Origin of the sequence: Geobacillus sp. FJAT-46040 (genome assembly GCF_002335725.1) — a bacterium.
Lineage (GTDB): Bacteria > Bacillota > Bacilli > Bacillales > Anoxybacillaceae > Geobacillus > Geobacillus thermoleovorans.
In genome coordinates, this window is the sequence record NZ_NISS01000001.1 from 2832867 (window position 1) to 2890537 (window position 57671).

General features: G+C 52.2%; 53 protein-coding genes, 10 tRNA genes and 4 rRNA genes (2 of these 67 cut by a window edge). 1 reads left to right on the forward strand and 66 read right to left on the reverse strand.

Annotated elements, in window-relative coordinates; translation table 11 throughout:
* The 64 genes from clpC to metG all read right to left on the reverse strand — a co-directional run.
* Positions 1-493, reverse strand: partial view of an ATP-dependent protease ATP-binding subunit ClpC gene (gene clpC, locus CD000_RS15135; RefSeq protein WP_096225961.1) — the 5' portion only. 1940 nt of this gene lie to the left of the window's left edge; the window shows 493 of its 2433 coding nt (coding positions 1-493); its start codon is at positions 491-493; its stop codon lies beyond the left edge, outside the window.
* Positions 490-1581, reverse strand: a complete 1092-nt coding sequence (mcsB, locus tag CD000_RS15140) for a protein-arginine kinase McsB (protein ID WP_011229592.1) — start codon at positions 1579-1581, stop codon at positions 490-492. Before mcsB ends, clpC begins: the two co-directional genes overlap by 4 nt.
* 5 nt (positions 1582-1586) lie before the next feature.
* Positions 1587-2135 carry a protein-arginine kinase activator protein McsA gene (mcsA, locus tag CD000_RS15145; RefSeq protein ID WP_011229591.1) on the reverse strand — a complete coding sequence of 183 codons (549 nt, stop codon included), beginning with the start codon at positions 2133-2135 and terminating at the stop codon, positions 1587-1589.
* A gap of 15 nt (positions 2136-2150) precedes the next feature.
* Positions 2151-2612, reverse strand: a complete 462-nt coding sequence (gene ctsR, locus CD000_RS15150; RefSeq protein WP_011229590.1) for a transcriptional regulator CtsR — start codon at positions 2610-2612, stop codon at positions 2151-2153.
* Between the two features lie 264 nt (positions 2613-2876).
* Positions 2877-2993, reverse strand: a 5S ribosomal RNA gene (rrf, locus tag CD000_RS15155).
* A 105-nt stretch (positions 2994-3098) separates the two neighbouring features.
* Positions 3099-6028: ribosomal RNA gene (locus tag CD000_RS15160) — 23S ribosomal RNA — on the reverse strand.
* Between the two features lie 39 nt (positions 6029-6067).
* Complete coding sequence (locus CD000_RS18265; protein WP_143425253.1) at positions 6068-6727, reverse strand: hypothetical protein; 660 nt, start codon at positions 6725-6727, stop codon at positions 6068-6070.
* A 36-nt stretch (positions 6728-6763) separates the two neighbouring features.
* Positions 6764-8321, reverse strand: a 16S ribosomal RNA gene (locus CD000_RS15165).
* A gap of 429 nt (positions 8322-8750) precedes the next feature.
* Positions 8751-8823 (reverse strand) — tRNA-Ala (locus tag CD000_RS15170).
* Positions 8824-8835: 12 nt separating this feature from the next.
* Positions 8836-8909 (reverse strand) — tRNA-Pro (locus CD000_RS15175).
* 4 nt (positions 8910-8913) lie between these two features.
* Positions 8914-8987, reverse strand: a tRNA-Arg gene (locus tag CD000_RS15180).
* Between the two features lie 3 nt (positions 8988-8990).
* Positions 8991-9076: transfer RNA gene (locus tag CD000_RS15185), tRNA-Leu, on the reverse strand.
* A gap of 16 nt (positions 9077-9092) precedes the next feature.
* Positions 9093-9167 (reverse strand) — tRNA-Gly (locus tag CD000_RS15190).
* An 11-nt stretch (positions 9168-9178) separates the two neighbouring features.
* Positions 9179-9263, reverse strand: a tRNA-Leu gene (locus tag CD000_RS15195).
* A gap of 10 nt (positions 9264-9273) precedes the next feature.
* Positions 9274-9349, reverse strand: a tRNA-Lys gene (locus CD000_RS15200).
* A 423-nt stretch (positions 9350-9772) separates the two neighbouring features.
* Positions 9773-9848: transfer RNA gene (locus CD000_RS15205), tRNA-Val, on the reverse strand.
* Positions 9849-9856: 8 nt separating this feature from the next.
* Positions 9857-9973, reverse strand: a 5S ribosomal RNA gene (gene rrf, locus CD000_RS15210).
* Together the 16S, 23S and 5S rRNA genes with 8 tRNA genes alongside form the textbook arrangement of a ribosomal RNA operon.
* Positions 9974-10194: 221 nt before the next feature.
* A complete protein-coding gene (gene lysS / locus CD000_RS15215) occupies positions 10195-11679 on the reverse strand; it encodes a lysine--tRNA ligase (RefSeq protein ID WP_021322651.1) in 1485 nt (494 codons plus the stop codon).
* A 327-nt stretch (positions 11680-12006) separates the two neighbouring features.
* Complete coding sequence (gene dusB / locus CD000_RS15220; RefSeq protein WP_011229588.1) at positions 12007-13008, reverse strand: tRNA dihydrouridine synthase DusB; 1002 nt, start codon at positions 13006-13008, stop codon at positions 12007-12009.
* A 16-nt stretch (positions 13009-13024) separates the two neighbouring features.
* Complete coding sequence (locus CD000_RS15225) at positions 13025-13246, reverse strand: helix-turn-helix domain-containing protein (protein ID WP_011229587.1); 222 nt, start codon at positions 13244-13246, stop codon at positions 13025-13027.
* Positions 13198-13725, reverse strand: coding sequence for a 2-amino-4-hydroxy-6-hydroxymethyldihydropteridine diphosphokinase (folK, locus tag CD000_RS15230; RefSeq protein WP_096225962.1), 528 nt, complete (start codon positions 13723-13725; stop codon positions 13198-13200). Before folK ends, CD000_RS15225 begins: the two co-directional genes overlap by 49 nt.
* Positions 13726-14085, reverse strand: a complete 360-nt coding sequence (gene folB / locus CD000_RS15235; protein WP_304441571.1) for a dihydroneopterin aldolase — start codon at positions 14083-14085, stop codon at positions 13726-13728. It abuts the gene before it with no gap.
* Positions 14078-14929 (reverse strand): dihydropteroate synthase, encoded by an 852-nt coding sequence (gene folP / locus CD000_RS15240; RefSeq protein WP_011229584.1) that lies wholly within the window; start codon positions 14927-14929, stop codon positions 14078-14080. The genes folB and folP overlap by 8 nt, the downstream gene beginning before the upstream one ends.
* Positions 14929-15804 carry an aminodeoxychorismate lyase gene (pabC, locus tag CD000_RS15245; protein ID WP_011229583.1) on the reverse strand — a complete coding sequence of 292 codons (876 nt, stop codon included), beginning with the start codon at positions 15802-15804 and terminating at the stop codon, positions 14929-14931. The genes folP and pabC overlap by 1 nt, the downstream gene beginning before the upstream one ends.
* 5 nt (positions 15805-15809) lie before the next feature.
* Complete coding sequence (gene pabA, locus CD000_RS15250; protein WP_023634495.1) at positions 15810-16385, reverse strand: aminodeoxychorismate/anthranilate synthase component II; 576 nt, start codon at positions 16383-16385, stop codon at positions 15810-15812.
* A gap of 5 nt (positions 16386-16390) precedes the next feature.
* The gene (pabB, locus tag CD000_RS15255) at positions 16391-17812 is read right to left on the reverse strand and encodes an aminodeoxychorismate synthase component I (protein ID WP_011229581.1); all 1422 of its coding nucleotides are present in this window, start codon (positions 17810-17812) and stop codon (positions 16391-16393) included.
* 115 nt (positions 17813-17927) lie between these two features.
* Positions 17928-18854: a cysteine synthase A gene (gene cysK / locus CD000_RS15260; RefSeq protein WP_011229580.1), complete on the reverse strand. Its 927-nt coding sequence runs from the start codon at positions 18852-18854 to the stop codon at positions 17928-17930.
* Positions 18855-18903: 49 nt separating this feature from the next.
* On the reverse strand, positions 18904-20253 hold the full coding sequence (iscB, locus tag CD000_RS15265) for an RNA-guided endonuclease IscB (protein ID WP_233130518.1): 1350 nt from the start codon (positions 20251-20253) through the stop codon (positions 18904-18906).
* 212 nt (positions 20254-20465) lie between these two features.
* Positions 20466-21383: an Hsp33 family molecular chaperone HslO gene (gene hslO, locus CD000_RS15270; protein WP_198962541.1), complete on the reverse strand. Its 918-nt coding sequence runs from the start codon at positions 21381-21383 to the stop codon at positions 20466-20468.
* A gap of 14 nt (positions 21384-21397) precedes the next feature.
* Entirely contained in the window at positions 21398-22174 is a 777-nt protein-coding gene (locus tag CD000_RS15275) for a type III pantothenate kinase (RefSeq protein ID WP_096225966.1), read from the reverse strand.
* Between the two features lie 128 nt (positions 22175-22302).
* Positions 22303-24201, reverse strand: a complete 1899-nt coding sequence (gene ftsH, locus CD000_RS15280; protein ID WP_096225967.1) for an ATP-dependent zinc metalloprotease FtsH — start codon at positions 24199-24201, stop codon at positions 22303-22305.
* A 94-nt stretch (positions 24202-24295) separates the two neighbouring features.
* Positions 24296-24841, reverse strand: a complete 546-nt coding sequence (hpt, locus tag CD000_RS15285; protein WP_096225968.1) for a hypoxanthine phosphoribosyltransferase — start codon at positions 24839-24841, stop codon at positions 24296-24298.
* Positions 24842-24854: 13 nt separating this feature from the next.
* Positions 24855-26249 (reverse strand): tRNA lysidine(34) synthetase TilS, encoded by a 1395-nt coding sequence (gene tilS, locus CD000_RS15290; protein WP_096225969.1) that lies wholly within the window; start codon positions 26247-26249, stop codon positions 24855-24857.
* A 69-nt stretch (positions 26250-26318) separates the two neighbouring features.
* Positions 26319-27293 (reverse strand): serine/threonine protein kinase, encoded by a 975-nt coding sequence (locus tag CD000_RS15295; protein WP_096225970.1) that lies wholly within the window; start codon positions 27291-27293, stop codon positions 26319-26321.
* A complete protein-coding gene (locus CD000_RS15300) occupies positions 27256-28032 on the reverse strand; it encodes a vWA domain-containing protein (protein ID WP_020754013.1) in 777 nt (258 codons plus the stop codon). The genes CD000_RS15295 and CD000_RS15300 overlap by 38 nt, the downstream gene beginning before the upstream one ends.
* Before the next feature lie 29 nt (positions 28033-28061).
* Positions 28062-30542, reverse strand: a complete 2481-nt coding sequence (gene spoIIE, locus CD000_RS15305; protein ID WP_011229572.1) for a stage II sporulation protein E — start codon at positions 30540-30542, stop codon at positions 28062-28064.
* 197 nt (positions 30543-30739) lie between these two features.
* Positions 30740-30811 (reverse strand) — tRNA-Glu (locus tag CD000_RS15310).
* Positions 30812-30823: 12 nt separating this feature from the next.
* Positions 30824-30900, reverse strand: a tRNA-Met gene (locus CD000_RS15315).
* Positions 30901-31073: 173 nt separating this feature from the next.
* A complete protein-coding gene (locus tag CD000_RS15320; protein WP_011229571.1) occupies positions 31074-31472 on the reverse strand; it encodes a S1 domain-containing RNA-binding protein in 399 nt (132 codons plus the stop codon).
* A 118-nt stretch (positions 31473-31590) separates the two neighbouring features.
* Complete coding sequence (locus CD000_RS15325) at positions 31591-31962, reverse strand: FtsB family cell division protein (protein WP_096225971.1); 372 nt, start codon at positions 31960-31962, stop codon at positions 31591-31593.
* 16 nt (positions 31963-31978) lie between these two features.
* Positions 31979-32611, reverse strand: a complete 633-nt coding sequence (yabQ, locus tag CD000_RS15330; protein ID WP_096225972.1) for a spore cortex biosynthesis protein YabQ — start codon at positions 32609-32611, stop codon at positions 31979-31981.
* Positions 32608-32913 carry a sporulation protein YabP gene (gene yabP / locus CD000_RS15335; RefSeq protein WP_012820452.1) on the reverse strand — a complete coding sequence of 102 codons (306 nt, stop codon included), beginning with the start codon at positions 32911-32913 and terminating at the stop codon, positions 32608-32610. Before yabP ends, yabQ begins: the two co-directional genes overlap by 4 nt.
* Positions 32914-33035: 122 nt before the next feature.
* Positions 33036-33317: an RNA-binding S4 domain-containing protein gene (locus CD000_RS15340; RefSeq protein WP_012820451.1), complete on the reverse strand. Its 282-nt coding sequence runs from the start codon at positions 33315-33317 to the stop codon at positions 33036-33038.
* Positions 33318-33331: 14 nt separating this feature from the next.
* The gene (gene yabN, locus CD000_RS15345; RefSeq protein WP_014194579.1) at positions 33332-34792 is read right to left on the reverse strand and encodes a bifunctional methyltransferase/pyrophosphohydrolase YabN; all 1461 of its coding nucleotides are present in this window, start codon (positions 34790-34792) and stop codon (positions 33332-33334) included.
* 6 nt (positions 34793-34798) lie between these two features.
* A complete protein-coding gene (locus CD000_RS15350; protein WP_096225973.1) occupies positions 34799-36349 on the reverse strand; it encodes a putative polysaccharide biosynthesis protein in 1551 nt (516 codons plus the stop codon).
* Between the two features lie 273 nt (positions 36350-36622).
* Complete coding sequence (spoVT, locus tag CD000_RS15355; protein WP_011229564.1) at positions 36623-37159, reverse strand: stage V sporulation protein T; 537 nt, start codon at positions 37157-37159, stop codon at positions 36623-36625.
* 208 nt (positions 37160-37367) lie between these two features.
* The gene (gene mfd, locus CD000_RS15360; RefSeq protein ID WP_021322637.1) at positions 37368-40901 is read right to left on the reverse strand and encodes a transcription-repair coupling factor; all 3534 of its coding nucleotides are present in this window, start codon (positions 40899-40901) and stop codon (positions 37368-37370) included.
* An 89-nt stretch (positions 40902-40990) separates the two neighbouring features.
* Positions 40991-41221, reverse strand: a complete 231-nt coding sequence (fin, locus tag CD000_RS15365) for an anti-sigma-F factor Fin (protein ID WP_011229562.1) — start codon at positions 41219-41221, stop codon at positions 40991-40993.
* A 111-nt stretch (positions 41222-41332) separates the two neighbouring features.
* Complete coding sequence (gene pth / locus CD000_RS15370; protein ID WP_021322636.1) at positions 41333-41893, reverse strand: aminoacyl-tRNA hydrolase; 561 nt, start codon at positions 41891-41893, stop codon at positions 41333-41335.
* 60 nt (positions 41894-41953) lie between these two features.
* Positions 41954-42586 (reverse strand): 50S ribosomal protein L25/general stress protein Ctc, encoded by a 633-nt coding sequence (locus CD000_RS15375; RefSeq protein WP_012820446.1) that lies wholly within the window; start codon positions 42584-42586, stop codon positions 41954-41956.
* A gap of 77 nt (positions 42587-42663) precedes the next feature.
* Positions 42664-43611, reverse strand: coding sequence for a ribose-phosphate diphosphokinase (locus CD000_RS15380; protein WP_096225974.1), 948 nt, complete (start codon positions 43609-43611; stop codon positions 42664-42666).
* 12 nt (positions 43612-43623) lie between these two features.
* Entirely contained in the window at positions 43624-45000 is a 1377-nt protein-coding gene (gene glmU / locus CD000_RS15385; RefSeq protein ID WP_023634490.1) for a bifunctional UDP-N-acetylglucosamine diphosphorylase/glucosamine-1-phosphate N-acetyltransferase GlmU, read from the reverse strand.
* A 132-nt stretch (positions 45001-45132) separates the two neighbouring features.
* Positions 45133-45423, reverse strand: a complete 291-nt coding sequence (spoVG, locus tag CD000_RS15390; protein ID WP_003247437.1) for a septation regulator SpoVG — start codon at positions 45421-45423, stop codon at positions 45133-45135.
* 125 nt (positions 45424-45548) lie between these two features.
* Positions 45549-45923: a RidA family protein gene (locus tag CD000_RS15395; RefSeq protein WP_011229557.1), complete on the reverse strand. Its 375-nt coding sequence runs from the start codon at positions 45921-45923 to the stop codon at positions 45549-45551.
* Between the two features lie 42 nt (positions 45924-45965).
* On the reverse strand, positions 45966-46787 hold the full coding sequence (gene purR, locus CD000_RS15400) for a pur operon repressor (RefSeq protein ID WP_014194574.1): 822 nt from the start codon (positions 46785-46787) through the stop codon (positions 45966-45968).
* 55 nt (positions 46788-46842) lie between these two features.
* Entirely contained in the window at positions 46843-47715 is an 873-nt protein-coding gene (ispE, locus tag CD000_RS15405; protein ID WP_096225975.1) for a 4-(cytidine 5'-diphospho)-2-C-methyl-D-erythritol kinase, read from the reverse strand.
* 219 nt (positions 47716-47934) lie between these two features.
* Complete coding sequence (locus CD000_RS15415; RefSeq protein WP_013143961.1) at positions 47935-48114, reverse strand: small, acid-soluble spore protein, alpha/beta type; 180 nt, start codon at positions 48112-48114, stop codon at positions 47935-47937.
* Between the two features lie 250 nt (positions 48115-48364).
* The gene (gene veg, locus CD000_RS15420) at positions 48365-48622 is read right to left on the reverse strand and encodes a biofilm formation stimulator Veg (protein ID WP_011229553.1); all 258 of its coding nucleotides are present in this window, start codon (positions 48620-48622) and stop codon (positions 48365-48367) included.
* A 182-nt stretch (positions 48623-48804) separates the two neighbouring features.
* The gene (gene yabG / locus CD000_RS15425; protein WP_014194570.1) at positions 48805-49704 is read right to left on the reverse strand and encodes a sporulation peptidase YabG; all 900 of its coding nucleotides are present in this window, start codon (positions 49702-49704) and stop codon (positions 48805-48807) included.
* Between the two features lie 140 nt (positions 49705-49844).
* Positions 49845-50726, reverse strand: coding sequence for a 16S rRNA (adenine(1518)-N(6)/adenine(1519)-N(6))-dimethyltransferase RsmA (gene rsmA, locus CD000_RS15430; protein WP_096225976.1), 882 nt, complete (start codon positions 50724-50726; stop codon positions 49845-49847).
* Positions 50719-51282 (reverse strand): ribonuclease M5, encoded by a 564-nt coding sequence (gene rnmV / locus CD000_RS15435; protein WP_096225977.1) that lies wholly within the window; start codon positions 51280-51282, stop codon positions 50719-50721. The genes rsmA and rnmV overlap by 8 nt, the downstream gene beginning before the upstream one ends.
* A 257-nt stretch (positions 51283-51539) precedes the next feature.
* Positions 51540-52745, reverse strand: a complete 1206-nt coding sequence (locus CD000_RS15440; protein WP_096225978.1) for a G5 and 3D domain-containing protein — start codon at positions 52743-52745, stop codon at positions 51540-51542.
* Positions 52746-52945: 200 nt separating this feature from the next.
* Complete coding sequence (locus tag CD000_RS15445; protein WP_013143959.1) at positions 52946-53716, reverse strand: TatD family hydrolase; 771 nt, start codon at positions 53714-53716, stop codon at positions 52946-52948.
* Positions 53717-53852: 136 nt separating this feature from the next.
* Positions 53853-55805: a methionine--tRNA ligase gene (metG, locus tag CD000_RS15450; protein ID WP_014194565.1), complete on the reverse strand. Its 1953-nt coding sequence runs from the start codon at positions 55803-55805 to the stop codon at positions 53853-53855.
* A gap of 396 nt (positions 55806-56201) precedes the next feature.
* Here metG and CD000_RS15455 point away from each other — a divergent pair, with 396 nt between their 5' ends.
* Positions 56202-56501: a transition state genes transcriptional regulator AbrB gene (locus CD000_RS15455; RefSeq protein WP_011229546.1), complete on the forward strand. Its 300-nt coding sequence runs from the start codon at positions 56202-56204 to the stop codon at positions 56499-56501.
* 16 nt (positions 56502-56517) lie between these two features.
* Here CD000_RS15455 and rsmI read toward each other — a convergent pair whose 3' ends face one another.
* Together rsmI and CD000_RS15465 are read right to left on the reverse strand one after the other, a co-directional pair.
* Positions 56518-57429 carry a 16S rRNA (cytidine(1402)-2'-O)-methyltransferase gene (gene rsmI / locus CD000_RS15460; protein WP_096225979.1) on the reverse strand — a complete coding sequence of 304 codons (912 nt, stop codon included), beginning with the start codon at positions 57427-57429 and terminating at the stop codon, positions 56518-56520.
* Positions 57430-57444: 15 nt separating this feature from the next.
* A protein-coding gene (locus CD000_RS15465; RefSeq protein ID WP_096225980.1) for a tRNA1(Val) (adenine(37)-N6)-methyltransferase crosses the window boundary here: on the reverse strand, positions 57445-57671 show its final stretch. Its footprint extends 523 nt past the window's final position; only the last 227 of its 750 coding nucleotides appear in the window; its start codon lies off the right edge, out of view; the stop codon is at positions 57445-57447.

The window sequence follows — 57671 nt, forward strand, 5'->3', positions numbered from 1 at the left end:
TGTCAAGCGTCGGAGTGCTCACGTGCGAAGCACCGCCGCCATGGCCTGACATCGACTCATTGCTGCCAAGCAGCTGCAACACTTGCTGGCGCGCTTTGTTCAAGCTTACTCCCAAGTTGTTCAGCACGCGGGCGGCCACCCCTTCGCCTTCGCGGATCAACCCAAGCAAAATATGTTCTGTGCCGACGTATGAATGGCCGAGCTTCCGCGCTTCATCCATCGACAGCTCAATTACTTTTTTCGCCCGCGGTGTATAGTGGATCGTATGCGACACTTCACTGCCACGGCCGATGAGCGATTCGACTTCTTTTTGAATTTTATCTGGGCCGAGCCCAAGCGCCATGAGCGCCTTAGCCGCGATCCCCTCGCCCTCGCGGATGAGGCCGAGCAAAATATGTTCTGTGCCGATATTGTTATGGCCGAGGCGAATGGCTTCTTCCTGCGCCAGCGCCAGCACTTTTTGCGCCCGTTCCGTAAATCTGCCAAACATCATCGTTCATCACCCTCCATCTTTCTTCGTTCCTCCATCTTTAAACGCTCCCGGATCAGCGCCGCGCGGCGGACGTCCCGTTCTTCAGGGCGAAGCGCCCCGCCGGCATATTGCTGCAAAAATCCCGGCTGCGTCAAAATCATCAGCTCATTTAAAATGTTGCGCGAGATGTTCTTGATATATCCTAGATCAATCCCTAAGCGAACATCGGACAGACATTGCGCCGCTTCTTTCGATTCGATGACGCGGCAGTTGGCCAGTATGCCGTATGAACGGAACACCTTGTCTTCTAATTGTATGCCCAAAGTTTTCACTAATGCCTGACGAGCCGCTCTTTCTTGGGCGATCAGCTGCTGAACGATCGTATGCAAATCAGCAACAATGTCTTCCTCCGATTTCCCAAGCGTGATCTGGTTGGAAATTTGGAATATATTTCCCAACGCTTCACTCCCTTCACCGTATGTTCCACGGACAACAAGCCCAAGCTGGTTGATGGCAGGAATAATACGGTTAATTTGCTGCGTCAGCACAAGCGCCGGAAGATGCATCATCACCGAAGCCCGCAATCCCGTCCCGACATTGGTCGGGCAGCTCGTTAAGTAACCAAGCCGCTCGTCAAAGGCATAGTTGACATACCCTTCAATCCAATCGTCCAATTCGCTCGCCGCCTCGAGAGCCTCAGCAAGCTGCAACCCCGGGAATAGGCATTGGATGCGGATATGATCCTCCTCGTTGATCATGATGCTGATTTCTTCATTTTCCGAAAGCAGACAAGCGCCAAACGGCGAATCCTCAGCCAGATGCGGACTAATTAAGTGTTTTTCTACCAATACCCGTTTTTCAATCGGCTGAAGCTCCGACATTTTCAACAACTCGAAGCGGCCTGCCCCTCCGTAAGAACGATGGGCGAACGTCCGTTCAAACAACGCGACGATTTGCATCGCTTCTTCACTGCTAAACAGCGTTGGAAAACGAAAGTCAACGATGTTGCGCGCCAGTCGGATGCGACTGCTTAAGACGATGTCCGAATCCGGCCCCTCTTGGCTCATCCACGCGCTGACCGCCGTATTGAAAAACTTCTCGAACGACATACCGCTTACATATCCCCCTCTCCGCGTCGACGCAGTTCATCCTCCAACGAGCGGATTTGGTCGCGCACCTCGGCCGCCCGCTCGAATTCCTCACGAGCAACGAGCTCCTGAAGCTTTTGTTTCAACATAGCAAGTTGCTTGCGCAAATGGAGAACGCCGCCTTTTCGCTTCGGAATTTTTCCTGAATGAGCGGTATTGCCGCTATGGAGCCGTTTCAAAATCGGCGGCAAGTAGCGTGCAAACGTCCGGTAGCAGTTAGCGCAGCCGAACCGCCCGATTTGTGTGAATTGATGGTATGTCATTTGGCACGTCTCACATTGAAGTACATCCGGGTTCGGAAACGCGTTCGCCGTCATCTCTTTCATCGGCGCTTGAAAGTTAAGAAGCCCCGCCAACAAGTTGTTGAGTGAAAAATCATCATTGCCGTAGAACGTAAACATATGGCCATGCTCTCTGGCACATTGCTCGCAAAGATGGAACTCCGTTTTCTCTCCGTTTACAATTTTTGTAAAGTGCATCGTGGCCGGCCGCTGCTTGCATTCTTGGCAAATCAATGCCTCCCCCTCCCCCTATTTGTATTTCAGCGACGTCAACATCGCTTTTAACATGCGGGCCCGCAGTTCGTCCCGCTCGGGCAAATCGATATATAAAACAGAACGATCCATAGCGCTTAACATAATTTTCGCTTCCCGCTCCGAAATTACCTTTTCTTCAACGAGACGTTTTACCACATCTTCGGCATTCGATTGGCTGATGCGGTGGCCGACAAGCTCGAGCAGCTGGTCAATAAGCTGTGCTTCACTCTTTGTCTTCACTTTCATAATGCGGATATACCCACCGCCACCGCGCTTGCTTTCGACGATGTACCCTCTTTCAAGGGTAAACCTCGTATTGATGACATAGTTGATCTGCGACGGAACACATTGGAATTTATTAGCGATTTCGCTTCGTTTAATTTCAACGATATCTTGGTCGCTCATATTGAGCACTTGCTTTAAATATTGCTCAATGATGTCGGAAATGTTCGGCACTCTACCTACCACCTTCCTTACAACCAAGCTGCCTGGCGATGGGCCGTCCGCTGACCAGGACACCCCACTGCCTATTTGTTGACTTTGACTATATTTGACCTTACTCTTACTATACAATGTATTACGGAAAATTTCAAGAGTGACCAAAGAAGGAAAACTAACTATAGAATATCCGTTTTTTTGGACAATAAAACGTCAAGCAGCCGAATAAATGAAAAAGCACGCCTTTTCTTCCAAGGAAAGAAAAGACGTGCTTTCCATTTTGCCTAGCAGCGACCTACTCTTGCAGGGGCGCTGGCCCCAACTACCATCGGCGCTGGAGGGCTTAACTTCCGTGTTCGGGATGGGAACGGGTGTTTCCCCTCCGCCATAGCCACTAGGCAATGATGATCATCTTGGACAGTAATAATTATATCCATCCTGTTGGATTTGTCAACAGGATGTTCATTCCCTCAAACCTAGATAACCGTTGGAAGAAGCCGCTCATAGGTTAAGCCCTCGATCGATTAGTATCCGTCAGCTCCACGTGTCGCCACGCTTCCACCTCGGACCTATCGACCTCGTCATCTTCGAGGGATCTTACCCGCTTTGCGCGGTGGGAAATCTCATCTTGAGGGGGGCTTCACGCTTAGATGCTTTCAGCGCTTATCCCGTCCGCACATAGCTACCCAGCGGTGCCCCTGGCGGGACAACTGGTACACCAGCGGTGCGTCCATCCCGGTCCTCTCGTACTAAGGACAGCTCCTCTCAAATTTCCTCCGCCCGCGACGGATAGGGACCGAACTGTCTCACGACGTTCTGAACCCAGCTCGCGTACCGCTTTAATGGGCGAACAGCCCAACCCTTGGGACCGACTACAGCCCCAGGATGCGATGAGCCGACATCGAGGTGCCAAACCTCCCCGTCGATGTGGACTCTTGGGGGAGATCAGCCTGTTATCCCCGGGGTAGCTTTTATCCGTTGAGCGATGGCCCTTCCATGCGGAACCACCGGATCACTAAGCCCGACTTTCGTCCCTGCTCGACCTGTCCGTCTCGCAGTCAAGCTCCCTTGTGCCTTTGCACTCTCCGAATGATTTCCAACCATTCTGAGGGAACCTTTGGGCGCCTCCGTTACCTTTTGGGAGGCGACCGCCCCAGTCAAACTGCCCACCTGACACTGTCTCCCACCCCGCTAAGGGGTGCGGGTTAGAATTTCAATACCGCCAGGGTGGTATCCCACCGACGCCTCCACCGAAGCTGGCGCTCCGGCTTCCCAGGCTCCCACCTATCCTGTACAAGCGATACCAAAATTCCATATCAGGCTGCAGTAAAGCTCCACGGGGTCTTTCCGTCCTGTCGCGGGTAACCTGCATCTTCACAGGTAGTATAATTTCACCGGGTCTCTCGTTGAGACGGCGCCCAAGTCGTTACACCTTTCGTGCGGGTCGGAACTTACCCGACAAGGAATTTCGCTACCTTAGGACCGTTATAGTTACGGCCGCCGTTTACTGGGGCTTCGGTTCGCACCTTCGCTTCCGCTAAGCGCTCCCCTTAACCTTCCAGCACCGGGCAGGTGTCAGCCCCTATACGTCGCCTTTCGGCTTCGCAGAGACCTGTGTTTTTGATAAACAGTCGCTTGGGCCTTTTCACTGCGGCTCTTCAGGGCTCTTCACCCCAAAGAGCACCCCTTCTCCCGAAGTTACGGGGTCATTTTGCCGAGTTCCTTAACGAGAGTTCTCCCGCGCGCCTTAGGATTCTCTCCTCGCCTACCTGTGTCGGTTTGCGGTACGGGCACCTCTTCCCTCGCTAGAGGCTTTTCTTGGCAGTGTGAAATCGGGGACTTCCGGATTACTCCGTCGCCGTCACCGCTTGGCCTTATGATCCGCGGATTTGCCTGCGGATCAGCCTCACGGCTAGGACAGGCTCTTCCAGCCGCCTGCTCGCCCTATCCTCCTGCGTCCCCCCATCGCTCAAACGGGAAGAAGGTGGTACAGGAATCTCAACCTGTTGTCCATCACCTACGCCTTTCGGCCTCGGCTTAGGTCCCGACTAACCCTGAGCGGACGAACCTTCCTCAGGAACCCTTAGGCTTTCGGCGCAGAGGCTTCTCACCTCTGTTTTCGCTACTCATACCGGCATTCTCACTTCTAAGCGCTCCACCAGTCCTTCCGGTCTGGCTTCTCTGCCCTTAGAACGCTCCCCTACCGATGACCAACGGTCATCCCGCAGCTTCGGCGGCACGTTTAGCCCCGGTACATTTTCGGCGCAGAGTCACTCGACCAGTGAGCTATTACGCACTCTTTAAATGGTGGCTGCTTCTAAGCCAACATCCTGGTTGTCTCGGCAACTCCACATCCTTTTCCACTGAACGTGCACTTCGGGGCCTTAGCTGGCGGTCTGGGTTGTTCCCCTCTCGACCACGGATCTTATCACTCGCAGTCTGACTCCCGGGCATAAGTCGTTGGCATTCGGAGTTTGACTGGGTTCGGTAACCCGATGAGGGCCCCTAGCCCAATCAGTGCTCTACCTCCAAGACTCTCAAACCCGAGGCTAGCCCTAAAGCTATTTCGGGGAGAACCAGCTATCTCCAAGTTCGATTGGCATTTCACCCCTACCCACACCTCATCCCCGCACTTTTCAACGTGCGTGGGTTCGGGCCTCCAGCCGGTGTTACCCGGCCTTCACCCTGGACATGGGTAGATCACCTGGTCTCGGGTCGACGACGACGTACTCACACGCCCTGTTCAGACTCGCTTTCGCTGCGGCTCCGCCTCTTCGGCTTAACCTCGCACGCCATCGTCACTCGCCGGTTCATTCTACAAAAGGCACGCCATCACGCATGAACGCGCTCTGACTACTTGTAGGCACACGGTTTCAGGTTCTCTTTCACTCCCCTCCCGGGGTGCTTTTCACCTTTCCCTCACGGTACTGGTGCACTATCGGTCACTAGGGAGTATTTAGCCTTGGGAGATGGTCCTCCCTGCTTCCGACGGGATTCCTCGTGTCCCGCCGTACTCAGGATCCGCTCGGGAGGGAACGAAGTTTCGACTACAGGGCTCTCACCTTCTCTGGCCGGCCGTTCCAGACCGGTTCGTCTACCCCGTCCCTTTCTCACTCCCATCGTGAGCGGTCCTACAACCCCAAGAGGACATGCCTCTTGGTTTGGGCTGTTCCCGTTTCGCTCGCCGCTACTTGGGGAATCGCGGTTGCTTTCTTCTCCTCCGGGTACTAAGATGTTTCAGTTCCCCGGGTGTGCCCTCCATGCCCTATGGATTCAGGCATGGATACTGCCCCATGACGGACAGTGGGTGCCCCCATTCGGACATCTCCGGATCAACGCTTGCTTACAGCTCCCCGAAGCGTTTCGGCGTTTGCCCCGTCCTTCATCGGCTCCTAGTGCCAAGGCATCCACCGTGCGCCCTTTCCAGCTTAACCTATTGCGCTCTCGGCTTCTTCCTTTGCTTTTCCGGTTATCTAGTTTTCAAGGAACGAAGTAGCTCCTTTGAATTCGCTTCTTCGCTGGGTTGCGTCGAGGAATTCGGCTTCTCCGAATCCGCGTGTAGACGCAGACGCAAACGAGACTGCTTCTTGAATTTGCTTCTCTGCAGTCTTGCGCCGAGGAATCCATCTTCCTTGAACCTGCTGGAAGACGAAGGCGCAAAGTAGCTCCTTTGAATTCGCTTCTTCGCTGGTTTGCGTCGAGGAATTCGGCTTCTCCGAATCCGCTTGTAGACGCAGACGCAAACGAGACTGCTTCTTGAATTTGCTTCTCTGCAGTCTTGTGCCGAGGAATCTTGCTTCCCCGAACCTGCTAGCAGACGCAGGCACAGGCGCTTTTGAAGGAATTCTCATTCCTTCAAAACTGAACGAAGCGACTGCCTTGAGTCTGCTTCCTTGCAGCTTTGCGCCGAGGAATCCATCTTCCTTGAATCTGCTAGAAGACGCAGGCGCAAAACAAGTGAAGGAATTTCTCATTCCCTCAAAACCGAACGAAACGAAAGCGCTGTGTATCGACAGTTGGCCATTTCGGCCTCCGCTTTTCGAATTGTCTAGCTCCGGCTCGCCGCCGCTCGGGGTCAAATAACCTTCGCCTTCGGGATTGTAAATCCCTGCAGGCGAAGAACATTTGCCCATCGCGGCGAAACGCTCGCCTCCGCTTTTCGTCCTTAGAAAGGAGGTGATCCAGCCGCACCTTCCGGTACGGCTACCTTGTTACGACTTCACCCCAATCACTTGCCCCACCTTCGGCGGCTGGCTCCCGTAAGGGTTACCTCACCGACTTCGGGTGTTGCAAGCTCTCGTGGTGTGACGGGCGGTGTGTACAAGGCCCGGGAACGTATTCACCGCGGCATGCTGATCCGCGATTACTAGCGATTCCGGCTTCATGCAGGCGAGTTGCAGCCTGCAATCCGAACTGAGAGCGGCTTTTTGGGATTCGCTCCCCCTCGCGGGTTCGCAGCCCTTTGTACCGCCCATTGTAGCACGTGTGTAGCCCAGGTCATAAGGGGCATGATGATTTGACGTCATCCCCACCTTCCTCCGACTTTTCGCCGGCAGTCCCTCTAGAGTGCCCAACCGAATGCTGGCAACTAGAGGCGAGGGTTGCGCTCGTTGCGGGACTTAACCCAACATCTCACGACACGAGCTGACGACAACCATGCACCACCTGTCACCCTGTCCCCCCGAAGGGGGAACGCCCAATCTCTTGGGTTGTCAGGGGATGTCAAGACCTGGTAAGGTTCTTCGCGTTGCTTCGAATTAAACCACATGCTCCACCGCTTGTGCGGGCCCCCGTCAATTCCTTTGAGTTTCAGCCTTGCGGCCGTACTCCCCAGGCGGAGTGCTTATCGCGTTAGCTGCAGCACTAAAGGGTGTGACCCCTCTAACACTTAGCACTCATCGTTTACGGCGTGGACTACCAGGGTATCTAATCCTGTTTGCTCCCCACGCTTTCGCGCCTCAGCGTCAGTTGCAGGCCAGAGAGCCGCCTTCGCCACTGGTGTTCCTCCACATCTCTACGCATTTCACCGCTACACGTGGAATTCCGCTCTCCTCTCCTGCACTCAAGTCCCCCAGTTTCCAATGACCCTCCACGGTTGAGCCGTGGGCTTTCACATCAGACTTAAGAGACCGCCTGCGCGCGCTTTACGCCCAATAATTCCGGACAACGCTCGCCCCCTACGTATTACCGCGGCTGCTGGCACGTAGTTAGCCGGGGCTTCCTCGTGAGGTACCGTCACCGCGCCGCCCTCTTCGAACGGCGCTCCTTCGTCCCTCACAACAGAGCTTTACGACCCGAAGGCCTTCTTCGCTCACGCGGCGTCGCTCCGTCAGGCTTTCGCCCATTGCGGAAGATTCCCTACTGCTGCCTCCCGTAGGAGTCTGGGCCGTGTCTCAGTCCCAGTGTGGCCGGTCACCCTCTCAGGCCGGCTACGCATCGTCGCCTTGGTGAGCCGTTACCTCACCAACTAGCTAATGCGCCGCGGGCCCATCCGCAAGTGACAGCCAAAGGCCGCCTTTCAACCAAAGACCATGCGGTCTTCGGTGTTATCCGGTATTAGCTCCGGTTTCCCGGAGTTATCCCGGTCTTGCGGGCAGGTTGCCCACGTGTTACTCACCCGTCCGCCGCTGACCAAACCAGAGCAAGCTCCGATTTGGTCCGCTCGACTTGCATGTATTAGGCACGCCGCCAGCGTTCGTCCTGAGCCAGGATCAAACTCTCCAAAAGAAAGTTGATTGGCTTTTCGCATTGTCCAGCTTCGGCCCGCCGCCGCTCGGGGTCAAATCACCTTCGCCTTCGGGATTGTAAATCCCTGCAGGCGAAGAACATTTGCCCATCGCGGCGACCCGCGGGCCTCAGCTTTTCTTTCGCGCTTCGTTTCGTTCAGTTTTCAAGGAACGAGACCTCTTCTTGAACTTGCTTCGTTGCAGTCTTGCGCCGAGGAACCCAATTCCCCCGAATTCACTAGAAGACACAGGCGCAAAGTTGCTGCATTGAAACAACTTCTCTGCTGGTTTTCGTCGAAGAATCCCGCTTCTCTCCATTCACTTGCAGGACACAAGGTTGCTACTTTAGTTTGCTTCTCTGTAATCCTACCGAGGAACCTCACGTCTTCAAATTCCCTTGCAAGCGGCAGGCACAGACATAAAGCAACAGTGGAGCCTATCGGGATCGAACCGATGACCTCCTGCGTGCAAAGCAGGCGCTCTCCCAGCTGAGCTAAGGCCCCATATATCCGCTATCGGGAAGACAGGATTTGAACCTGCGACCCCATGGTCCCAAACCATGTGCTCTGCCAAACTGAGCTACTTCCCGCCAACGCGCTCGAGAGGATTCGAACCCCTAACCTTCTGATCCGTAGTCAGATGCTCTATCCAATTGAGCTACGAGCGCAAGTGCCGAGGGCCGGACTCGAACCGGCACGGTAGTGACCTACCCCAGGATTTTAAGTCCTGTGCGTCTGCCAATTCCGCCACCCCGGCTAAATGGGCAAATAAATGGAGCGGAAGACGGGACTCGAACCCGCGACCCCCACCTTGGCAAGGTGGTGTTCTACCGCTGAACTACTTCCGCTCGAATCAACATGCGGGTGAAGGGACTCGAACCCCCACGCCCGTAAAGGGCACTAGACCCTGAATCTAGCGCGTCTGCCAATTCCGCCACACCCGCAAATCAATTGTGGTGAGCCATGGAGGACTCGAACCTCCGACCCTCTGATTAAAAGTCAGATGCTCTACCTACTGAGCTAATGGCTCATGGTTAGGATAACACTCTACAGCTTCGTTTCACTCTACCTGCCTCTTCCTCTCCCAGCTGTTTCACAGATGCCTAGTGCGTCGAGGCAACTCGAAGCAAATCCGAAGATGCAGCGCTCGTTACTGAGCTAATGGCTCATAGTCAAGTATACACTCACAGTGAACGATGTCCCTTCCTCTGCTAGCATATTCGAAGATGTTGGATGCGTCGGGACAACTCGAAGCAAATCCGAAGATGCTTCGCTCGTTGCTCTACCTACTGAGCTAATGGCTCATGGTTAGGATAACACTCTACAGCTTCGTTTCACTCTACCTGCCTCTTCCTCTCCCAGCTGTTTCACAGATGCCTAGTGCGTCGAGGCAACTCGAAGCAAATCCGAAGATGCAGCGCTCGTTACTGAGCTAATGGCTCATAATAGGTGATGGTGGAGGATGACGGGATCGAACCGCCGACCCCTTGCTTGTAAGGCAAGTGCTCTCCCAGCTGAGCTAATCCTCCACAGGATTGCCTAGCGACGACCTACTCTTGCAGGGGCGCTGGCCCCAACTACCATCGGCGCTGGAGGGCTTAACTTCCGTGTTCGGGATGGGAACGGGTGTTTCCCCTCCGCTATCATCACTAGACAATCAACAGACAAGTTATATTATAATTAAATTTATTTATTTGTCAACTAGATCCTTGTTTTTGATTAGTGCTGTCATTTCAACGTGCTATCATAATATAACACGTTGGGAGTGGTTTGTCAACTCGACTTCCTGTGTTTGTTTTTCAACAAAACAGCGACAACTATTTTTACATAAATGAAAAGCCCCCTGCTGCTTGTCTTTGCAGGGAGCGATCAAATTTATTTATGACGCATTTGCGGGAAAAGCAACACGTCGCGGATCGACGGCGAGTTCGTCAGCAGCATGACCAGACGGTCGACCCCGATGCCAAGCCCGCCTGTTGGCGGCATGCCGTACTCGAGCGCTTCAAGGAAGTCTTCGTCCATTTCATGTGCTTCATCGTTTCCTTGTTCACGCTCTTTCAGCTGCGCCTCAAAGCGTTGGCGCTGATCGATCGGATCATTCAATTCGGTAAAGGCGTTGGCATGTTCGCGCCCGACGATAAACAGCTCAAATCGGTCGGTAAAACGCGGGTCGTCCGGATTTTTCTTGGCCAACGGTGAAATTTCAACCGGATGGCCATAAATGAACGTCGGCTGAATGAGGTGAGACTCGACTTTTTGTTCAAAAAATTCGTTGACAATATGGCCAAACGTCATATGTGGAGCAACTTCCACTCCGTGTTCTTTCGCCAGCTCCCGCGCCTCTTCGTCGCTCATCTGCCGCCAGAAGTCGACGCCGACATATTCCTTGATCGCATCGACCATATGGAGGCGCCGCCACTCGGGCGTTAAGTCGACGACATGCTCGCCGTATTGAATTTTCGTCGTTCCAAGCACTTCAGTGGCAATGTGGGCGATCAAGTTTTCCGTTAGTTCCATAATGTCGCGGAAATCGGCGTACGCCTCGTACAATTCGAGCATCGTAAACTCCGGGTTATGGCGGGTGGAAATGCCCTCGTTCCGGAAAACGCGGCCGATCTCGTACACTTTTTCCAAACCGCCGACGATAAGCCGTTTTAAATGGAGCTCGATAGCGATTCGCATATAAAGCGTCATATCCAATGCGTTATGATGCGTAATGAACGGGCGCGCCGCAGCGCCTCCAGCCACAGCGTGCATCATCGGCGTTTCAACTTCCAAATAGCCGTGGCTGTCAAGATACCGCCGCATCGATTGAATGATCAAACTGCGGGTGATGAACGTCTTTTTGCTCTCCGGATTCATAATTAAATCGAGATAACGCTGGCGATAGCGTTGCTCTATGTCTTTCAAACCATGGTATTTTTCCGGCAGCGGACGCAGCGCTTTCGTCAAAAATTCGTACGACGACACTTTGATGGAAAGTTCACCAACTTTTGTTTTAAACATTGTGCCGCGCACGCCGACGATATCGCCAAGGTCAGAGATTTTAAACAGTTCGTACTGCTGTTCGCCAACATCGTCTTGACGGACGTAAATTTGAATCTGCCCGGTGACATCCTGGATATGGGCGAACCCGGCTTTTCCTTTGCCGCGCTTTGTCATGATGCGGCCGGCGACGGCGACTTCAATTTGCTTTTCTTCAAGTTCCTCTTTCGACAAATCGCCGTACAGTTCGAACAGTTCTTGCGCTTTATGAGTGCGCTCGAACCGTTTGCCAAACGGGTCGACACCCAATTCCTCAATTTTTTTCAGCTTTTCCCTGCGGACGCGCAGTTGGTCGTTCAATTCTTCATGACTCATACCTCATTCACTCCATTTAGCGATTTTTTACGAAAAATACTGCCAGCACTCGCTGGCAGTCCTCCGCTGCATGAACGTCATCTCCGTTGTGTGAACTACCCACACCTACGCTTCGCTTAGAGGTGGAGGCTTCAAGCGACTTGTGTGTGTTCGCCGAACGGTAAGCCACACACAAGAACCCTTTACGCTTCCCTTCGTTCCGAAGGTGTCCGTTCTAGCCATATTCTATTATTCGTTGGCTAACGCCAACCGACATTCATCTCCCACCTACTCACTGGGTTACACCCTTCGCGTTCCTTGAGGTGGGAGACTTCTTTCGGAAATCCGTTAAACGGCTTCGGCGTTCGCCGCTGCTTGGACTTCCGCTTCTTCCGCCACGCGAAGCAACAGTGCGGCCAGTTCGTCCCGCGTTTCACATTCATTGATGGCGTTGCGGATTTTCGCTGCGCCGCGAATGCCTTTTAAATACCAAGCAGCGTGTTTACGCATTTCTTTGACGGCGATATATTCGCCTTTTAAGGCAATTAATCGGTCTAAATGCAGCAGGCAGACATCGATTTTTTCCCTCGGCGTCGGTTCCGGGATGAGCTCTCCAGTTTCTAAATAACGGACAGTGCGATAGATCATCCAAGGGTTTCCAAGCGCCGCCCGTCCGATCATGACGCCGTCGACCCCTGTTTCTTCAAGCATCCGCTTTGCATCTTGAGGCGTTTTGACATCTCCGTTGCCGATAACCGGGATGTTGACGGCTTCTTTCACTTGCTTGATGATGTTCCAGTCCGCTTTTCCTTCATACATTTGCACCCTTGTCCGTCCGTGGACGGCGACGGCCTTCCCGCCGGCGCGCTCAACGGCTTGAGCGTTTTCGACGGCGTAAATGTGCTTTTCATCCCAACCGATCCGCATTTTCACCGTGACCGGTTTTTCAACGGCATCGACGATCGCGGCAACGACATCATAAATTTTATTCGGGTCAAGCAGCCATTTCGCTCCAGCGTCGCAATTCGTAATTTTCGGCACTGGGCAACCCATGTTGATGTCGATGATATCTGCATTCGTATTTTTATCGACAAATTTCGCCGCTTTGACGAGCGTTTCTTTCTCGCCGCCGAAAATTTGCAAGCTGATCGGCTTTTCCCGTTCATCAATATATAACATGTTTAACGTCTTTTCGTTGTTGTATACGATTCCTTTGTCGCTTACCATCTCGGCGCATACAAGCCCGGCGCCGAATTCTTTAACGGTCAGGCGGAACGCGGAGTTGCATACGCCTGCCATCGGAGCGAGCACGACGCGGTTTTTAATTTCGACATCGCCAATGCGAAACATCGCAGATGCCTCCTTTCTACTTGTTCGATTCGAGTTTCGGCGGCGCCAGTTCTTCCACCGATATATTCAGCCGTTCGGCGATTTGTCCAACGAGCGAATCGGACGGCATCCGGTTCCCCCGTTCAATTTCACCAAGGATCGATACGGAAATGCCTAGTTCTTTCGCCAGTCTTTCTTGCGTATATCCTTTCAACTTTCGAAAAGCGCGAATACGTCTTCCCCATCTTTCCGCTTCCATACATGAACTCCTTTTTTGTCAGGTAGTCGGCCAATGATGTCGATTAACGACTCGGAAAGGTTCGGTATTGCCACGTGGGAGTTGACTTCAAACAACGGGATGAGCACGAACGCCCGCTCCGCCATGCGCGGATGCGGGATCGTCAGCTGCTCTGTTTCAATATTTTCATGATTATACAGCAAAATGTCAAGGTCTAACGTCCGTGGTCCCCAGCGAATTTCTCTTTTTCTTCCAAGTTGTCGTTCGATTTGCTGGGTCACGTCAAGCAAGGCAAACGGCGACAACGTGGTCGCCACCTCGATCACCATGTTTAAAAACTTGCCTTGGTTGACATAGCCGACCGGATCGGTTTCATAAATCGATGAGCTCGATGTGATAAAAATTTCCTGATGATGATGGAGCGCTTCAATGGCAGAACGCAAATAGGAAACACGATCTCCGAGGTTGGAGCCTAAAGCGAGATATGCGATGTTTTCCATTTAACGACCCCTATCAATTTCGACTGCGACATGTTGATAATGGCCGCGAATCGGCGGATTCGGCTTCGTCACTTTGACAATGCAGCGCTCGACAACAGGAAAGGCAGCGAGCAAGTCGGCGGCGATCGCTTCAGCGACCGCCTCGATCAAGGCGAACGTCCGCTCCTCAACGATCGCCCGGCAGCGCTCGTACACATCGGCGTAGTTGACGGTATTCTCAAGACAATCGCTCCGCCCGGCAGGCTGCAAGTCGAGCTCCAACGTCACATCGACCAAAAATCGCTGGCCGAGGATGTTTTCTTCGCGAAACACCCCGTGGTAGCCGTAAAACTCCATGCCTTGCACATAAATTTTATCGATGACCGCTCTCTCCCTTCCCAAGCATAGCATCCATCATTTTGGCCATGCGGGCAATCGGCAATACATCATGGACTCGGACGATGTGCACCCCTTTCATGATGCCGAGACAAACGGTCGCTCCTGTTCCTTCGACCCGCTCCTCGACAGGCACGCCGAGCACATGGCCGATAAATCGTTTGCGCGACGTGCCAAGCAAAAGCGGATAGCCGAGAGCGGCAAATTCATCAAGGCGCCGCATCACCTCCAAGTTATGCTCGACCGTCTTGGCGAAGCCGATCCCCGGATCTAAAATAATGTTCTCATCTTTCACACCCGCCTCTTTGACAATGCGAATGCTTTCTTTCAAATCGGCGATCATGTCGGAAATCAAATCGCGATAGGCCATATCGCGGCGGTTGTGCATTAAAATGATCGGCGCGCCGTACGTGGCGGCGACGCGGGCCATATCAGGGTCCGCCTTGGCTCCCCAAACGTCGTTGATGATGTGCGCCCCGGCTTCCATGGCTTGCCGCGCCACTTCCGCTTTGTACGTGTCAATTGAGATCGGTACACTCACCGCCTTAGCAATCGCTTTTACCGCCGGAATGACGCGGCGCAATTCTTCATCAAGCGGCACTGGATCCGCCCCCGGACGAGTTGATTCACCGCCGATGTCAATGATGTCTGCTCCTTCCGCCACGAGCCGCTTCGCGTGCTTGACCGCGTTTTCCACGTCGTAAAACCGGCCGCCGTCGGAAAACGAATCGGGCGTGACGTTGACAATGCCCATGATCAACGTTTTTTTGTTTAAGTCAAGCTCATGCCCGCGGCATTGAAGCCGAAGAGGGCGCATCGATGTTGTCATCAGTCGTTCATCCTTTCCGCCAATTCGTTCCTCGTCCATAACCGATGGGTCAAGCGTCGGTAATGGTGCTGCAAGGCCCGGACCACCGGACCATTTTTTCCTTGGTAAACGCAATGGCCAATGCGGCAAAGGGGTACAATTTCCTGCACAGAGTTGGTGATAAATGCTTCATCAGCCTGCAACAAATGGGACAGCGGATATACCCCTTCTTCAACTGGGATGCGCAACTGCTTGAGCAAAGCAATGATGAATTGTCTTGTGATGCCGTTTAATATGCCGACAGCCGGCGCTGGCGTGTAGACGATGCCGTCTTTCACCCAAAAAATATTGGAAACGATCCCCTCCGCTACCGCACCATCTGAATTCAAAAAAATTCCTTCCGCATGAGGTCGATGTCCGAGCTCCCATTTCCCAATCATATTGTTTAAATAATGGTGCGACTTTAGTCGCTCATTGCCTTCCGGGCTGTTTCGCCTTGCCGCGAGCACCACCCCTTCTTTTCCTTCCGGAGGGACGGGCGGCGGAAGCGGCTTCATATAGACGATGACGGTCGGGTTTCGGTAACGTTCGATCGGCAAGCCGAGATCGCCGACCCCGGCCGATACATTGAAGCGCACATAAGCGTCGCGCAAGCCATTGGCCTCGAGCAACTGCTCGATGATCGCCACCGCTTCGGCGCGGCCGAACTGCCTTTCGATGTGAAGCTCAGACAGCCCTTTGTTCAATCGGGCCAAATGATCGTCAAGCAAAAAAGGGTGGCCGCTATACGTGCGGAATGTTTCAAATAAGCCAAGCCCATATAAAAAGCCGTGATCAAACGCTGATAACTGCGCTTCTTCGCGCGGAACGACCGCGCCGTTGATATACACGTACATGACTGTCACGCCTTTTTATACGTGTTGATAAAGTTTTTCAACAGTTGCATCCCATGGCTTGTCATAATCGATTCCGGGTGAAACTGCACGCCTTCCACCGGCAGCGTTTTATGGCGAATCGCCATCACTTCATCCTCTTTCGTCCAAGCCGACACGACGAAACAGTCCGGAAGCGTCTCTTTCTCGACGATAAGGGAATGGTAGCGCGTTGCCGTAAACGGGTTCGGCACGCCGCAGAAAATCGTCTCCCCATCATGGTAGACGGACGATGTTTTCCCGTGCATCAGCCTTGGAGCGCGGACAACGCGGCCGCCGAACGCCTGGGCGATGGCTTGATGCCCGAGGCAGACGCCGAAAATCGGAATTTGGCCGGCAAAGCGATCGATGACTTCCAGGCTGACCCCTGCCTCATTCGGTGTGCATGGACCGGGGGAAATCATAATAAAATCAGGGCGGAGTCGTTCGATTTCAGCCACCGTAATTTCATCATTCCGTTTGACAATCAGCTCTTCTCCCAACACGCCCAAATATTGCACCAAATTGTACGTAAATGAATCGTAGTTATCAATCATGACGATCATCATTCTCACCTCATGCTCGGAAATAATGCCTCTGCTTCGCTCAGCTCTTTCGCTTTCCAAAGGGCAGCCGCTTTCTTTACACATTCCTTGTACTCATGCTCTGGGTTGGAATCGATGACGATGCCCGCTCCTGCCTGTACATGCGCCAATCCGTCTTTGACGACCATCGTTCGAATGGCGATGTTTAGCTCCATGTTTCCTTGAAAATCGATCCAACCGATCGAGCCCGTGTACAAGCCGCGGCGGACCGGTTCCAACTCTTCAATAATTTCCATTGTTCGCACTTTCGGGGCGCCGGTAATCGTCCCGCCGGGAAACATGGCGCGAATGACGGAAAACGCATCGTGCTCCATCGTCATGGTGCCGGATACGTGAGAAACGATATGCATCACATGAGAATACTTTTCGACGGTCATCCATTCGTCAACTCGAACCGTCCCGTATGCACAGACGCGCCCAAGGTCATTCCGTTCAAGATCAACGAGCATGGCGTGCTCGGCCCGCTCCTTTTCACTCGCAAGCAACTTGCGAGCAATTTGTTCATCCTCTGCCGCCGTCCGACCGCGCGAACGTGTGCCGGCAATCGGCCGCGTCTCAAGACGCCATCCCCGCTTGCGGACGAGCAACTCCGGCGAGCCGCTGACGACTTGAAATTCCGGGGTATGCAAATACGCCATGTAAGGGGACGGATTCAGCATCCGCAACTGCTTGTAGACGGCAAATGGATGCGTCACCAGCGGCTGCGACTGACGCACCGATAAGTTGACTTGAAACACATCGCCCGCCGCAATATAGCGTTGTACGCGGCGAACCGCATCCATAAACCTCTCTTTTGTCATTGAAACAGACGGCGCAGCTGTCGAGGCAGCAAGCGGCCAGACCAGCGCTTCATTCCGATCCTCGAGCCACATCCGTGCATGCCGCGCAAGCCGCCGGTTTGCTTCGCTTTCCTCCCCTTCATTCGCGTAGGCAAGCAAATGAAGCTGTTCAGTTTGGTGATCATAAATCGCTACGTCGTCAAAGAGGAAAAAATACATGAGCGGCAGCCGCAAATCATCTTGCGCGAGCACCGGGAGCCGTTCCATATAGCGAACCGCATCATAGCTAATGAAACCGATCAGCCCGCCTTGGCAAGGCAACGACTCCCCCTCATCCGGCACGGCGAAACACCGAAGCCATTGCCGGAGCCCTTCGAGCGGCGAGCCATCCAGCACCGTTTCAACCCCGCGCTGCTTGATGATGAGCCGCCGCTCGTCAGCGCGGATCACTCCGATCGGGTCAAGGCCGATAATGCTGTACCTTCCCCCTTGGCCGCTCTCAAGCAACACATGATGAGGCCGGCTATAGGCCAGCTGTTCGTACTGGCGGAACCAATCCCGTCCGCGATAATCGATAGTTCGTTTCAGTCGCCTGCGCCGCTGTTCCATCCTCATCAGCTCCTTACGATGTCCATAGTTACTTTTATTGTACAATGATTGTCCGTCTGGGTCACCCATCCTCGTAAAAAAATTCGACAGGGTTGCCCCTGCCGAAAAAGTCTGCTTAGTCTTCAAATTGGTAAAGAGGCGTGCTCAAATAACGTTCGCCGTTGCTCGGGATGATGGCGAGCACTTTTTTCCCTTTGCCGAGCTCTTTCGCCACTTTCAATGCCGCATGAATCGCAGCACCGGACGAAATGCCGCCGAGAATGCCTTCCTCGCGAGCCGCGCGGCGGGCCGCCGCAAACGCTTCTTCCGTCGTTACCGTAATAACCCCATCGTAAATGCTCGTATCCAAAATATCTGGAACAAAGCCAGCGCCGATCCCTTGGATTTTGTGCGGGCCCGGTTTTCCTCCCGACAAGACTGGGGAATCGGCCGGTTCAACGGCGTAAATTTTAATGTTTGGGTAAGCTTCGCGCAACACTTTGCCTGCTCCGGTGATCGTTCCGCCCGTGCCAACGCCGGCAACAAACGCATCAAGCTGGTCGCCCATTTGCTCCACGATCTCTTTCCCGGTCGTCAAGCGATGGATTTCCGGGTTCGCCTCGTTTTTAAATTGCTGTGGCATAAAGTAGCCGTGCTCGCGGACGAGCTCTTCCGCCTTTGCGATTGCTCCGCGCATCCCTTGTGCACCCGGTGTGAGCACAAGCTCGGCTCCATACGCCCGCAGCAGGTTGCGGCGCTCCAAGCTCATCGTATCCGGCATGACTAATACCGCCTTATATCCTTTCGCCGCCGCGACCATCGCCAATCCGATCCCAGTGTTGCCGCTTGTCGGCTCAACGATCGTGTCGCCCGGCTTCAGCTTGCCCGCTTTTTCCGCCGCTTCAATCATCGCCAACGCAATTCGGTCTTTGACGCTGCTGCCCGGGTTCATAAATTCCAGTTTCAAATACACATCCGCGCTGTCTTCATCAACGATGCGGTTCAGTTTCACGGCCGGCGTATCGCCGATCAATTCGGTTATCGAGTTGACTGTGCGTGCCATTGTTCCACCTCTAATCCACATTAATTTTATCGACTTTGTCTCCAATGTATCAACTATTGGCGTAATTGTCAATCATTTTACTGTTTTCATCTTCTTTGGCGAGGAGACCCCGACTTCTAAGCGAGAGCGAAAGTCGGGGAGGAATCGCCCTTCCTCCCTCTAGAAATGTTGATCTATCAAGGCTCCTTTCAATTAACAATGTACTAGCATGCTCAACTCTTTTTAACTTTTTCCAGCTTGCTGAAGCATGCACTTTTGTGCCATCTAACAGCCGAAGGTCAAAATAACCACTGCTTCTTCTGCCAAATATAAAACATTCTTTCCTTTCGTATACCACCTTGTCAAACAGTTGAAACCCTTTGACAAATCGTGGAGCTTTGTTTGATTTTCGTTTTCCGCCTTTTAAGATGGTTGCTTTATGCAATTGACGGTTGTTTTTTCGAACGAATTTTAGAAGATAAACCGTGCCACTTGGCTTGGCTAGTGGATTTCCACTAATACAACGAGCATCCACCATATGAGATTTAGACAGTCCATTAGCAATGCGAATACATTTGGTGATATACCCGTATGTGATATTTGCATGCGAGTATTTTTCTCTTATCCTACTAAACATTGCCCATCGCATGGCGGTCATCTGACTAGCATCCCTCATAGGCGGTCGTTTGCGTTGAAATATATGCTCAAGCCCTTTTTCGTGAATTTCATGGTGGCATGTTTTGCATAGAGTGATCAGATTATCTGGTGAATCACCTCCTGTCTTTCGACTTTCAATATGATGCACTTGGAGAACAGGGTCTTTCTTTTTTCCTTTGCAATATTGACAAGTATGATTGTCTCTGTATAGAACATACTCTCTAACATTCCAAAACCCCATTTGTTCTCCTTGTTGATATTCCACCCCTCGGATATTTAGGTTTTTTAATTTCTGTGTATCGAATGCTGCTACCTCAATAGTGACAGATGTGACAGGGAGAATATTGTGAACTAAGTCAATCAACTTTATATGCGAGTTGATTTTGTGTTGAATAGATGGTGGTAACCATCCCTCTGGTTTTCTTCTGTTAAGAAATCTGGCTTCTCGGTAGCGAGTCTTTCTGTTTCTTCGACTTCTACGGAACTGTCTCCGTATAGCAAGTAATTCCACAATATCTGTTCGAAGTTGCGCTTCCGCTTCAAACAGCACATCTTTCTTTGTTGTTGCAGAAATTCCTACATGTCGTGTCCCCATGTCAACACCCAATGACACGGGTTGTTTGTAACCACTGCTACCATATAAAAGCTGGATGGTAAAAGGTGTCCTTCTTACTACTTTTGCTTTCTTCTGTTTTAGCAAAAGTCTTGCTTTCCTTGGTGAGCATGGCATGAGTGGTTTTCCATGCTTATTGATAATGTACACGAACAAGACGTGTACCTCCTTTCAGGAGTGAGTTCCTCCTCCCCAATGTTGGAAGGGCTTGTTCGGCAGACAGCACCGCTCCTACCCATCAGAGCTTTTAACCATCTGCGACAGGGTTACGGACTGGAGGAGCATCCGTAAGTGTCATGACCCTTCCAACGTAGCCATTGAATGGCTGAGGGTAGTCAACTAGGGCTTGCCAAGCCCCCACTTCAAAAGCCGTTAGGCTTTAAGTGGTGGGTAGTTGACTCTTTTTTTGCGAGTTGTTTCAACTGTTCCAGCTCCGCTTTGTCGAAATGGTACGTTTCATTGCAAAAATGGCACGAAGCTTCCGCCTGCCCTTCTTTGTCGATGATGTCTTGGATTTCCTCGGGCCCTAGGCTGATAAGGGCATCAGCGATCCGCTCGCGCGAACAGCGGCAGACGAATGACACCGGCATCGTCTCGAGCACACGGACGCCTCCATCTCCCAACAGTTGTTCGAGCAGCTGTTCCGGGCTGAGCCCTCTTTCGATCATGCGCGACACGGGCGGAATTTGTTTCAGCCGCTCTTCAATGCGAGTGATCGTGTTCTCCTCCGTCCCGGGCATCAACTGGATAATAAATCCTCCGGCGGCTCGGATGGTATGGTCGGGATTGACGAGCACCCCGACGCCAACCGATGACGGAATTTGTTCGGACGAAGCAAAATAATACGTAAAATCATCGCCAAGCTCCCCGGAGATAAGCGGCACTTGTCCGGTGAAAAAGTCGCGCAGCCCAAGATCCTTCACAACCGTCAACATCCCATTTTTGCCGACCGCCCGTGCCACATCAAGTTTCCCATGCTCGTTCAGCTCAAAATGTACATGTGGATTCGTTACATAGCCACGCACTTCCCCTCTGGCGTTGCTGTCGACTAAAATGACGCCGATCGGGCCGCCGCCGTCAATTTTAATCGTCAACGTTTCCTCGCCTTTCAGCATCGCTCCCATCATAACACCGGCGGTCAACGCCCGGCCGAGAGCCGCTGAGGCGGTCGGCCATGTTTGGTGGCGGCGTTGCGCCTCGGCGACAGTTTCCGTCGTTCTTGCGGCATACGCTCTCACTTGTCCATTGTAAGCGAGTGCTTTGACTAAGTAGTCTCCCATCTTCATCAAGCCTTTCATCCTTTTTTCTCGGTGTTTTTCTCGTACAACAATTTTAAGCCAGTCAGCGTCAAAAACGGATCAACGACATCGATGATGTCCGATTCGCTGGCAATGAGCGGAGCCAAACCGCCAGTAGCAATCACCTTCGGCGGGATTTTGCTTTTCGCCTTCATTCGCGACACGATGCCTTCCACTTGTCCGACATAACCGTATAAAATGCCGGCTTGCATGGCGCTGACCGTATTTTTGCCGATGATATCATCCGGGCGGGCGATTTCAATGCGCGGCAATTTCGCCGCCCGCGCGAACAGAGCCTCTGTCGAGATCATAATTCCCGGGGCAATAGCCCCTCCCATATATTGTTTATGTTCATTAATATAACAATACGTCGTCGCCGTGCCAAAATCGACGATAATCAGCGGACTGCCGTACAAATGGATGCCGGCGACCGCGTTGACAATCCGGTCGGCGCCCACCTCACGCGGATTGTCATATTTGATGTTGAGCCCGGTTTTAATGCCCGGACCGACGATGAGCGGTTTGATATGGAAATATTTTAGACACATGCGTTCAAGAGCAAACATAATCGGCGGCACGACCGAGGAAATGATGATGCCTCGAATGTCGGAAAACTGCAAGCCGACATGGTTCAAGAGCGCTTTGATCATCATGCCGTATTCGTCTTCCGTTTTCGAGCGGCTTGTTTCAATGCGCCAATGATGTTTCAGTTCGTCCCCGTCATACACCCCTAACACCGTGTTTGTATTGCCGACGTCCAATACAAAAATCATCGCTTCATTCCTCGCTTTTCCTCGATAAATTCCCATTCTTTATCATATCATACTTACGGGAAAAAAACTGTCCTTCTTTCCCTGGGCCGCCGGCCAAAAAAAAAGATGCCTCCGAACAGAGACATCGATTACTCCTCTTTCTTTTGGATGTTGATTTTCACATCGCCGTCGCTTTTGCCGGACTCCTCGCGCCCGTTCCGGTCTTTGGGCAGCGTGCCATGTTCGAACAAATGTTTAATTTGCTCCGCATCGAGCGTCTCGACTTCCAACAGCGTGTTGGCGATCAAATCCAATTTGTCCCGATGTTGGGTCAAAATTTGTTTCGCTTTTTCATAGCACTCTTTAATGATGCGCTGAATCTCTAAGTCAATTTCATAGGCGATTTTGTCGCTGTAGTTTTGCTCGTTGTGTAAGTCACGTCCTAAAAACACTTGCCCGCTCGGTTGGCCGAATTGAAGCGGACCAAGCTTTTCGCTCATACCAAACTCCGTCACCATCCGGCGCGCGATGTTTGTCGCCCGTTGAAAATCGTTGTGGGCCCCTGTACTCACTTCATTGAACACGATTTCCTCGGCAACGCGCCCGCCGAGCAGTCCGGTGATTTTATCCATCAGTTCGGCTTTCGTCATAAAGTAGCGGTCTTCTTTCGGCAGCATGACCGCATAGCCTCCGGCTTGGCCGCGCGGCACAATCGTCACTTTATGCACCATTTCCGCATCGGCGAGCACCATGCCGATGACCGTATGCCCAGCTTCGTGAAACGCGACGATGCGCCGTTCTTTTTCCGAAATGACGCGGCTTTTTTTCGCCGGTCCGGCAATCACCCGGTCCGTCGCCTCGTCGATGTCGCTCATATCAATTTTCTTTTTGTTGCGGCGCGCTGCAACGAGCGCCGCCTCATTCAGCAAGTTTTCCAAGTCGGCGCCGGAAAATCCAGGCGTCCGCATCGCGATCGTCTTCAGGTCAACGGATTCATCGAGCGGCTTGTTGCGGGCATGCACGCGCAGCACCGCTTCGCGCCCTTTGACGTCCGGGCGGTCGACGGTAATCTGCCGGTCGAAGCGACCCGGGCGCAACAGCGCCGGGTCTAAAATGTCCGGCCGGTTGGTGGCCGCGAGAATAATGATCCCTTCGTTGCCGTTAAAGCCGTCCATTTCGACAAGCAGTTGGTTGAGCGTCTGCTCACGCTCGTCATGGCCGCCGCCAAGGCCGGCGCCGCGCTGGCGGCCGACGGCGTCGATCTCATCAATGAAGATGATGCACGGGGCATTTTTTTTCGCCGTCTCAAACAAGTCGCGCACCCGCGATGCCCCGACCCCGACGAACATTTCCACGAAATCCGACCCGCTGATCGAGAAAAACGGCACGCCCGCTTCTCCGGCAACCGCGCGCGCCAACAGCGTTTTCCCGGTTCCAGGCGGCCCAACGAGCAATACCCCTTTCGGAATGCGGGCGCCAAGTTCCGCAAACTTGCGCGGATCTTTTAAAAACTCGACGATTTCCACCAACTCTTCCTTTTCCTCATCTGCCCCAGCCACATCGCGGAAGCGGACTTTCCGCTTGTCATCCGTATACAGCCGCGCCCGGCTTTTGCCGAAATTCATCACCCGGCTGCCGCCGCCCTGTGCCTGGTTCAAAAGGAAGAAGAACAAAATAAAAATAATAACAAATGGGATGATGGAAGTGAAAAACGTCACCCATCCGCTCGTTTCGTCCGCTGGCACGACTTCCACCCGCGTCCGCGCCGCCGCCGCATCGATGCGGTCAAGCACTTTGTCACTGTTCATGACGTAGGTGGAAAAGTACTGCCCTTCGCTATATGTTTTCAACTGGCCTTTGATTTCATATACGCCGCGCTCCGGCTTAATGGAAAACGACTTGACATCCCCGTTTTCCAGATGAGTGATGAACGCATCGTACGTCATCGGCTCCGTTCGCTGGTTCGTGCCGTTAAAAAAGCTGACGACGCCGATCACGACGAGGAAAATCAGCAAATAAAAGATGGTATTGCGGAAAATCCGGTTCATTTCTTGCCTCCTCCCATATGAAACACACTATACTCAATACTATCATAGAAATTTGTTTCAATACAAACAATTCGGCCGTCGCCCAGCAACCGTTCTACTTTTGGTACACTTCCGGCTTTAAGACGCCGATAAACGGGAGGTTGCGGTATTTTTCCGCGTAATCGAGCCCATAGCCGACGACGAATTCATCCGGGACGGTAAATCCGGTGTAATCGGCTTGAATGTCCGCCTTCCGTCCAGACGGCTTGTCAAGAAGCGTGACGATTTTGATCGAATTCGCCTTCCGGTAGCGAAACAAGTCGACCAAATAGCTGAGCGTCAGCCCACTGTCAATAATATCCTCAATGATCAAAATATCCCGTCCTTCGACGGAGGTGTTCAAGTCTTTGACGATTTTCACTTCGCCGGATGAAACGGTCGCATTGCCATAGCTTGATACGTCCATAAAATCCATTTCTAAATATGTATCAATATATTTGAGCAAATCGGCCATAAACGGCATCGCCCCTTTGAGAACGCCGACAGCGAGCGGAAAACGGCCTTCATATTCTTTCGTTAACAAACCGCCGAGTTCTTTGACTTTTGCCTGAATTTCCTCTTCAGTGATCAACACTTTTTGAATATCGTCTTTCATCCCCATCTTATTTTTCCTCCTAGCTGTTCATCGCCTGATATTGCAGCAAAATATAGCGAGCTTGCCCACGGTTTTGCGCTTCGAAAGCCGATTTTTTCAAGCCAGGCATCCAAAGGATGCGACCGTCGGCATCTTCGACAATCGGCCAGCGATCCCTTTCCATCCGCGGAATTTTTGCTTCAATGAAAATTTCTTTCAATTTTTTCGTGCCTCCCGTCCCCTTGAGCACCATCCGGTCGCCGCTCCGACGCGTCCGCACGCGAAGCGGCAAGGAGACGGAAGCAGGATCCACGACGAACCAATCATTCCCGGCCTGCTTTCTTGGATAGTGTTCCCCAAATTCACTGATGATTGCATAGCCGTTTGGGAGGGGCAATAGCGCCGGAACCGGCAGTTCAAACCAATAGCCTTTCTCGCCGCTTTCTGCGTCAAAAGTAAACAAACAGCGGTCGTACGAGCGAATCACTTTGAGCCCTTTTGGCAAATCGATCATTCCGGAAGGGCGGCCGCGCTCACAAAGCATCAGTATATGGCCGATATGTACGGAAGTCAATGTCGGCGGAACGCCGCCATAAAGACGGAGAAGCAACAGCTGCAGCACCCGGCGCTGCAGCGGTCGCGGCAGCTCCAAAAATGGTCCGATGGAAAGCGCCGCATCGCGATGTTGTTTTTCCATTACTTTATTCAGCGCGTCCGCGGCTAATTCCTCCAAAAAGTGCTCATCTTCCGCCATCATTTCGCTGTATTGCTGAAACCGCTCGTGCAGGCGCGGATTTTCCTGCCGCAGCAACGGGACAATATGATGGCGGAACCGGTTGCGCGTATAATCGTCTTTTTCATTGCTCGGATCGCGGCGTGGAGACAGCCCCATCTGCCGGCAATACGCTTCAATCTCCGCCCGGCTGACAGCCAAAAACGGACGGATGAGATAGCCGCCGTGAAACGGCCGTTTGACGGGGATACCAGCGTATCCTTTGCTTGTGCTGCCGCGCACAAGCCGCATTAAAATCGTCTCGACTTGATCGTCGCCATGATGGCCTACGGCGACGTACCCCGCTTGATGCTTTTCCATCAGTTCGGCAAAAAAGCGGTAGCGGCAGATCCGCGCCGCCTCTTGGGCGCCGAGACCTGCGCTGCGCTGAAAGGCCGGGACGTCGATTTGCGCAGTCTCACATAAAATACGGCGCTCCACGCAAAAACGTTTCACAAACTCCATCTCTTCTTCTGACTCCCGCCCACGAAACATATGGTCAACATGGGCCGCTATGACCTGAAGCTTCCATTCGTCGCGCAGCGACAAAAAAACGTGCAGCAACGCAAGCGAATCCGGGCCTCCGGAGACGCCAACGATGACGGCCGCTCCTTCTGAAAGCAGTTGATGCCTGTGGATAAAGGCGCGCACTTTGTCGATCATCCGAGCCAACCTCTTTGCGTTTCTTTCAGCTTCATCGTAACACGTCCGCCTTGTTTTCTCAAAAAAAAATTACATCGCCAGCTGCCAATATATATAAAAGGCATAGGCGCCCAGCAATGCGGCGGCGATGACCACCGTTTCGACAATCCCTCTCGCTTGGCGGCGCCGTTTCACCTGCCGCCCCGACCGACGGCTTGGCACTGCCTTTCTTTCGTTTTCCGCCGATGTATGGCGGGAAGAGGCGGCCAATAAGTCGCGACGCATATCGGCCGCCTTTCGATATTGGCCGTCAAGCGCCTTTTGCAGCACCTCCTTGTATCGGGTTAAAAAGCGGTCCGTTTCAATGATGGACAACAGCTGCGCCCGACCGTCACCCTTTTTCTCAATCGGCCCCGGGCAGCAAGAAGAAATCATCACCATCGCCGCCGCAAACAAGTCGTAAGATGGCTCCGCTTTGCGCGATCCAAGCCCCCAATAGCCGCGGTCATACAGCTCAGTAAACTCTTTTACCGCCCTTCCTTGCAGCGTCGTCCCGCCCACATCAAGCAACCGAACCGACGGCGGCGACCCGGTAACGATCAAATTATCCGGCTTTAAATCCCCAAATACCCATCCTTCTTGATGAAGCCGATCAAGCACCGACAACAGCTGCATCACGAGCACGGGCGCCCATTCTTTTCCACGGCGGCGGATGAAAGCAGCGAAATTCTCCCCTTCAATATACTCCATCACATAAAACGGGATCGTCTCCCGCGCAAACGGGCTTTGCCAGTCATCGGCTTCCAGCAAAGAAGGCCCGAGGGCGGCTCCCTGGACCTTAGCAAAACGGCGCAATATATTCATTTCCGATGCCAATGACGCATAGTCATCGCTCAACTTGACGGCGACGCGAGTCCGGCCGTTCTCCGCCAAATAGACGACGCCGTTCGCCCCGCTGCCAAGCCGCCGCAGCAGCCGGTAGGAACGGCCGTGCCATTTCCCAGTGATGACCGTACCAGGCGGCAAATTACAAAGACGATTCTTCGATGTATGGCTCATCGCCATCGCCGATCCAGCTCCTTAACGACCGTTTACGCTCAAAATAGGCGATTGCCTCACGCAGCGCCGGTCCGGTCGGCGTCAGCCCGCCCGACGCCAATTTCGGAAAGATAGTGGACAACTCTTCAATCCTTGGCGTCCAGTCGATCATTTTTTCGGCGTGCGCCCGTTTTCCCGGGAAGATGAACACCGAAAAGCGGTTTTCGCCCATGCGCGCATTTAAGCTGAGCGATAAATCGATGAGCGCCTCTTTGACGGTCGGCAGTTTTGTTTTCATGCTCCCGCTCGTATCGATCAAAATGAGCACATCAAGGGCAACCGTTTCCCCGAGTTCATCGACGACTTCCATCACTTGGCCGCGCTTGTCCGGCGGCAAGTCCTCAAGCGAAACGTCAGAACCAAAGATTTGTTTCAACTCGCGATTGACGAGCCCTTGCAACGTCTGAGTCATCGCTTGGCGCGTCACCATTTGCACGGTTTGCGACAGCTGTTTCGCGTACACGACTTGGCTCATCCCGCCGCCAGCCGCGGCGATCGCTTCAATTTCCCGCCGTCCGTTTTCATCCATCGCACCTTGGTCCAAGATGCCGATCACGTTCACCGTAATGCCTTGCTCACGGGCTAGCGCCGCCATGGCGGCTGGGTCCTCACCATGGTTGGAGCAGCCATCGGTAATGAGCAAAATTTGCCGCAACGTTCCCTTTCGCACGTTCGTTCCCCTCCTTGGCGAATGTATTACCATCATCGCCGCAGGGGAACGTTTTTATACGCTAGCTATTGCGCCTTTTTCATATACATGTATGCCGGAATCGTCGCCCATTTCGGCGTATTGTGCCGAACTTTGGCGACAACGACGGTCATATCGTCTTCAATCTCGCCGCCGCATTGGCGGATCACTTCTTCCATGATCAAATCGGCGACTTCCTGCGGGTCGTTCGTCTTTAATTCTTGAATTTTCCGCTTCATCCAAACATCATGGTTTTCGACGTTCATCGGCCCTTCAAACACACCATCGCTCATCATAATGAGCAAGTCGCCCGATTTCAGCTGCTCGGTGACAACGTCAAATTCCACTTCTTTAATGATGCCCATCGGCAAGTTGCTCGCTTCCACTTTCATCACCTTGTCACCGCGCTTAATAAAGCTTGGCGTCGATCCGATTTTCAAAAACTTCGTCGCCGCGTTTTGCAAGTCGATGATGGCCAAATCCAGCGTCGCATACATGTCTTCTGTCGTCCGCAATGCCAAAATCGAATTGATCGATTTGATGGCAATCGACTCGTCCATTCCCGTCTGCAAAATCTTTTGCAACAGGCGCAGCGTCTCGCGGCTTTCGTCATGCGCCCGCTCCCCATTGCCCATGCCATCGCTGATGGCAACGGCGTACTTGCCGGTAGCAAGTTCAATCGTTGCATAACTGTCGCCAGAAATGAATCCCCCTCCTTTGGCGGCAAACGCGACGCCCGTTTCGACGACGAACGCTTTCGTCGAGCCGAAGGCGACGCGGCAGTAGCCGTTCGGGTAGGCGGCGCACTCTTCGCGCTTGACGACGATCGTCTCTCCCAAAATATCTGACAGCATCGGCGCAATCAGTTTTTCGCACTCACCCCGCCCTTCGCAGTAAGGAATGCTCATTTCAATATCGATATTTCCTTTTTCCAAACTGTAAATGTCGACATGGCCCACTTCGATGCCAAACTCTTGCAGCGCATGGTAAATTTGTTCTTCCTGCAAATAATGGTTTTCCTGTTCTTTCTGCATTTCTTTGGCGAAATCGTCCATCACTTGCGAAACGCCCAACAGCTGTTCAGCGACAAGCTTCCGGCTTTCGTGGATTTGCCGTTTGAGCTTGCGGTTTGCTTGATAAGCAACCATCTCTTTTTCAATCGCGTCGACGACTTTGCCGGCCTTGACGCAATACCGCTCCCACTCGCGCAGCAACTGATGGTTTTGCGACAATGTTTTTTCGTCCGCCTCGCCCATCATTTGCTTCATGTACGCATAGGTTGTACGAAAGTTGTCCGCCCAGCATTGCGTCTTCTTAAAGCACGTTTGGCACGTTTTTTCCGTGATGTCGCTCAAAAAATAGTCGACTTCACGGTCGCTGTATTCATTAGCATCCGGAAGCGGTTCGGGCGAAAAGCTTTCCGCCAGCGCCTGAAAGACGTTGGAAAACTGCGAGACGCGTTGCACCGTCATATCGCGGATTTTCCGGACGTATTGTTGTTGCTCATTTATATATTCTGCCGTGCCGGGAATGTATTTGGCGATTTTCTCCGTCAGTGAACGGGATGTACCAAAAAACAGCATAATTGCGATGCCGGATTCAAACAGCGTCGGCACAAGCTCACTCTTCCCTTCGCCGTATAAACCAAGCAACAGCGTCGCGACGAGGAGGCCGAACGCCACCCCAAGTTTTTTCCCTTCCCTCAGCAACCCGCCAAGCAGCCCGGCGAAAGCAAGCAAACTCATTTCCGACAAGTTGCCGACATTTGCCAAGCTCAGTACAAGCCCGGTGACAACGCCGACGGTGGAGCCGGTCGCCGCTCCGGCGACAAACGCGAACAACAAAACGAGGTAGCGCGACATCACATGCTCAAGCGACAAACCGTACACAGCCCAACCGATCATCCCGGTCAACATCGAGGCGAGCAAAATGATCAACGAAATGATCTCTTCCGCTCGCAACGCATGTTTATGCTTCTGCACTGTCAACAACGGGATGCTTTGCATAAAAATCAAGGTCAATACAAGCGACAGCCCGGCTTCGACGACCGCCATGGCGGCGCCGTAGACCGATCGCTCTCCGAGCCAATAATAGGAGATCAGCCATTTGGCGGAAAGAGACAGCACAAACACAACAAATGGAACGATTTTCAGTGACTCACTGATCACCCTCCGCACCCATCCGTAAATAAAGAGAAAGCCAAAAATGGAAACGCCGACAAACAGCGCCACATCAAGCGACAGCGTCAAAGCACCGGCCAACAGCGAGATCAACGCAAAAGCGGCCTTGTCGCGGCGCAGCATATAGACCGAAACGAAAAATGGCAAAGCGAACGGGGTCAGCTTCGATAAAATCAATGCTCGTCCAAGCAAAAAGCCGACAAGAAGAAGCAAAAAGCCTTGATGGATGAACAGATGACCGAGGCGCAGCTTCACATGGCGCATCCAGCGCGACACCGTTGCTTGCGTGTCATGAATCGGCACTTCCGAAATGCTGCGGCGCACCGTCCCTCTTTCTACTCTTTCCATTCCCGATCCTCTCCTTTACCTTTCTATTACCCCCTATTATATCGCTTGAATTATCAGAAATTTGTCAAAACCACAGAGAAAAATAAAAAATCGTTCGACGTTTTCCACGGCAAAACGCGGTCAACAGGCTTGTTCCGACAGAAAGAGGCAAAAAAGAAAAACGAGCATGTCGCTTGATGGCGCATGCTCGTTTGCGATGACCCGTACGGGATTCGAACCCGTGTTACCGCCGTGAAAGGGCGGTGTCTTAACCACTTGACCAACGGGCCATGTTGGATTGTTGGTGGCGGTGGAGGGGATCGAACCCCCGACCTCACGGGTATGAACCGTACGCTCTAGCCAGCTGAGCTACACCGCCGTGTGACAACAGTTTATATCATAACGGAGGGGATGACGATTGTCAATACATATAGGCGGAAAATGCAGAGGGGAAATATATCCTCTTATTCCATACAGAAACAAAAAAGCATCCATAGCGACGGATGCTTGTTTCCGAATTTGTCATCCTTCAAACAATCTTTCAGCAGCAAGTTACCCTCGTCTCGCTCCACGACCTCCCCGCTTCGACTCCGTATGACGGCGCAGCGATGCCAATCGGTCTTCACTCTCTTTTAAGAATCGGCTGATTTTTTGTTCTAAGCTGTCCGCCGCGGAGCGGTCGTTTGTCCGATGGCGCGGCCGCTGCGAAGAAGGCGTGTCTTTTGCTTTGCGAATGGACAGGCCGATTTTTCCATCTTGACCGACGTTGATGACTTTGACATACACCATATCGCCGACTTTCAGATGATCGTTGATGTCTTTGACATAGTTATCGGCTACCTCGCTAATGTGAACGAGTCCTGTGACCCCCTCCGGCAGCTCCACAAACGCCCCAAATTTCGTAATGCCCGTGACCTTGCCTTGTAACTTGCTGCCTACTTCAATCGACATAAAAAAAGTGCTCCTCCTTAAAACGCTTTAAAGATGGTGTTTTTTTTATTATAGCGAATGAAAAAAATGCGTGTCAATATGACGAATGCCCATAGAAAACGGGCATTCGCAGGCAAAATTATTTTTCCGGCAAGACGAAAATAATTTCTCCATCTTTCGATAAGTAATATTTTTTCCGCGCCAGCTCGGCGATATAGTCATCATCATGCAACTTTTTCATTTCCTCTTTCAGTTGCTTTTCCTTCCGTTCAAGCTCCGCAAGCTGCTCTTTCAGCTTTTGCTGTTCCGCCGTTTTTGCATCGATCACCTTCGCTTGCGAGTGCAAGGTGTAGACAAGAGCGGAGGCGAATATCGCAAACAACAACGACCAGACAACCAAACGGACAGCGACAACCCGCCGTCTTCTCGCCGCCTTCTGCTTTTTCTCCTCATGCTCCGCTATGTACGTCGACGACAGCTTCGTCACATTCGTTCTCCGGGGCACGTTCATCGCGTTTACACCTCTTTTACTCGCGCCATTTCGCAAACCACATGCTTATTTTCTCTTTTGTATTCTTGATTTGTCCAGCAAATCCTTTTAAACGTCGAAAAAATTTTTCCACCCCGGCTCGTCTTTGCGGCGGCACCCGCCGCCAAATCATGATGCCCGTCCAACGCAGCGGAGCAAGCAAAAGGCGGATCATCTTCCAAACAGCCAGCAGCACAAACCGAACGATCCACAACAAAAGCCGCCAAGCGAACAATAGAAGTGCCAGCGCCATTTGCCCAAGGAGGATGAGCGGGCGCATGACCATGAGGCGGAACAGCTGAACGAGCGTCTGTCCGAGTCTTACCGCCAGCCCAATGAACCACTCGAGCACCCGAACATAAAAGGAGCGGAGCAAGCTTTGATAAGCGGCATATCCGCATAAAAGCGCGAGAAACAAATAAAAGCGAAGCTCGCCTTCATTGACGAAAAGAAGCACATAAAACACGATGAGCGCCTGCACCGCCCAAAACAGCACGTCATTCACAAAGACGAGCCAGTGCGCCCGCTCATGCCGTTTCAACATCCGGCTGTACGTATCCCACGCCAGGCCAAGCCAGCCGCCCATGCCAATCATCACCAGCATGGTGTACAGCTGTATGCTGACATTCATTTGAACAACTTGCTAAAGAATCCTTTAGCCTTCTCCTGATGGTCATCTAAATAAACGAGGTCGAAAATGCGCCCTTTAATCGAAACAACGCCTTTGTCGACATCTAAGTTTTTCATCTGCAAGTTTTGCCCGCGGATGGCCAAAAAGCCCATGACCGTCTCAAGCAAAAACTCCTCGTTGTCAAAGCTCTCGACTTGTTTCACCCCGGTGATGTCAAGAAGGCGCCGGCCGCGCATGATCACATCATGTTCCTGGACCGGACCTTTGTTCGTGCTTCCGCCAAATTCATCGTGTCGACTCATGTTCATCCCCCGCATTTCCATTTAGTATAGAAAGCCGGCAAGGCCAACCGCCTTTTCTCATCCGTTGTTTGTACCATATGTATGTCAGCGGGGGATGGTTTAGAACAAGCCTGCAGGACAAATTAGACGTCGTCTTGTTCCGGCGCCGGGGTGGTCCGTTCTTCGCGGATCAATTCGTACAGCCCGGTTGCCTCCTCTTTTTTCGTTGTTTCTTTTAGATCCGTCACTTTTACCGTTACCCGCTTTTGCCCAAATTGAATCGTCAATTCATCGCCGACTTTCACATCGGAGCTCGCTTTGGCGACATGGCCGTTGATCCACACTCTCCCTTGATCGGCGATTTCCTTCGCCAACGTGCGGCGTTTGATGAGGCGGGACACTTTTAAAAATTTATCAAGGCGCATTGCATGATCCCCCTTTACCGTTCGTTTTCTTTGGCTTCTTCCCAAAAACGATCGAGTTCGGCAAGCGAAAACGAGGTGATCGACCGGCCGCTTTTTCGCACTTGTTCCTCGATATAAGCGAAACGGCGGGCAAATTTGTCGTTGGCCATTTGCAACGCTTCTTCCGGTTGAATCCCGTAATAACGGGCAAGGTTGATGAGCGCGAACAATAGATCGCCAAACTCGCCGACAAGCCGATCGCGACGGCCGCCGGACGTTTCGGCTCGAAACTCGGCCATTTCTTCTTCGACTTTTTGCCATATCGGCGCGGCATCATCCCAGTCAAACCCGACTTTCGCCGCTCGTTTCTGCAGCTCGTACGCCCGCATCGTCCCCGGCAGACTTTTCGGAATGTCGGCAAGAATCGATTCCGAAAGCCCGCCTCCTTTTTCTTTCTCCTTGATCTTCTCCCAGTTGGCAACGACTTGTTCGGCCGTCTCGGCCGTGACATCGCCAAACACATGCGGGTGGCGTCGGATCATTTTCGCCGTCAGCGTGCGGATGACGTCGTCGATCGAAAACAACCCTCGGTCGGCGCCGATTTGCGCATGGAGCATTACTTGCAGCAATACGTCGCCGAGCTCCTCGACCATATGATCATCGTCACCCTCGTCAATCGCCTCGAGCAGCTCATACGCCTCCTCAAGCAAATAGCGCTTCAGCGACGCATGCGTCTGCTTCCGATCCCATGGACAGCCGTTCGGCCCTCTCAGCGTGGCGATGACGCGGCGCAGCGTCTCAAACCGGTGGTAAAGCAACGGCTCGTCCTTCACCGGCGGCACGTAGACGCTTGTCAAGTTGTCAAGCCCCGTCTCGCGGTCCAACTCATAAAGCGGCACGCGCTTTACTTGCTCGTCCTTCGTGCCTGCCGCGGTGACAATGTAGATCGGGTAATCGTCGGGAAGCTGCTCCATCAAAGAAAGCTTCACGTTCGAGGCCACAAACGAATCGTACACTTGACAAAAAACAGCATGCAGTGAGGGCGACCATTCTTCTCCTCGAAAAGTCGTCGCATCAAGCAACTGAAACCCTTCAATTGGATCGATGCGCACCGCCGTAAACAGCGCATCCAAAAAGCTTTGACCACCTTCGATCACGATTCGGCAGACGCCGCGCCGCTCAGCTTCGAAAAGAAGCTGCACCGTCCGCTCGGCAACAAGCGGATGGCCGGGAACAGCGTAAAACACATCGCCGCGCTTCGCCTGTTCCGTCAATCGATCGACGATGTCAGCGTACACATCCGCAAACTGCTCGTGTTTTTCATACACTTCATCAAATGACGTAAACGCAATCCCTTCCTCCGTAAGCCATTTGACCACCGGGTGTTCTTTCGTCCGCAAAAAGAGCGGATGCGCCCGCTTTAGCTTTCGGTACACACCGATCGGCAGCTGTTTTACATCTCCGGCGCCGAGGCCGAACACATAAATCGTATTCATCGCCGATCACCTGCCTCCTAATCGTAGACGGAATTTATTAGCCAATGGGAAAGCTGCCAACTCCTGTTCAGAAAAAACATGTCCTTTCACAATACACGCAAGGTAAACGACAGCACCGATGGCAACGCCGCCGAGCGCCTCGGCAGCCGCCCATAACCGCCCCTCGCTCGAGCTGTCCATCAGCCACCTATACCCATGCAAGACGACGGCCATCATAGCGGCCGCTTTCACGGTTGGGTACATGTATTTCCGGCCCGCCGTCCGATATTCACGCGGCAAAAAGGCGCATAAAAAGCCTGCCATGAGCGCATAAGCACCCGTCGTCGCCGCGGCGGCGCCAAGCGCTCCAAACCGCGGAGCAAGCCAATGCATAAGCGCGGCCTTCCCCGCCACTGCCAACGCCACGCCGGCAGCGGCCGTCCATTCCCTCCCCATTCCTTGCAATAATGCAGAGGCGGTCAACGCGATCGTAGTAAAAAAGACAGAGGAGGACAAGACGGCGAGAACCGACGAACCGTAGTCATTCTCGAACAACATCACATTGATCGGTCGAATGAGGCAAATGAGCCCTAACGAAGCACCAAGCCCAATGACAACGGCAAGCCGGATGGACAGCGCTCCATAGGCGAAAACGGCACCTTGGCGGCGCGCTCCGGAAAGAAGTGGAACAAGCGCCAATGAAAACGACGTGCCGACGACCGTGCCGAGCTGAATGAGCGGCTGACCGCGGTCGTACACTCCTTTTAGCCGCTGCACCTCATCGAGCCTTGCCCCCGCTTCCTGTAGAAGCGGAACGAATAAAAATGAATCGACGAGTGGAATCAGCGTCAACGCCATATTCGTCAAGCAAATGACCGTCCCCGCCGTCAATAAACGCCGGCCCACCTGTCGATCCCAAGCTGGCGGCGTGCGGCCCGACGTTTTTAGCCGCCGACGCCGGGACAGGAAGAAAAGCAAAATGAAAAGCGCCGCCGCCATGCCTACTAGCGTCCCTGCGACCGCTGCCATGCCGCAAGCATAGACGTCGGCGCCGCGCTGCACCGCTCCATACGACAGCCCTAAAATCGCCGTCACCCGGACGAATTGCTCGCCAACTTGGGACGCCGCTGTCGGCGTCATATCATGCCGCCCTTGGAAATAGCCACGCAACAACGCGATGGGCGGAAACAGCAAAAACGAAAATGAAAGCAAGCGCACGAGCGGCGTAAGCCGTCCATCGCCCATCGCCGAGGCAATCACCCCCGCCCCTAGATACAGCGAAGCAAACAGGATGACGCCAAGGACGCTTAACACCAACAAGGCGACGCGCACACTAGCGGCAGCGCCCGCTTCATCCTGTCCCGCCAACCGCTCGGCGACAAGCTTCGAGACGGCAACCGGGTAGCCGGTCAGCGAGAGTGCGACGACGATGCCATAAATCGGGTACACTTGTTGGTAAATATAAAAACCAATGTCCCCGACCATATTTTGATACGGAACACGGTACAAAGCGCTTAATAGTTTCGCGGCCAAAGCGGCGGCCGTTAAGATCGCCGCCCCTTTCCATACGTTTCCCATCCAGTTTCTCCCCTCGCATAGACAACCCACTCAACCTAGACGCCGGAGGGCGATAGAAGCCGCCAAGCGCCATTATGGCTACGCTCGATATTATAGCGCAACTTCCGCCTGTTGGACAAAGGTGATGGTCAACTCGCACGGCTTCATGCGCTGTTCCGCAAGCCAAGCGGACGAAAAAGCAGGATGTGGAAGCGATTCCGGGATTCAAGGCATCTCGCCCCCATTTGCCGGGCGGAAAAAAAGGCAGCCTGTGAAGCTGCCTTGTTGTTTCGCCTATTGTTCCATTTGTCGAGCCAAAAAGCTGGCGGCTGTTTCTACTGCTTTATGCTCCACTTCACCAAGCGTTTTCTCGCGCGATAAAATGATGACTGCTCCGATCGGATCGCCGTTGGCGACAATCGGGCCGATCGTATACGACTTCAACGTTTCCGTCATCCCGTCAACGAGCTCGACTTCCCCTTCCTCCGTATGGAGGATGGAATTGCGGTCTTCCATGGCTTTTTCCACCAACGGGCTGACGCTTTTGTTCATATACTCTTTTTTCGAAACGCCGGCGACAGCGATGTATACATCGCGGTCGCAAATGAGCACAGGCTGGCCGAGGCTGTCAAACAGCGCTTCGGCGTACTCTTTGGCAAAGTCGCCTAATTCACTGATCGGCGAATATTTTTTCAAAATGACTTCTCCATCGCGGTCAACAAATATTTCGAGCGGATCTCCTTCGCGAATGCGCAACGTTCTGCGAATTTCCTTCGGAATGACAACTCTCCCTAAATCATCAATGCGACGAACAATACCGGTTGCTTTCATGCCTTGTATACCCTCACTTTCATCTAGGATTTGAAGGATACTCCGATGAACCCTTTCAATGGGGAATTCACCATTGTTGTCATTAGTATCCTTCACAATCCACGTTCTATACGTGATGAAAGTGATTTTGGCCATTTTAGATAAAATTGCCCATCCTTCATTATCGCCACATGCAGGAAACGATAAACATCATAAAACTTTTTCTTGATTATGCCGTCACCGACTTCTCATTTTCCACCCCAGACAGCCGCCGCAGCGTCTCCTCTAAAATCATCAGCCACTCGTGCGGCTTCATTTCCTTGATATAGAGCACAATTTTCAGCTTCGCTCCGTCCATGCCAAACCCGAATAAGCGGCCATGCCGGCGTCCGATGTCAGATAGACGCTGGATTTCCACCGTTTTCGATGCCTGTTCAGTAAACAAGATGTCAATTTGCTGCTTATGTTGCTTCATCGATTCGACGCCAAGCTGCTTGGCCAACACCTTCAACTCAGCAATTTGGAACAAATACGCAACTTCATCTGGATAATCGCCGAAGCGGTCGACCATTTCCTCACGCAGCGCCTCAACGTCTTCGAGCGTCTCCACTGCCTTAAATCGCTTGTACATCTCGATCTTTTGCAACTCGTCTGCAATGTATGTGCTCGGAATATAGGCGTCGACTTCGACATCGATGACGACATCCGGCCGCTCGTCTTCTCGCTTGATGCCGCGCCGTTTCTCGATCGCTTCTTTCAACATTTGCGAATACAAATCGAATCCGACCGAGTCGATAAAGCCGTGCTGTTCGGCGCCGAGAATGTTGCCCGCGCCGCGGATCGACAAATCGCGCATGGCAATTTTAAAACCAGAGCCGAGCTCGGTAAACTCTTTAATGGCTTGCAGCCGCTTTTCTGCCGCTTCATTGAGCACTTTATCTTTCCGATAGGTGAAATACGCATAAGCGACGCGGTTGGAGCGGCCGACGCGCCCGCGCAGCTGATACAGCTGCGACAATCCCATCCGGTCGGCGTCATAGACGATAAGCGTGTTGACATTCGGAATATCGATGCCCGTTTCAATGATCGTCGTCGTCACCAGCACATCGTATTGCCCTTCCAAAAACGCCAAAATCGTCGATTCGAGCTCCGTTTCCGACATGCGGCCATGCACGTAAGTGACGCGCGCTTCCGGGACAAGCTGTGCGATTTCTTCCGCTTTCAAGTCGATATCTTCAATATGGTTGTAAAGGAAAAACACCTGCCCGTCGCGGGCGAGCTCACGTTCAATCGCCTCTTTGACGAGTTCGGGCGTATATTCCATGACATACGTTTGCACCGGGAATCGGTTTTCAGGCGGCGTCTCGATGATCGACAAATCGCGCACGCCGATCATCGACATATGCAACGTACGCGGAATCGGCGTCGCCGTTAAGGTGAGCACGTCGATGTTCGCCTTCAGCTGCTTAATTTTTTCTTTATGCGCCACGCCAAACCGTTGCTCCTCGTCGATAATGAGCAAGCCTAAATCTTTAAACTTCACGTCTTTCGACAGCAGCCGATGCGTTCCAATGACCATATCGATCGTCCCATCTTTTAGCCCTTTGATGATCTCGGCTTGTTGCTTTTTCGTCCGGAAGCGGTTCAACAGTCCGACGTTGATTGGGAACCCTTGAAACCGTTCGCGCACCGTTTCGTAATGCTGTTGGGCCAAAATCGTGGTCGGCACAAGAAAGGCCACTTGTTTGCCGTCCATAATGGCTTTAAACGCCGCCCGCAACGCCACTTCCGTCTTCCCGTAGCCGACGTCGCCGCAAAGGAGGCGGTCCATCGGTTTGTCGCTCTCCATATCACGCTTAATTTCCTCAATCGACCGAAGCTGATCTTCCGTCTCTTGATACGGAAACGCCGCTTCAAATTCGCGCTGCATCTCGGTGTCCGGCGAAAACGCATATCCTTTGCTTGCCTCACGCTCGGCGTACAGCTTGATTAAATCTTCAGCAATATCCTGGACGGATGATTCCACTTTCTTTTTGACCTTTTTCCATTCCGAACCGCCTAGTTTGTAAATTTTTGGTTCTTTTCCTTCCGAGCCGACGTATTTTTGCACTTGATCCATTTGGTCGACCGGAACATACAGCGTATCGCCGCCTTGGTACTGGATATGAATATAGTCTTTATGCACCCCGTTGATTTCTAACGTCTCGATGCCTAAATATTTCCCGATGCCATGGTTGACATGGACGACGTAGTCGCCGACTTGCAATTCGGCGTAGCTTTTGATCCGCTCGGCGTTGGACAGCTTTTGCCGGCGCACCGGGCGTTTGACCCGTTTTTTGAACAACTCTTCTTCTGTGATGACGGCAATTTTTTGCAACGGCAATTCAAACCCGGTATTTAAATCTCCTTCAAGGAGCTGGCATTTGCCATGCAGCAAAGCCGCATCGCGCGCGAGCGGCAGCGCGTCAATCTCATAATCTTGAAGCAATGATTGCAGCTTTTTCACCCGCTCTGCATTCGGCGCCAAAAAGACGACCGCATAGTTTGCCTTTTTCCACCGCTCGACTTCGGATTGAAGAAGCGCCATTTGCCCATGGAAGTTTTGCATTTGTTTGCACGTAATATTGACGACGTTTTGTGGGTGGGCATACGGAACATGGCGCAAAAACAACGATAAGTATACCCGCTGGAATCGATGTTTTTGCAATAATTCAGAAAACGAATGCGAAAGCGGCACGCCATGAATCATTTTCCCACTGTCAAGCAAACTCGTATACCATTCCGCCTCTTCGCGGTCCAACCGTTCCGCCGCCTCTTGCAGCCGGCTCATTTCATCCATGAGCAGCACGCCGTCTTCTGGCAGGTAATCTAGCAAACTCGCAACCTTTTCATAAAAAAGGGACATATATTTATATTGTTGCTCGATTTCCTGCCCCTCGCGCAATTGCTCAAGCTCAGCGTGAATATGTTCATACATCCGCTGTTTGGCGGCCTCATCTTTCATCGTCTCCAAACTCGACGCAAGCCCCGCTTCAATCCGCTCGATTCCTCGGCGCCGCGTCTCACCATCGAGAATGATTTCATCGGCCGGCCCGATCATGATGCGCTCGATTTGCCCTTGCGAACGTTGGTCGTCAGGGGTGAACGTCCGAATCGATTCGATTTCCGTATCAAACAGCTCGATGCGGTACGGAAGCTCAGCGGTCAATGGATAAATGTCGATGATGCCGCCGCGGACGCTGAACTCTCCGGGGGCGGAAACGGTGCCGACCCGTTTGTACCCCATTTGCACAAACTTCTGTTTACAACGTTCTACATCGAACTCTTGTCCAACGGAGAAGGTGAACAAATACTGCTTCCAAAGCGACGGCGGCGGCAACAAACGCCGCAAGCCGGCGACCGGGCAGACGACGACTCCTTTTCCGCCTTGCGCCCAATGGTTCATAATCTCTAGGCGCTGTGCCTTCAGCTCCGGGCTGGCGACCGCCATCTCAGCGGCGATCACTTCGTTTACTGAATAAAGGAACACGTCTTCCGGCCCGAGCAACGAAACGAGATCGTCATACATTTTTTGCGCCTGAAACAAATTGTGAGAGACGACTAACAGCGGCCGGCCTGTCTCCTTGTAAAGCGTGGAAATAAAAACAGACCGGGCCGATCCGGACAGCCCGGCGACAAGCTGTTCCTTCAAACGGACATGGAGCCCCTCGATGATCGTACGGACATCTTGGTTTTCAGCTAAATAGCGATGCAACGAAAGCACCCCTATTCTCCCTCCTCTCAACGCCAGTTTCTTTCCGTTTCATTGGCCTGGCGCAAACACAAAAACGCTTTGGTCGCCCAAAGCCGCCCTTAATGGATGAATTTTTCGTATTGATGCCATTCTGGGTTTCGCGCCAGCGCCTCTTGACAGTCTTCGCAAATCGTTTTCACATGAATGTCACCGTTCGGTTCATACGAAATCATCTCGAGCCGTTCCTCTTCCGTTAAGTGGTGGAATCCCAGTTTCTCGCTGTATATCGGCATTTGCTCAATCGTTCCGACTTTTGCACCGCAATGGCGGCAATAGTAATGTAGTGCCATTCAAGCCAACCTCCTCACTGGGCACCGGGCTGTTCCGCCCACAAGGCAGGCGAAGCCGACGCTTCGGCCGCCTCCCGTACTCACATTGTGCACCAGTTCAGAGGAAAATATTCACTCGTTAAAATCATTCATCACTTGAATAAATGGCGCCTTCACCGCCTGTTCACACGCATCGGCAGCCCGCAGCACCGCTTTGTCCACCGCCGGTTTCTCCTCTTCCGTAAAGCGGCTGAGCACGTAATCCGCAACCGGTTGCCCGTTCGTTGGCCGACCGATGCCAATGCGAATGCGCTTAAACTGCTCGGTGCCAAGGTGGTGAATGAGCGATTTGACGCCATTATGGCCGCCGGAGCTTCCTTTCAGACGAAGGCGGATTTTTCCCGGCGGGAGATCGAGGTCATCGTAAATGACGATGACATCATCGATGGCAATGTCGTAGTAATCCATAAGTGGGCGAACACATTCCCCTGATAAATTCATATATGTCAACGGTTTGCATAATGCCACTTTTTCGCCAGAAACGGACGCCGTTCCGAACAAGCCGCGAAATTTAGCGGTTTTTAACGATACATTCCAGCGCTTCGCCAGTTCGTCGATGACGAAAAAACCGACATTGTGCCTTGTTTGCTCATACTCCTTGCCCGGATTGCCGAGCCCGACAAACAGCTTCAATCCTCGCGCTCCTCTCTTTGCATGATACTACAAAAGACGTAACCGAAACGGTTACGTCTGTCACTCTTCTGGCGTCGTTTCTCTTCCTTCCGCAGCATCAGGCTGCCCTGCCTCTTGCTGTTCGCCGCTATCGATTTCTTCCTCTTGTTGCGGCGGCAAGATCGTGGCGATCACTTCGGAAGGTTCATGATTGATTTCAAATTTGCCGTCCGTTTGCACGTCGCCAACGGTGACGGTATCACCGACTTGCAGTCCGGAAATGTCCACTTCGATCACTGGAGGAATGTTCGCCGGCAGGACGCGGATGGACAGCTCATGCAAGTTTTGCTGCAACACGCCGCCATCCTTCACGCCAGGCGCCTCGCCTACTAAGCGAACTTCAACGTCAATATCAACTTCTGTCGATAGATCAACCGCTTGAAAATCGGCGTGAAGCAACTCGCCACGCAACGGATCGCGCTGCATCTCGCGCAGCAACACCGAGTAGTCCTCGCCGCCGACTTTCAGCGTCAGCAAGCTTGTGCGTCCGCCTTCACGAAGCACTTTTTCCAGTTCAGCGGCGCTGACGAAAATCATTTTGTTTTCGACTTTTTTGCCGTACAAAATCGCTGGAATGCCGCCTTGCGAACGAATACGCCGCAATGTCGAACGTTTTTTGTCTGTGCGTTCTTTCGCTTCCAACACAATCGCCATGTTTCTTCACCTTCCTGAATTAGAATCTATTGACTACTTTATCCTAAAACAAGAAGGGCTAAACATGTTTTCTTGCGTTAGTCGAACAGGACGCTGACAGACTTCATTTCATGCACGCGCGTAATCGCTTCAGCAATAAGCGGAGCCACCGACAGCTCTACAATTTTATCAATTTTTTTCTCTTCTGGCAAGGCAATTGAATTGGTGACGACCAGTTCCTTAATTTTGGAACTTTGAATGCGCTCGATCGCTGGACCAGACAGCACCGGATGGGTGCAGCACGCGTACACTTCCTTCGCTCCGCTTTCCGCTAGAGCGTTGGCCGCGAGTGTAATCGTGCCGGCCGTATCGATAATGTCATCAATCAAAATGGCCGTTTTCCCCGCCACTTGCCCGACAATGTTCATCACTTCCGCCACGTTCGGCTTCGGCCGGCGCTTATCGATAATGGCAATCGGCGCTTTCAAGCGGTCGGCGAGCTTGCGCGCCCTTATGACACCCCCATGGTCCGGAGAGACGACGACAATATCTTCCAATTGTTTGCTTTTGAAATAATCCGCCAAAATGGGCACACCCATCAAATGATCGATTGGAATATCGAAAAATCCTTGAATTTGGGGGGCATGCAAATCAAGCGTGATGACGCGCGACGCTCCGGCCGTCTCGAGCAAGTTGGCGACCAGCTTCGCTGTAATCGGTTCGCGCGAACGCGCTTTCCGGTCTTGACGGGCATAGCCGTAATACGGCATCACGATATTGATCGTGCGGGCCGAGGCGCGCTTTAACGCGTCGATCATGATAAGCAACTCCATCAAATGCTCATTGACCGGCACGCTCGTCGATTGAATGACGAACACATCGTCGCCGCGGATGCTTTCTTCAATGTTGATTTGAATTTCCCCGTCGCTGAAACGGGAAACGGAACATTTGCCAAGCTCGATTCCCATGACTTCTGCAATTTCCTTCGCCAACTTCATGTTCGAGTTCAGAGCGAACAATTTTAATTGATGCTGACAGTCAGACATGATAGACCTCCGCTAAGATTTTTTCTTGCCTGGCAGGCGATCGACATAATTTTCTTTATTGACTTGCCGGGCGCGGGCAATGGCGAGCGCGCGACCGGGGACGTCATTCGTGATCGTCGATCCGGCGGCGACGTAAGCGCCTTGTCCTACCGTAACCGGTGCAATCAAATTGACATTGCAACCGATAAACGCCCCATTTTCGATTTTGGTCATATGCTTATTCACGCCGTCGTAGTTGACCGTAATCGACCCGCAGCCAAGATTGACATCGGCGCCGACTTCAGCATCGCCGATATAACTCAAATGCGGCGCCTTGCTTCCTTTGCCGAACGTCGATTTTTTCACCTCGACGAAATTGCCGATCCGCACCTCATCGTCGATTTTTGACAGCGGTCGAATATGGGCGAACGGGCCGATCGTCACATCCGAACCAATCTCGCTGTCATGGGCGACCGAATGGCGAATCGATGTGCGATGGCCGATATAGCAATTTTTAATTTCCGAATTTGGTCCAATGACGCAGTCTTCACCGATCACCGTCTCGCCTTCAATCACCGTGCCGGGGTAAATGACCGTGTCGCGTCCGATCATCGCCTCGGCGGAAATATAAGTGGAAGCCGGATCGATGATCGTGACCCCGTTTTTCATATGCTGACGGCAAATTCGAGCACGCATGATCCGCTCCGCTTCGGCGAGGGCGATGCGGTCGTTTACGCCGATCGTTTCCTCAAACGACGGCGCCTGATAGGCGGATACAACGCCGCCGTCGGCTTTGATAATTTCAATCACATCCGTTAAATAATATTCACCTTGAGCGTTGTGGTTGGTCACTTTTGTAAGCGCTTGAAACAATGTCTGGTTGTCAAAGCAATAGATTCCCGTGTTAATCTCGCGAATGTTCCGCTCTTGCTCGCTCGCATCCTTATGTTCGACAATTTTCTCGACATGGCCAGCCTGGTTGCGGACAATGCGGCCATATCCGGACGGATCATCAGCGATGGCCGTCAATACGGTCGCCTTCGCCTTGGCGGCCATATGATGCTCGACGAGCGTCTCCATCGTCTCAGCGGTGATGAGCGGCGTATCCCCACAGACGACAATCGTCACTCCTTCAAGACCGCGCAAATGCGGAGCCGCCTGCATTACTGCATGCGCCGTCCCGAGTTGCTCCTCCTGCAGGGCATATTCACACTGAGAGCCGAGCTGTTCTTTCACTTGTTCCGCCCCAAATCCCACTACCGCAATCGTTTTTTCCACCCCAAGCTTCGACACTTGGTCGATGACGTGCTGAACCATTGGCTTGCCGCAAACGGGATGAAGCACTTTATACCACTTTGATTTCATCCTCGTCCCTTGTCCGGCCGCCAAAATGACCGCATATCGCTTCATGTGAAAGGCCTCCAATTACCCTTTTATCCATAATTGAATATATATGAATCAGTGGCACTTTTCAAGGAAACAATGCGGTTGCCAAAAAAATAGAGAGCTTGGTGAATTTCACCTAAGCTCCCTTTCATATGTTTACGAAGCGCCAGCTTCTTCAAGTTCTTCTTCCAACTTCCCGAGGCGGTGATATTCAGCGAGGATCGCCTCCTGGATTTTCCCGCGCGTGGCGGAATTGATCGGATGAGCGATATCACGGAACTCCCCATCTGGTGTGCGCTTGCTCGGCATCGCGACGAACAGCCCATTGTTTCCGTCGATGACGCGGATGTCATGGACGACGAACTCGTTGTCCAACGTAATGGAGGCGATCGCTTTCATCCGTCCTTCGGTATTGACGCGGCGTAATCTTACGTCTGTCACTTCCATTTTGCTCACCACCTTTTCCCCTATATGAGACTCGATGTAATTAATTCCACGTGCTCGAGTCATTTCCTTCTTTTTTCGAAAAATTTTTTATAAATTTTTATGTAGGGAAAAAGTGGGGCTAATCATTACGGAACGAGGGCAACGACTTCAATTTCGACAAGGACATCTTTCGGCAGCCGGGCTACTTCCACGCACGAGCGCGCCGGCTTATGGTTCGGGAAGTATTGGCTGTACACTTCATTCATGGCCGCGAAATCATCCATATTTTTCAGAAATACGGTCGTTTTCACCACCGTATCGAGCGAAGCGCCGGCCGCTTCCAATACGGCCTTCAAGTTTTGGAACACTTGATGCGTCTGCGCTTGAATGTCGCCTTTCACCAATTCCCCTTCTGGAGTGAGCGGGATTTGCCCCGAGCTGTAAAACATGTTGTTGACGATGATCCCTTGCGAATATGGGCCGATCGCTTGCGGCGCCTTCGTTGTCTCTACCTTTCTCATGAGCCAGTCTCCTTTCTTGATTTTTATGTCAAGCAGCGAGTGCTATAAAAACGCTTTGTAATTGCCTTCTTTGACAGCGATCCGCTTTTCTTTTACGTCGACCTCGGACAGTTTGACGAGTGAAATGTATTCGTCGACCAACCGTTCTTTCGCCTCCTCCGACTCGACGAGCACGCCAATGCCGGAGACATTGCCGTTAAACTCCTGCAGCAAACTGATCATGCCGTTGATTGTACCCCCCGCCTTCATAAAATCGTCGACGATGAGCACATTGGCTCCTTCCGCTAAGCTGCGCTTCGATAGGACCATCGTTTGGATGCGTTTGGACGAGCCGGATACGTAATTGATGCTCACCATCGGTCCTTCTGTCACTTTATTGTCATGGCGGACGATGACAACGGGCACATACAAAAAGTTGGCGATGGCATACGCGAACGGAATCCCATTGGTGGCGATCGTCATGACGACATCCACCGGACGGTCGGCAAACATCGACGCATAAAGGCGGCCGATTTTGTTCATAATACGGGGATCGCCAAGAATGTCGGTCATATACAAATATCCGCCGGGAAGAAGCCGATCCGGACGCGACAGTTGTTCACACAAATACGCAACCACTTCTTCCGCTTCCTCAGCAGCCATTTTTGGAATGTATTGCACGCCACCGGCAGCGCCGGGCAGCGTCCGAACGGTTCCGATTCCTTGCTGCTCGAACGTCTGCTTAATGATGGCCAAATCTTCGCTGATCGACGATTTGGCCGATTCGTACCGCTCGGCAAAAAATGTAAGCGGAATGAGCTGATGTGGCCGTTCAAGAAGATAATGCGTCATATCAACTAAACGGCCGCTTCGCCTTAGCTTCATAGCCGACCTCCTGAAACCGAATATTATAAATATATTTTAACAAAAATGTACGTGTTTAATCAAGAGAATGTCGTTCTCCTAACATTCTCACCGCAAACACTTGGTCACAAAAGCCGCGCAGCCCATTGTATACCCGCTGCATTCTCGAATCGTGCTCGATCAGTCCAAACACGGTCGGCCCGCTGCCGCTCATCAGCACCGCATCAGCGCCAAACCGCTTCATTTGTTCTTTAATATGCGCGACTTCCGGATATTTTTTCAACGTCACTTCCTCAAGAACATTGCCGACCAACCGGCAGATCGCCGCATAATCTTGCCGCTCGATCGCTCTCACCATCGCATCGACGTCTGGATGGCTGACACGCTCAAGTTCCAAGTTTCGGTACACTTCCGCCGTCGATACACCGATCGGGGGCTTGGCCAGCACAACCCAGCACGGCGGCGGCGAAGCGATCGGAGTGATGATTTCCCCGCGCCCCGTCGCCAGGGCGGTTCCGCCGTAGACGCAAAAAGCGACATCTGATCCGATTTTCGCCCCGAGCTCTGCCAGTTCATCCATCGTTAATCCAAGTTGCCAAAGCTTGTTCAACCCACGCAGCGTCGCCGCCGCATCGCTGCTTCCTCCCGCCAATCCGGCAGCCACCGGAATATGCTTCGCAATCGAAATGGCCACCCCTTGGCGGATCGAAAACGTCTCTTTAAGAAGCTTAGCCGCCTGATACGCCAAGTTGCGGCAATCATCCGGCACAAAGCGGTTTTGCGAAACGATGCGGATCGCATCTTCCTCCGGCAACGCGACAAGCTCAATGCGATCGGCCAAATCGATCGTCGTCATCACCATTTTCACTTCATGGTAACCATCCGGGCGCTTATAAAGAACGTCGAGTGACAAATTGATTTTCGCCGGCGCTTTTATCGACAACCTCACTCATCCTCACCTGCTTCCACGCGCAATCATGAATAAGCGGATCGGCATCCATCGGCTGCTTTCCGTCTCCGCCGTCTTTGCCCCGTCTCATCCGCCTTTCTTTCGTCAACCCATTTTATCATATTACCATGTTCTGGCGACGACGCCAAACAATATATGTATGCAAAAAAGGGCGCCCCGTTCGGGACACCCTCGCCGCAACACGCCCCGCTGCCGGCGCTATTCCGTTGTTCCGGCCAGCTGCCGCTCCGCCCGTTCAATCGCCAATCTGACCATGTTTCCTGCGTCTTTCGCGCGGATGGCGCCCCACCCCTCACGTTGCACGACATCGTAAAAGCCCAACTCTTTCGCCAGCTCTTCTTTCAAGCGTTGCGACATAATCCCGCGGCGTCGACCCAATGTCAGCAACCCCTTTCCATGTTCATTGGCGCTATGGCATGAAACGTTTGGCAACCCGCCGGCGCATCAACAAGCCGGCTTTGCATTTGGCCGGGCAAAAGGCGGCTGCGGCAGTTTTAGTATGAAATAAAGAGGGTGGTTTTATCATAGTTCCGAAAGAAAACTCCCGCTTCAAACAAAACGAAGTGGGAGTAGTTCACGTCACCTATTTATGACAAAACAAAAAACAAAAAGCAGCAAACAAATCTGTCTACTGCCCCCCTGCTTGCTCATCATCCCAAAACGTCAACTTTACTGTCTCTGTCAATACGTCGGCGTAGCTGAACGATACGCGTTCAAACGAATTCTCTTTTTGATCCAGCTCAATGACAAATACGGATGGATATGTTTCCGCCAAAATACCACAACGCTCAATCATTTTTCTGCGTCCGCCGTTGGCCCGCAGCGTCAACCGTTTCCCGATATTGGAATCCAGCGTTTTTTTAATATCGGATAAAGTCTTTGGCATTCATCATCCACCTCACTATTTGTAATTATAACAAAGATGATGTCTAAAGTCAAAAAATAAAAATTATATCAGGGCATTTTTATTTCTGTCAATGTATATTTTTCTACAATATCCTTCTTTTTATGTGTGATGTGGAACTTTTTTGTAAAAAAATGTGACGGACGTATAGAAAAAACCGCCCATCAACTGCGGCGGTTTTCCTCTCGATTCTCAATGAGGCGAAACGGCATCCCGGTGCGGAGCACGCCTTTCGTTTCCACCCCACCAAGCCCCTTTTCCCCAGTTAACGTGTTGCGCAACACATCCCATACGTCGACCGTTTCGGTGAACGGGGTGAAGCTGAGGCGCGAAACGATATAGACGGGGTCCAGAGCATGAATGTTCACCCGCGCTGGTGAACTGGCAAAATTCGCCCCAGCGCGGATGAGCGACTCAAAGTGCGACTGGCAGGCGCCGGCGAAAATGATCAGTTGGTCCAAATGGGGCACTTTTTTGCGCGCCTCTTTCACCGTTTGCACAAAATGGCGCGAATGGCGGTACGCTTTTAACTCATGCACCTTTCCTTTTGACTTCGAATACGAATCATGCCCGGTGATGACTAAAATATCAGGGCGAAACTGCTCGATCCAGTAGCCAACTTTTTCCGGCATTTCGCTTTCCTCGCAGTAAATGCCGTGCACCGGCACGCCGATCCGCTCATACAAATCCATACATTTGCGCAAATATAACGGGTCGCCATCCAAATGAAGAACGCGCCCCGGAATTTGAAAAAAATCTTTCTCCACCCGGTATCCGCCGGTCGCCCGATATTCGACTTTTTGCTTGATCGCCTGATAATCTTGGCGAAAAAGCCGATACGATTGTTCGATCAGCTCGATTTCCCGCTTTTTCCGTTCCTGTTGCTCCTGCTCATCGATGACGACTAAATCGCTGCACGGAGCGTCCGCGACGAGGCGCACGTCTTCACCATACAAAATCGCTTCCCACTCGCCGTTTTTTTCTTTAATATCAATCACTCGGAACAATAAATCACATTGGTAAGACTTGCGGGCGACAATATCGCCGATTTTAATGACGTCCATCACCGCTCACTCCATTGCATAATCGTTGTCATCCATACGATATGCACGTGCGGACAATAGGTGATAGACGCCTGTTTGGACGGCTTTGGTTGACGAAAAGACCGCTGCCCCCCTAGAGGAGCGCTTTCTTTACGACTCCTTCATTTGCCGAAAAGCGGTGCCAACGCGTTGCTTAATGAAGCAAACTCAGCGATGTCAAGCGTCTCTCCGCGGCGGCGCGGGTCAATGCCCAAAGCAACGAGCACTCGTTCAATTTGCTCTTTGTTCTCTTTTCCTCCCGGCAAATTGTTTGTTAAGTTGTTGAACAGCGTTTTGCGGCGCTGGGCGAAGCTTGCCCGCACCACTTGGAAAAACACGCCCTCATCGTCGACAACAACAGGCGGATGCTGCCGCTTTACGAGCCGGATGACAGCAGAATCAACGTTCGGCTGCGGCATAAAGACGGTGCGCGGCACCGTCATAACGACTTCCGCTTCGGTATAATACTGCACAGCGATCGTCAGCGAGCCGTAATCTTTTGTCCCTGGCTTAGCGGCAAGACGGTCGGCGACTTCTTTTTGCAGCATGACGACCATGCCTCGGATCGGCAACCGCTCGGTAAGCAGCTTCATAATGATCGGTGTCGTCACATAATAAGGTAAGTTGGCGACGACCATCCGGTCGCTTACATCAGCCAGTTCCTCGGCGATGACGGCATGCAAGTCGGCCTTTAATACATCTTGGTGAAAGATGCGCACATTGTCATAAGGAGACAGCGTGTCGGCCAAAATGGGCAACAGTCGGCCGTCGATTTCGAAAGCGACGACTTTTTTCGCCCGTCGCGCCAATTGTTCCGTCAACGCTCCGATGCCCGGTCCGATTTCAATCGCTCCTGTATCAGGGGAGATGTCGGCAACATCCACGATTTTCCGCAAAATGTTCGCATCGATCAAAAAGTTTTGCCCAAGGCTCTTTTTAAACGAAAAGCCATATCGCTCCAAAATTTCTTTCGTCCGCCGCGGTGTTGCAATATCTTTATACATCGTCTGCCTCCTCCTGCATCACGTGCGCTAACGCGGCATAAAAAGCATCACGGGAAATGCGGAACACTTGCAGCCGCTTATGAAACTGCCGACCGTTCGCATAGCCGATTTTCAGCTCCTCGCCGAGACGCTGCCGCCGCCGGCGCGCCATCGCACCGCCGATCAACCCAGCCTCGATCAGTTCAGCAAACGTAATTTCTTCCTTCCAATCCGACGCCTCTTCATACACGTTGGCGAGCGCCTGACGGATTTCGTCAGGGGACGCGTGCTCAACCCCGATGCCCTTGCCGTTTTTCGCTTTGGCTGCCTCGCGCGGCAAAAAGGCATGCTTGCACCCCGGCACCTGTTCGGCAATCGTGCGGCGAATTTTTTCGCCGGGAAAATCGGGATCGGTAAAAATGATCACGCCGCGGCGCTCTTTCGCCAGCTTGATCCGCTCAATGACATCCGCGCCCACTGCTGCTCCGTTTGTCTCGATTGTATCGGCATCGACGGCGCGCCGGATCGCCGCCGTATCATCTTTTCCTTCCACAACGATCACTTCTTTGATCTTCATCCTCCCATTGCAGAAACAACGGAATCGTCTCTTTTTCCTATTTCTGCAATGCCTCCTTTCCGGTAAAATCAAAAGTAAGGCGAATCATCGCCGAAAGCCGCTTCATTCCCTTATTATTTTTTGAATTTCGCTGAAACTTTTTTTCCGTTTGCATCGTCTAATTTAGCAGAAACGGCGCGCATTGTCGCGGCACAATGCCATTATAGCGAAAAAAAGCAGAGGGAAAAAACCCTCCGCTTCGTTCTCCCATCGCATCTCTATGGCAATACCCGTATTTTCACGCGCTTTCTGCCCCAACCAAACGCATCCGACCGTTCCGGGAAAAACACATCAATTTTATATCCGCGGATGCCTGAGCCGGTGTCAGCGGCAATGGCATATCCGTATCCTTCCACATACACTTTCGACCCAAGGGGGATGATGGACGGGTCGACCGCAATCACTTTAGCGGAAGGATTTTTGCGCAAGTTGATGCCCGTGCTTGTTATGCCTGAACAGCCTGCACAATAGGCAGTGTAGGCGGTGGCGGTGACGTAAAATTCCTTCGCGGCATGGTCCGAGCCGCGCGAGGACGGGCGGTCGGGCGCGGCAGCTGAGCGCACAGTTTTCGTGCCGATGGCGACAATGCGCGCCTTGCTTTCTTTTAGCGTTTTCGCAGCGATTAGTTTGCGCGCCGTTTCTTTGCCGTTTTCCAATGTCACCTCATACGTTTTTTGAACCATCCCTTTTTCTCCAGGCTGAATGACGCGCCGCTCTCCTTTCGGCAATGAGTCGTCCCGTTTTGTCACCACGGCAAAGTCGACGGGTTCTTCCACTACATCGGTGACTTTTTTTACTCGGACCACACAAATGGTCATCTGTTCTTTGACCATTTCGTGCAAGGAGGGCTCTATCCGATCGAGTTGACCTAGCTGAATCCCTTGCTGCTTCAAAAAGTCAGCGACCGTAGTCGAAGTTGTCCATACCTGCTGTTGTTTACCGCCGACATTGACGTGGACTGGAAACGCCTTTTCAACGCCGATGTCCATGCCTTTTTGAATTTTCGCCGAAAGCGCCGGCGCCACTTTGTCATACGGCCCGACTGCCACGTGCTGCGAACGGAGCAGCTCCGCGACTGTATCGGCTGTCGTCCATATCTTTTTCTTTTTTCCATTGACCGTCAGCGTCACTTCTTTGCTCGCTTCCCAAACGATATGGAGATCGTCGGTGACCGGTGAGTGGAGAGACGGATAAACATAATCTTCTTTGCGCGGTTGAATGTTTTGCTCCGCAAGCAGCTCTTTCACCGTTTTCGCATGAGTGCGAATTTCTTGTTTGTTTCCGTTTTTGATCAGCGTCACATCGTCTTTGGCCATCTCATATCCAGCAACCCCTGTCGTCGCGGAGATGGCGAGAAACCCGCCCGCTGTGACGGTCACGTTTTTCCTCCATAAGTCCAGCCATTTCCTCCCATTCGGCAACATCAGATGAACGCCTCCTTTTTCTACGGAATTCCCCTCTCCCTTTAACATGTACGCACGAGCATACTCTATTATGCAGAAAATTCAGTGAAAAAGGAAGGAAGACTTGTCGACACGCGGTTGGCTCATATCGGCTGAATTTGTAGAATTTTATCGTCTTCGCCGCACCTTCGACAAGCTTCCCCGCTGTTCGACGCCTAATTTTAGCGGTCGATGGCGAACAATTTTTTGGCATTTTCCGCCGTTGTTTCCGCTACTTCGGCAAAAGAAATGTTTTTGATCTGTGCGATCGCTTCGGCAACGTATTTGACATAGCTCGGCTCGTTTCGTTTGCCGCGGAAAGGGTGAGGCGTTAAATATGGACAATCGGTTTCGATCAATAAATGGCTCAGTGGAATCTCCTTCGCCACTTCCTTCGGTTTTTTCGCATTTTTAAACGTGACTGGTCCGCCAAGGGAAATGAGAAAATTCATGTCCATGCACTGTTTGGCCACCTCGACGCTGCCGCTGAAACAATGCATAATCCCGCCGACTTCGGCGGCGTTTTCCTCTTGCAAAATTTTTAAAATATCTGCCGTCGCCTCACGGTTATGAATAATGATCGGCAACTTCACCTTTTTAGCCAGCCGGATTTGCTGCCGGAACACCTCTTGTTGCACGTCTTTCGGCGATTTATCCCAATGGTAGTCAAGCCCCATCTCGCCGAGCGCCACGACTTTCGGGTGAGCGGCGAGCTGTTCAATCATCTGCAAATCATCGTCCGTCATCTCGATCGCATCAACCGGATGCCAGCCAACCGCCGCATAAATAAACGGATACCGCTCGGCCAGCTCGATCGCCCGATCGATCGTCGGACGGTCAAACCCGACGACGACAATGTGTGAAACCCCTTCATCGCGGGCGCGTTCAATGACTTGTTCCAAATCTTCTTCGTATTGGACTGCATTCAAATGTGCGTGCGTATCAAACAGCATACTAATGCCCTCTTTTCCACCTTGATGTTAAGTGTAGCATAGAAATTGGTTACATACGTCACATTTCGTTAACATTTCCATTACAAAATAGCGACAAGGAGGTGTCAAGCGCAACACCCCCCTGCCAAGCAAACCGTTATTTGATTTTCGTTCCATTCGGCACGTGTTGATCAACCGTCGCCAGCGAAAATTCCCCGCCGCTGCCTCCGGCTAGAATCATGCCTTCCGACCATTCGCCGCGAAGCTTGGCTGGTTTTAAATTGGCGACGCAAATGACTTTTTTGCCGACTAGTTCTTCTGGTTTGTAAAACTCAGCAATGCCGGAGATCACTTGCCGCTTCTCGCCGCCAAGGTCAAGCTGAAGCTTCAACAGCTTATCGGCGTTTTTTATCCGTTCGGCATGGATGACTTCAGCGACGCGCAAATCGATTTTGGCGAACTCGTCAATCGAAATTTCCGCCGCCTCCGCTGCTTTTTTTTCCTCTTTTACCGGTTCGGCGGCCGGTTTGCCCCCTTGCATATGCGCCTTAATGTACTCCACTTCCGCTTCGATGTCGAGGCGCGGGAAGAGCGGTTCTCCCTTTTGCACTTTTGTCCCTTCCGGAATGAGGCCGAAATCGTACAAGCTGTCCCATTCTTTTAATGAATGATCAGTGATGCCGAGCTGAGCGAACATGCGCTCCGGCGTGCGCGTCAAAAACGGCTGGAGCAGCACCGCCGTATGGCGAAGCGATTCAGCCAAGTGGGTCATGACGGCGGCAAGCTCATCCCGTTTCTGTTCGTCTTTCGCCAATACCCATGGCTGCGTTTCATCGATGTATTTGTTCGTCCGGCTAATCAACTGCCAAACAGCGGCGAGCGCAACGGAAAACTCCATTCCCTCCATCGCTTCTTCATATTGACGCACCACTTCGCGCGCCGTTTGCGCCAACTCTTGGTCAAACGGTGTTTTCGGCCCGCGGTATGGCGGAATAACGCCGTCGAAATATTTCTCGATCATCGCCACAGTACGGTGCAACAAGTTGCCTAAGTCGTTGGCCAAGTCATAGTTGATGCGCTCAATAAATCCTTCCGGCGTAAACACGCCATCAGCGCCGAACGGCACTTCCCGCAGCAAATAATAGCGGAGCGCATCAAGCCCATACCGGTCGATGAGCGTCACTGGGTCGACGACATTTCCTTTCGATTTGGACATTTTTCCATCCTTCATCAGCAACCAGCCATGGCCGAATACTTTTTTCGGCAACGGCAAGCCGAGCGCCATCAACATAATCGGCCAATAAATCGTATGGAAACGGACGATTTCTTTGCCGACCAAATGGACGTCCGCCGGCCAATATTTGCGGAACTTTTCATCGTTGTCCGTGCCGTAGCCGAGCGCTGTGATATAGTTGGCAAGCGCGTCGATCCAGACATAGATGACATGCTTCGGATTGCCTGGCACTTTAATGCCCCAATCGAACGTCGTCCGGGACACAGCCAAATCCTCAAGCCCCGGCTTAATGAAGTTGTTGATCATCTCATTTTTCCGCGATTCCGGTTGGATAAAATCGGGATTTTCTTCGTAATATTGCAACAAGCGGTCGACATATTTGCTCATCCGGAAGAAATAGGACTCTTCTTTCACTTTCTCAACAGGCCGGCCGCAGTCCGGACAGTTGCCGTCCACAAGCTGCCGCTCAGTGTAAAACGATTCGCACGGCGTACAATACCAGCCTTCATATTCGCCCAAATAAATATCGCCTTGTTCGACAAGACGGGTGAAAATTTGTTCGACGACTTTTTTATGCCGCTCCTGCGTTGTGCGAATAAAATCGTCGTAGGAAATGTCGAGCTTCTTCCATAGCTCCTGAATGCCAGCGACGATCTCATCGACGTATTGCTGCGGCGTTACTCCTTTTTCTTCCGCCTTGCGCTGAATTTTTTGCCCATGCTCATCGGTGCCGGTCAAATACATGACATCGTAGCCGCGCATCCGTTTATAGCGAGCCATGGCGTCCCCCGCCACCGTTGTGTAAGCATGACCGATATGCAGGCGGTCGCTCGGGTAATAAATCGGCGTCGTCAAATAAAACGTTTTTTTCTCCATCGGTTAGGCCCTCCCTCGTACTGTTGAGCACAAAAGCCCCCGTCCGGCGACGAGAGCGGCGTTACTTCTATTTTACATAATTTTTTCATTCTACAAAAACATCTATTTCTCGTGGGCTGAAAAAATATACCCAAACCGGCAAAAATACGGCCGCGTTTTCAGCCATCGCTGCGAATTTGTTATACAAGGATAGAGTTTAGATGGGCAAATTCATTCGTTTTCTCCTTTCTTTCTAAACAAACTTTTTTTTGAAATAACAATATACATTTTTTTTAAATTTTACATATTAAAGGATTGACGCTTAATGGAAACACTGATATGATTAGGTTGTAGGAAATTTGTCGAATATTGACGAATAAACGACAAAAAACTTTTTTGCGGAGAGGAGAATCGACGATGAAATCGACAGGGATCGTGCGTAAAGTCGATGAGTTAGGCCGCGTCGTCATTCCAATTGAGCTGCGACGTACGTTGGATATTAACGAAAAAGATGCGTTGGAAATTTATGTTGACGATGACCGCATCATTTTGAAAAAGTATAAGCCGAACATGACGTGTGTCGTCACCGGCGAAGTGTCGGACGACAACTTCAAACTGGCCGGCGGCAAAATCATTTTAAGCCGCGAAGGCGCAGAAATTTTGCTGCAGGAGATCCAACAGCATCTAGAAGCAGCAACAGACAAAGAAAAAGAATAAAAAAGTTTCTCTGGCTTCAGAGAAACTCTTTTTTTTCTTCTTCTTGCTGTTGATGATACTGCCGATAAACGTCGCGTTTCGACATATTTCGATCACCGGCCGCCTGTTTCACCGCCTCCTTGACGGAAAGGCTGTGCTCGCGAATATAATAATCGACATGTTCGACAAGCGAAAGCGGCTGCCACCATTCCTCTCCCTCTTGCTCTTGTTTATTCCCGTCTCGCGCCCCTTCGACAATGAGGCAAAATTCACCGCGGATGTCATGTTCTTCCGCCCAGGCGACCGCATCGCTTAAATCGCCGCGGATGAACTCCTCAAACCGTTTCGTCAACTCGCGGCCAAGAGCGATGCGCCGATTGCCGAATATATCATACATAAGAGCGAGCGTTTCTTTCAAGCGGTGGGGCGCCTCATAAAAAATTAACGTCTCCGCCGCTGTTTTTAATGACAGCAGCTGCTCTTTTTTCTCTTTTTTCGCCCGTTCCAAAAAGCCGACAAACAAAAAGCGGTCCGTGGGCAGCCCGGAGGCGACAAGCGCTGTCAATGCCGCGTTCGCTCCAGGAAGAGGGACGACGCGGCAGCGCTCGGCAAGCGCCGCAACAATAAGCTCATAACCCGGATCGGAAATGCCGGGCATCCCGGCGTCGCTCACCAATGCCACCGTTTTTCCTTCCTTCAGCCATTCGACAAGCTGCCGGCCGCTCGCGTATTTATTATGCTCATGGTAGCTGACGAGCGGCGTATGAATGCCGAAATGGGCGAGCAGCTTTTTCGTCTGCCTTGTGTCCTCGGCGGCGATGACGTCAGCTTCCTGAAGCGTCCTAACCGCACGAAACGTCATATCCTCCAAATTGCCGATCGGCGTCGGCACGATGTACAGTGTCCCTTGCTCCGTTTGTTCGGTAAAACTTTTTTGCTGCCAAAGCATCCTTGTTCCGCCCCTTTAAGATGAAATAATGCCATATAAGATCCGCTTCGTCTCCTCAGTATATTCGTTATTCTCATTATACACGACAAGCGGAGGCAACACTTTTAAGTCCGGGCTTGCGTCTTTTGTCCCTTCAATTAAAATCATGTTCGCCTCTTTGCCCTCTCTCGGGTACACAAAGCGGAGCCGTTTCGGCTCAAGACGGTATTGGCGCATGAGCGTCACAAGATCAAGCAGCCGCC

Excerpts from the sequence above, each read along its gene's own strand:
- mcsB (WP_011229592.1), bottom strand. The coding sequence starts at position 1,581 with ATGTCGTTCGAGAAGTTTTTCAATACGGCGGTCAGCGCGTGGATGAGC.
- CD000_RS18265 (WP_143425253.1), bottom strand. The coding sequence starts at position 6,727 with ATGGGCAAATGTTCTTCGCCTGCAGGGATTTACAATCCCGAAGGCGAA.
- lysS (WP_021322651.1), bottom strand. The coding sequence starts at position 11,679 with ATGAGTCATGAAGAATTGAACGACCAACTGCGCGTCCGCAGGGAAAAG.
- dusB (WP_011229588.1), bottom strand. The coding sequence starts at position 13,008 with ATGTTTCGCATTGGCGATGTCGAAATTAAAAACCGCGTCGTGCTCGCT.
- CD000_RS15225 (WP_011229587.1), bottom strand. The coding sequence starts at position 13,246 with ATGGAAGCGGAAAGATGGGGAAGACGTATTCGCGCTTTTCGAAAGTTG.
- folK (WP_096225962.1), bottom strand. The coding sequence starts at position 13,725 with ATGGAAAACATCGCATATCTCGCTTTAGGCTCCAACCTCGGAGATCGT.
- folP (WP_011229584.1), bottom strand. The coding sequence starts at position 14,929 with ATGACAACATCGATGCGCCCTCTTCGGCTTCAATGCCGCGGGCATGAG.
- pabC (WP_011229583.1), bottom strand. The coding sequence starts at position 15,804 with ATGTACGTGTATATCAACGGCGCGGTCGTTCCGCGCGAAGAAGCGCAG.
- pabA (WP_023634495.1), bottom strand. The coding sequence starts at position 16,385 with ATGATCGTCATGATTGATAACTACGATTCATTTACGTACAATTTGGTG.
- pabB (WP_011229581.1), bottom strand. The coding sequence starts at position 17,812 with ATGGAACAGCGGCGCAGGCGACTGAAACGAACTATCGATTATCGCGGA.
- cysK (WP_011229580.1), bottom strand. The coding sequence starts at position 18,854 with ATGGCACGCACAGTCAACTCGATAACCGAATTGATCGGCGATACGCCG.
- hslO (WP_198962541.1), bottom strand. The coding sequence starts at position 21,383 with ATGGGAGACTACTTAGTCAAAGCACTCGCTTACAATGGACAAGTGAGA.
- CD000_RS15275 (WP_096225966.1), bottom strand. The coding sequence starts at position 22,174 with ATGATTTTTGTATTGGACGTCGGCAATACAAACACGGTGTTAGGGGTG.
- ftsH (WP_096225967.1), bottom strand. The coding sequence starts at position 24,201 with ATGAACCGGATTTTCCGCAATACCATCTTTTATTTGCTGATTTTCCTC.
- hpt (WP_096225968.1), bottom strand. The coding sequence starts at position 24,841 with ATGGGGATGAAAGACGATATTCAAAAAGTGTTGATCACTGAAGAGGAA.
- tilS (WP_096225969.1), bottom strand. The coding sequence starts at position 26,249 with ATGATCGACAAAGTGCGCGCCTTTATCCACAGGCATCAACTGCTTTCA.
- CD000_RS15295 (WP_096225970.1), bottom strand. The coding sequence starts at position 27,293 with ATGGCGATGAGCCATACATCGAAGAATCGTCTTTGTAATTTGCCGCCT.
- CD000_RS15300 (WP_020754013.1), bottom strand. The coding sequence starts at position 28,032 with ATGATGGTAATACATTCGCCAAGGAGGGGAACGAACGTGCGAAAGGGA.
- spoIIE (WP_011229572.1), bottom strand. The coding sequence starts at position 30,542 with ATGGAAAGAGTAGAAAGAGGGACGGTGCGCCGCAGCATTTCGGAAGTG.
- CD000_RS15320 (WP_011229571.1), bottom strand. The coding sequence starts at position 31,472 with ATGTCGATTGAAGTAGGCAGCAAGTTACAAGGCAAGGTCACGGGCATT.
- CD000_RS15325 (WP_096225971.1), bottom strand. The coding sequence starts at position 31,962 with ATGAACGTGCCCCGGAGAACGAATGTGACGAAGCTGTCGTCGACGTAC.
- yabQ (WP_096225972.1), bottom strand. The coding sequence starts at position 32,611 with ATGAATGTCAGCATACAGCTGTACACCATGCTGGTGATGATTGGCATG.
- yabP (WP_012820452.1), bottom strand. The coding sequence starts at position 32,913 with ATGAGTCGACACGATGAATTTGGCGGAAGCACGAACAAAGGTCCGGTC.
- CD000_RS15340 (WP_012820451.1), bottom strand. The coding sequence starts at position 33,317 with ATGCGCCTTGATAAATTTTTAAAAGTGTCCCGCCTCATCAAACGCCGC.
- yabN (WP_014194579.1), bottom strand. The coding sequence starts at position 34,792 with ATGAATACGATTTATGTGTTCGGCCTCGGCGCCGGAGATGTAAAACAG.
- CD000_RS15350 (WP_096225973.1), bottom strand. The coding sequence starts at position 36,349 with ATGGGAAACGTATGGAAAGGGGCGGCGATCTTAACGGCCGCCGCTTTG.
- spoVT (WP_011229564.1), bottom strand. The coding sequence starts at position 37,159 with ATGAAAGCAACCGGTATTGTTCGTCGCATTGATGATTTAGGGAGAGTT.
- fin (WP_011229562.1), bottom strand. The coding sequence starts at position 41,221 with ATGGCACTACATTACTATTGCCGCCATTGCGGTGCAAAAGTCGGAACG.
- CD000_RS15375 (WP_012820446.1), bottom strand. The coding sequence starts at position 42,586 with ATGGCGATTGTGTTGGAAGCGAAAGAACGCACAGACAAAAAACGTTCG.
- CD000_RS15380 (WP_096225974.1), bottom strand. The coding sequence starts at position 43,611 with ATGTCTGACTGTCAGCATCAATTAAAATTGTTCGCTCTGAACTCGAAC.
- glmU (WP_023634490.1), bottom strand. The coding sequence starts at position 45,000 with ATGAAGCGATATGCGGTCATTTTGGCGGCCGGACAAGGGACGAGGATG.
- spoVG (WP_003247437.1), bottom strand. The coding sequence starts at position 45,423 with ATGGAAGTGACAGACGTAAGATTACGCCGCGTCAATACCGAAGGACGG.
- CD000_RS15395 (WP_011229557.1), bottom strand. The coding sequence starts at position 45,923 with ATGAGAAAGGTAGAGACAACGAAGGCGCCGCAAGCGATCGGCCCATAT.
- purR (WP_014194574.1), bottom strand. The coding sequence starts at position 46,787 with ATGAAGCTAAGGCGAAGCGGCCGTTTAGTTGATATGACGCATTATCTT.
- veg (WP_011229553.1), bottom strand. The coding sequence starts at position 48,622 with ATGCCAAAGACTTTATCCGATATTAAAAAAACGCTGGATTCCAATATC.
- yabG (WP_014194570.1), bottom strand. The coding sequence starts at position 49,704 with ATGGACGTCATTAAAATCGGCGATATTGTCGCCCGCAAGTCTTACCAA.
- rsmA (WP_096225976.1), bottom strand. The coding sequence starts at position 50,726 with ATGTATAAAGATATTGCAACACCGCGGCGGACGAAAGAAATTTTGGAG.
- rnmV (WP_096225977.1), bottom strand. The coding sequence starts at position 51,282 with ATGAAGATCAAAGAAGTGATCGTTGTGGAAGGAAAAGATGATACGGCG.
- CD000_RS15440 (WP_096225978.1), bottom strand. The coding sequence starts at position 52,745 with ATGTTGCCGAATGGGAGGAAATGGCTGGACTTATGGAGGAAAAACGTG.
- CD000_RS15445 (WP_013143959.1), bottom strand. The coding sequence starts at position 53,716 with ATGCTGTTTGATACGCACGCACATTTGAATGCAGTCCAATACGAAGAA.
- metG (WP_014194565.1), bottom strand. The coding sequence starts at position 55,805 with ATGGAGAAAAAAACGTTTTATTTGACGACGCCGATTTATTACCCGAGC.
- CD000_RS15455 (WP_011229546.1), top strand. The coding sequence starts at position 56,202 with ATGAAATCGACAGGGATCGTGCGTAAAGTCGATGAGTTAGGCCGCGTC.
- rsmI (WP_096225979.1), bottom strand. The coding sequence starts at position 57,429 with ATGCTTTGGCAGCAAAAAAGTTTTACCGAACAAACGGAGCAAGGGACA.